This window comes from Nitrospirota bacterium (assembly GCA_023229435.1).
Classification (GTDB): Bacteria; Nitrospirota; UBA9217; order UBA9217; family UBA9217; genus JALNZF01.
Genome location: JALNZF010000017.1, coordinates 1 through 57,671 on the forward strand (window position 1 = coordinate 1; position 57,671 = coordinate 57,671).

Below are 57,671 nucleotides of genomic sequence, written 5' to 3' on the forward strand. Positions count from 1 at the left end.
GCTTGTTTTTCTGCATGCTCAATTCATATCATATTTTCCTCATCCATTACAAGCTAAAAACCCTTACGTAGAGCGGGTTCTGTGAGCTTTCAAGCTCATTTTTACCCACTCGGTAAGGACAAGACCCATTATAGTAAGAACCGGGACGTTAGTCAATGCCCTGAGAGCAGAATCGGGTATGGTAAATGCCGCCGCAGATTCGAAAAATAAAAGTAAATAAAAAGGTGGACACCGATTAAATAATGCTATAATATCCAATAATTTTACCGGAATAGAACATTGTTCATGACCCCAAGGAGTTGCATGATCTCTTCAGCCGGCGACATAAAGGACATGACCATCCCCTGGCTCTTTCAGGACCTCCGGAAAGAGAAGGAGACCGGCACCGTTGTCTTTTCGCGCGACCGGGAAATAAAAAAGGTGTTCTTCAGGAACGGGGACATCCTCTTCGCCTCATCGAATTTGGATGAGGACAGGCTGGGAGAGTTCCTGATGCGAACGGGAAAGATCACCAGCGCCCAGTTCGACTCCTCATCGGAAGCCGTCATCAAAACTGGTAAAAAACTGGGCGCCGTCCTGTTCGAGATGGGAATCCTCACCGCGCAGGACCTCGTGGCCCAGGTGAAGCTCCAGGTCAAGGAGATCATCATTAAGCTATTCGGCTGGCGCGACGGGGGCTACCAGTTCGATGGCCGCCCCCTGCCGGTCTCCGAGATCATCCCCATCCATATGAGCACCGGCGACCTGATCATCGAAGGCATCCGCAATCTCGACTGGAAAGGTATCCGCAAATCGCTCCCTTCGATCAAGACCATCCTGCGCACCTCAACGGACCCCTCGCTCCTCTTCCAGAGCGTCCACCTCGATCAGGACCAGCGGACGGTCTTTTCGCTCATCGACGGCTCCACAAGCATTCAGGAACTATGCGTACTGTCAGGCATCGGGGACTTCAACACCCTGAAGGCGGTATACGCGATGCTGGCCCTCAGGATGGCGGAAACCGGAGAGATCAAGACCCGGGAGGATAAGATCGTGTCCGCGGTCGTGCGCGAAACCGTCGCGGCCGAAGTGAAAAAAGAGGAGAAAGCCCCTGCGACCGAGATATCCGTCACCAAGGAGACCCTCCAGAACGCCTTCGACAGTCTGGGACGTCAGAACCATTATGAAGTGCTCGAGGTGGGCCACGGCGCCACGGCGCTGGAGATCAAAAAGGCGTACTTCCATCTTGCCAAGCACTACCATCCGGACCGGCACTTTGAACCCGAGATGAGCGACATGAAGGAAAAGCTCGAAGCGCTCTTTTCGCGGATCCACGATGCCTATGAAACCCTCAGTTCACCGACCGCGCGCAAGGAATACAACATCGATCTCGCCAGCGGGGCTGATAGGGACCGGGAGGAGGGAAAAGCCCATAAGGGAACAACAGCCAACCGGGAGACTGCCCGCGCGCAGTTCAACGAGGGAATTAAACAGTTTAACCAGGGAAACTTTTGGGGTGCCGAGGAGGCCTTCGAGTGGGCGATCCGTCTTGATCCCGGGAATGCGGAATACGTATTTCGCCGGGGCCTGACGCTCGCGCGCATTCCGCGCAGGGGCCACGAAGCGGAAGAGCACTTTGTGAGGGCGATCGAGAAAGCTCCGAAAAAAAGCGACTACCATCTGGAGCTCGGAAACTTCTACGCGAGAAGCGGCCTGAAAGAGAAGGCGCTCGCCGCATACCGGAATGCCCTGCAGCACGACCCGATGTCTGACAAGATCACCAAGGCCATCCAGAAGATCAGCGGATAGAACTTCCCACCCCAGTCATATCATTTCATCCACTGGCGGACATCCGTAACATCCCGATGGGATTCGGAGAAGGACGCTTGTAGCCTTTTTCCTGGACCACAACGTCCAGGGGCAGGCTCATCAGGTCTGCAAGATCAGGCGTCATGCGGCCCATTATTTTTTCATCCACGGTCTTGACATACGATTTGCAACGATCGCAGGCGCGGACCCTGAATCCTTTTTCTTTCTTGACAATAAAAGTGTTCAGCAACGCCCGATTCTTATTATGACAAACAGGACATCCGACGGCATCATACCGTCCTTTCGTACCACAGAAAGAACAGTGCTGCTGCAAACCCTTCGGGGAGACGGTCAACAGGGACGGCCGCGCACTGCATACGGGACACCTCCCTTCTTCCCAAAAGCGGTCATCACGCTGAAGGACCTCTTGTATCCCGAGAAAGTATGGCCTGCTTAAAAGAAAAAGAAGCATCGTAAGATCGTCCTCGGAATACGGGAGCGAGAACGCCGGCACTTCAAGCAGAGGGAGCCTCGTAAAATCGATCTCGCCGAGCTCCAGGGCCTGCTTCAGAGGTGACAGGCTGCCTTCGGGCAGATCAACAACAGTCAGAAAACGCTCAATGATCCGGCCAATGAACTCCGGCGGATAGGCGTTCAGACCCGGCCTCGACGGAATGCCGAGCGCCTTCACCGCAGCCGCGAACTGGATGGATCTTTCATAGAACCGCAGCGTGTTATCGAGATGCGGCTTCTTCGCGATAATTTCTTCGATGATGTCCATAAAAACCTTTTTTGTCCGAAAAACAGGATATGACCGGATATTTAACGACCACTATCCTGTTGATCCCGTTATCGCGTCTCAGCCTCTTGTCTTTTCAGCTATTGCGGCGCCTTCGGATATCGCATGACGAGGTCCTCGCCGGTCAGCGCCTCGGCAAGGAACGTTTTGAGGTATGTCTTTTCCTTGTCGGTCAGGCCCGGCGTGGTACGTATCATTCCTCAGATTGCGGTCCAACGCTGCAACCTCATATCGTTAGAGAGCAAAGTTCTCTAACGGGGTTTACCTGATGCCCCTAAGTTTTTCTGCGCTCAAGTTCCGCAATGATCTGGGCCCCCAGCAAAATAATGACGGCAATCGCCTCTAAACTGAGCAGGGCCACCACTGACGTGGCAAAAGAACCGTAGATTACCGTTACCGTAGAGAGGACCGAGTAATACCAGACCAGCACACGGCGGGTGAGCTCCCATAAAACCGTCGCGATCGTCCCTCCCATCAGAGCGTGCCGGAACGTAATGCGCACCGCGGGCATGATCAGGTAGAAGGAAGTCACCAGCAACACCTCGCCGAGTATCCCCATTAAATACAGCGCAAAGAAGGATGGGCCCTCAAGGCTGAGACCCCATCCAAATATGACTAACTGCCTGCCGCTGTGGGTCTCTATGGCGCCCGCTATAAACGATACCAGCAGGATGCCCAGGCCGAATACAAAGATATATATGTAAGGAATAATGGCGGACAGGAGATAGTGACGGCGTTGCGTTCTGACACGATGAAAAAAGATCACGGACATGGCGCTTTCGAGCACGGTAAAGGCTATGGAACTGAAAAAGAGCATGGCCAGAAGTACAAAACTCCCGACCGATTTGCCGTGCTCAAGAAATACCAGTACTTGTTCGGTCAAGGTTGCCGCATAGCCTGGTATCATCATTTCTATATATGTCGACAAGGTGTGAAATAGCAGGCCCTTTTCGATAAAACGTGACAGTACTATGAGGGCGAGGATCGACAGGGGCACAATTGACAGCAGGGTATAATAGGCTATGGCGCCGGCCAGCAGGAGCCCCTGATTACGTTTGAAATCACGCGCTACGCTGACCAGGAAGCTGAAGAACCGGCTGAGGAGCATATATATATTTTGTTGTTTCGCCATAGCAGGGATAAAGGATCCAAAGGAATAAACAAATGCGTGAACCGGTGAAGTTTCAGGTTTAGTCTCGTAAAAAAGTCAAAAAACACCTGATGTGTCATTCTGAGCCCTGCGGCCTGTCATTCTGAGCACAGCGAAGAATCTCGTTTTTGAACGACTCAGGATAAACTCCGCGAAGAATCTCGCCTTTTCAATACTACAAATCATTTTCCTTTATTCTTCTTAACGTATTCCGGATATAATTTCATCGCGCATTCCGGGCATATGCCGTGGGTGAATTCCGCCTCGGAATGTTCTCTGATATAAGCCTCGATCTGCTCCCAATAACCTTCGTCATTGCGTATTTTCTTGCACGAAGAGCAGATCGGCAGCATTCCGGCCAGTTTCTTGACGTTGGCAAGCGCTTCCATATGATCAAGAAGGACCTTGTCCCGCTCCACTTCCGCCATTCGCCGTGCGGTAATGTCTTCGATGGCAAGGAGGACCAATTCGGACCCTTCCCGGGCGACCTTTCGCGCATTCAGGAGCATGCTCCTGTGGCCGACGACGGGCGCCTCGTAATCCACCTCCAAGTCGCTGAACACGTCGTTGTCCCGGAGGACAGCCTCAAGCTGCATCCGGAGTTCCGGCGTATTCCAGATTCCGTCCTGCAGCTCGGGGAAGTATTTGTTCTCTGTTAATTCGCGTGTCATGGCGAAGTTCTTATAGTACGCCCCGTTCGCGGTGACCACGCGCAGGTCTTTGCTCAGTACGACAAGGGGTTCACGTACGGTCTCGACGATCGCTTCGGCATAATCGCGGGCTTCCTTGATGCGCAGCATTCCCTGCTTCAGGTCGTTGATGTCTTCGAAGGTCACGATGGCGCCGTCGATCCTGTTGTCATTGGTCTTGTACGGCCGTATCGTCATGGAGTACCAGCGGTCCTTCGTGTCCTGGACATCTTGTGTCTTGATCGTCAGCGAATCGATCACCTCAAGGATCAGCCGATCAAGGTCCGGCACGTTGATATTGGGCCTGATGTCGGAAATAGGGCGCCCGATATCGCTGGCGATGAGATTCAGCGCCTTTCCCGCGGATGCATTAAAGCGCCTGATCTGCAGTTTATTCCCGATCATCAGGATCGGGATATCGACGCCGCTCAGGACATTTACGAGGTCGTCGTTGCTCTGCGTTATTTCTTCGTTGCGGTTCTGGAGCTCGTCGTTCACGGTGCTCAGTTCTTCGTTGGTGGACTGAAGCTCTTCCTTGGACGTTTCGAGCTCCTCGTTGATGCTCTGCAGTTCTTCGTTGCTGGACTGCACTTCTTCATTGAGCGCCTTGAGTTCCTCGGTGGACGCCTCATGTTCCGCAACGATCGACTTCAGATGCTGCTGCGTGGCGACGAGCTCGCGCGTCAGCGGGGCAACCTGGTCCTCCTGAGACCGGCCTTTTGTCTTTGCCGGGGCTTTCCCCGGCTTTTTCGAGTCTCTCTCCGTCGGCGCGGCACTGTCCTCAAAAATGACCAGAAAAAGGCGCTCCTGGGAATCACGGGTCTTGAACGCGATCACTTCGATGTTTATCGTGTTGAAGGTGTTGTTATGCCTGACCTTAATTCCTTCTTTCCTGACGGCAATATCTTTTTTTGCGGCCTGGCGGATAAGCACCCGCAGTTCCATGGCGAGGCTTTCACCCGCCATCTTCATGAGATTGAGGCTTGCTTTGCCGGGCTGGGGTTTCAGATAGGGGCTGATGTTCCCGCGGAATTGAAGAATATCCATGTCCTCATTCATGACCATTCCCGCGGGACTGTATCTGTTCAGGATGATGCTGTCGGCTTCCTTCTGGATGTCGGTCCCGCCTGCGGCATGCTCGTCCACCTTTTTCCTCAATTCGGTCATATCTATAAAATGACTCCGTTCCTGGTCTAAGTGCAATATTGTCGATGATGTCTTTTTGGAATAGATCCTGCTGTTTTTGTCGACCAGGGAAAAAAGGTCCGCAAACTCGCCGATGGACTCGGACCTCCCGAGCATGAGATACCCCGAAGGGTTGAGTGCATAGTGCATGATCGGGAGCGCCTTTTTCTGCAACACCGGGCCGAAGTAGATCATCAGGTTCCTGCAGCTGATCAGGTCCATCTTTGAGAACGGCGGGTCCTTGATAAGGTTCTGTCTGGCGAATACGCATTGCTCCCTGATCGACTTGCTGATCTGGTATCCCTGTTCCGTTTTTACAAAAAAACGCCGGATTTGTTCCGGAGAAACATCCTGCACGATGTTGTCCGGGTAAAAACCCTGGCGGGCCTTTTCGATCGCCGCCTCGTCAATGTCGGATGCGAAGAACTGGATTGGATGGAATATGCCCCGCTCTTCGCTGAATTCCGAGAAACATATTGCGAGAGAGTACGCCTCCTCTCCAGTCGAGCATCCCGGGACCCATATTCGCAGGGGTGTATCGGAGGTTTTGTTCTCAAGAAAGCGCGGGAACACGACTTTCTTCAGCGCAGTGAACGTCTCCGGTTCCCGGAAAAAGGAAGTGACATTGATGAGGATGTCCTGGTACAGGACCCCGACTTCCGTGGGGTTCTCCTGCAGATAACGAACGTATTGTTCCAGTGCATCTATCTTGTGCAGGAGCATGCGCCGATTGATCCTGCGCAGTATCGTTGCCTGTTTGTAATACGCAAAATCAACGCCCGTGGCCGTCCTGATCCGCATGAATATTTTGCTCAGATCATCCTCTCCTGCCTGAAGCAGCGGGCCGGTCTTCATGGCTGTGTGAAGGGCCAGGAAGGGATGGCGGCTGATCCGCGCCAGCTCAGCGGCCATCTTTTCAGGGGGCAGGACGTAATCCACAGTGCCGGTCGCAACGGCGCTTTTGGGCATACCGTTGTATTTTGCCGATTCGTCCTGGACCAGGACAATCCCGCCCCCGGCCTTTATCGCCCGGATTCCCAGAGAACCGTCGGAGCCGGTCCCCGAAAGGATGATACCGACGGCACTCTGCCCCTGGTCCTCGGCAAGAGACCGAAAAAATGAATCAATAGGCATGTGGTGAACAGGGGATTCGGCGCGCGGCGAGAGACGGAGCACGCCGTGGAAAACAGTCATGAACGCATTGGGCGGGATAACGTAAACATGGTCAGGTTCCACGGTCATACCGTCCTGCACCTCATGCACCGGCATGGAGGTCGCTTTTGAAAGAAGCTCGGTCAAAATGCTGTCTTTGGCGGGGGCAAGATGTTGAACAAGCACGAACGCCATGCCCGTATGACGCGGAACATTCTCCAGCAGCTTCGTGAACGCTTCCAGCCCTCCCGCGGAGGCGCCGATCCCGACAATAAGAAACGTTTTCCCTTTCGATCGGTCTCGTTCAGCAGGCTGACTCTTTATCGCCGGGCTGGTCAAGAGCTTTGAAGAGGCTTTTGCCGGCCCGGCGCTCTTCCCGCCTTTGCCGGCGATCGGGTCCTTTTTAAGAGGTAGCGATTTTTTGACTTTCTTCGTTGGAGGCCCTGCCGGTGGTCGCTTTTTAGACATGTATTCTCCCGATGTCATGTATCATTCGTTAAAAAGTTGATGGACTCGCAATAAGTCGAATTAAACCGCTGAGATGCAGAGAAAATCCTCAGTATTTTTGTAACTGTTCAGTATATCTGAACCAGAAGCGCGTTACACCGAAGAAAAACCTTTTATCCGCAGATTTCGCAGATGGACAAAGATTTTAAAACACAATTCAGGTTTGTTTAAATCTGTGAAATCTGCGTAATCTGCGGATACTATTTTGACCTGAGTAGTTACATTGTTTTTTAATACGCATTTCTCCGCGTCTCCGCAGTAGATTATTACTTTTTACTCGCTCATCAAGTTGAAGATTCAGCATTCTATCATATTGAGTGCTCTCTATATAGAAAAAAGAGGTCTCCTTCTCGCGGGGAGAAACCGAATATAATACATTATACTTATTACTCCGGATGAGCAACCGAACCTGAGTAAAACACCTCGCACTTTTTACCCTGAATGAATTGGCTCGCATCCTCCAGCGCGTTCGACACGGATCCCGTAAGTGACCTAAAGACGTTTACCTTCTCGATCTGCGGTTTACGGAACGGCCCGCGCACCTTCTGGCTGTAAACAGCGCACCCCCGTTTATCGATGGCCGCCACGGTCACGTCGACAAATTGGTTGTCGTTGAAGTTCAATCCGCCCTTCATGGCGATCCGGTATTTTTTTGAGGCAAGGGCCACGTCCGTCGCCACGACAATGCCGTTATTTACTTTCCAGATCGATACGAGCTTTTTGATGCTCCCTTGTCCGCCCCGCGACTCTTCGTACAGGCTTCCAAAATTGTAGCTCTTGGTAAGCACCGGCCCAAAGGGGCCCACGAGAAAGTACGCCCCGACATCCACGAGGTTGAAGTTCTGGCTTCGTTTGTACTTGGGGATGAGGACATCGATATCGACGCCGATGAGCGTAAGGTCCTCCCCGTTCAAGGAAAGGCCGCCGTTCAGGGATCGCTTCACCTCATCCATATTTTTTCCCGCAGCCTTCAGGTCCGCGGAAAAGTTGACCGTCCCTTCCATGCTTTTCCGGGGGGCTTCCCCGGTCGAGAATGCCTGAATTACCTCCTCGATCCTGAACCGGTTAAGAGCAGCGATGAGCCGGTAATGAGGCGACGACTTTGTCACATCCACATGAACGCTCCCCTTCCCCTTCCCGCCGATTAGATTCATGCTGACCGGGTTTACCTCGAATATTCCGTTTTCCCCTGTTGTCCTCATCACGAGGTTTGTCAGGGTGAGCTTGTTGATCGTGAGCGTCTTGCACCTGAGGTCCCCGTCGAATGAGATGTTCTTGAATGGTCCGCCGACGGCCTTCCCCCGGTAAAAAAGGTTTTGTATGGCCCCCTCGAAGTTGTCCGCCTTGATCTTCCCGCCGGAGCTTTCATCGGTATAAATAAGCTTCCCCTCGGCAATGGATATCTTTTCCACGGCAAGGGGCCTACCCGACGGCGCGCGGCCGGACTTTTCAAAATTGAACGTCCCGTTTTTGTACCGGACCAGGGAGAGGACCGGCTTGATAAGCCTGACCCGGTTTATCCGGACTTCGCGCCTCGTAAGCGCAATGAACTTCAGCCCGATCTTCATCTTCTCAACCGTAACGACATCCGTTCCCTTGTTCCGCACACTGATGTCCCTCAGCGATATGCCGATGCCCGGAAAGAGCGCGATGCCCAGCCTGCCCTTGATCCGCACCTCCATTCCCATTGCATCCGACGCGGCTGCCTCGATCTGCGGTTTAAAGGCCTGGATATTGAGCAGGATCGCGATAATGCCGGCAACGACGACAAGAACGAGCACGCCCGTTGTTATGAAGATAATTTTATTTCTCTTGAGCGTCATGCTTCCCCTTCTCGCGTGTCAGGTCACTGACTATGCTCTATCGATAACTTTTTTCAGCTTACTGCTGATTTCGGCGGCAATCGCCTTTAACGCGGGATTTTCCACGGCCTGCATGGAAGCCAGAGGGTTGATGGCCGTGACCTCGACCTTCCCATCTGAAATCTCCTGCACAATCACGTTGCAGGGAAGCATGGTGCCGATCTTATCCTCTGCCTGCAACGCCTTGTATGCAAAAGGCGGATTGCAAGCGCCGAGAATCCGGTAGTTTCTGAATTCAACATCGAGTTTCTTCTTCAACGTTGCCTTCACGTCTATGTCGGTCAGGATGCCGAAACCTTCCTTTTTCAGTTCTTCCGTCACTCCGGCGATCGCTTTATCAAAGGACAGATTCAATGTCTTACTGAAATAATAGCTCATAACAACCTCCTCCTGTCAGCTAATGTTTATGCGGATCGGTCTTGGAGGGCTCCGCTGACTGCGGATCATCCATGCACTTCATATCCATAGGCATCGACATTTTCTTCTGCATCTTTTCTTTCATCTGTGCCATATCCTTCATCATCTCCTTTTTCTCGGAATGATTAGGCCCCTTCATCATCTTTTCCTGCATGGTCATCATGTCCATCATCATCTGCATCATTTCCTTCTTTTCATCCATCATTTGTTTCATCATCGGCTGGCATTTCTCCATCATCTGCTTCATCTCATCCTTCTGCTCACCCTTCATGCCGCTGTCCGTCTGGGCAAACCCGTAGGTTGCGGCCAACATCAGAACCACCAGGCTTATTGTCACTATCTTTTTCATTGTATTTCTCCTTCGGGAGTAGGCTGAGGAGATTTAAACTAAAACCATCTTACGATGCCGAAATCCATTCCGAAGTCCGGACCGCCGTTGTTCAGGCCCTTGAAGGCGCTGCCCCTGATGGCGTAATCGACGCTCAGGACATGAAAAAAACCGACACTGACCTCTTGGGGATTTTCTGCTCCGGGGACCATTGCCCTTCGACCCTCAAAGGAGGCTGCGATGTTCGTTCTGCCGAAGATTCTCGATATTCCGACCCCATAAAGATAGATGTCATTGTAGTTGATAGCAGCGGGGTCTCCGATTTTTATGTACCCGCCCGTGAGCGAAAGCTTGAAGTTCTCTATCCGTTGATGCATACCGAGGAAAGCGCCGTAATCGGTTTCTCCAGTACCCAGACCCTTGGTATCGTCGGCAGTCGGCAGTTTAAGAGCCATCGTCCCATTGAGAGAGAAACCAATGGAACCTTCAGGAATGAACACCGCTCCGCCGCGCAGAATGACGTCCCCTATGCCGCTCTCGCTCAGGCTTTGTCCGCTGGCCTTGTTCGTGAGCGACAGATACGGCACGGTAACGCTGACATCGTATCTCGGCGCGACATACCCGATGGTCGAGGAGAGATAATACAAACTGGATGTCGTCGGGGTGCCGAAATCGCCCGTTTTGTAACCGCCGCCAAGGTCGAGATAACCGCGGCCCGTATCAGCCGAAGCAGCCGACGGGACCGCAAATGCGCTTAACAAAACTATAAGCAGGACGTGAACAGCCAAGTAGAGAAAGTAGCGGAGACCGGGGCTCATATTCCATTCCATTTTTTGAAAGCTCGTATTTGCTGCGCCCATAATAAAGCTGTTATTCACGCCTTGCTTCATGTTATTTACTCCCCTTCTGCATGCCGTCTATCATCTGGTTCATGGTCTTCATCCGCTCCTGCATTGTTTTCATCATGGCGGGGTCCATGGTTCCCTTGCCCATCTGTTCGGACATCTCTTTCATGGTTGCGGACATATCATTCATCACCTTCGACATGTCCTGCATTTTGGAATGGTCCATGCCCTGTTTCTGCTCCATGGTCCCGGACATCTTCTCCATCATGTCGTTCATTCGGCTCATCATGCCCGACATGTCGCGCATCATCTGCTGATTCATCATTTGATTGCTCATCATCTGCGAGGACTGCTGGGAGCCCATCATGCCCTGCCCCTGCTGACCTTGCTGCCCCTGGCCGCTTCCCATTCCTCCTCCGCCCATCTGCGCAAATGCCGTTGCTGTTGCAAAACCAATTACCATCGCAGCCACTGCCAGAATCTTTTTCATGATTGCTTCCTCCTTTTTAGTGTGAAAACATGCACTTAGTATAGCGCTTTTCTTCCTGCATTACTCTTTTCATTTCTTTTTTTGCAAACTTGTAACGTAATTAACGAGATGCCATCGCATCTCGTCAGACAGTTCCTTTCCAAAGCCTCTCATGGCTGTTCCCGCGACGCCGTCGGTAATTACATGGAACATCTCGCCGTCAGTGCTGCCGTGAATCCGAGCCGGGACTGACAGGCCAGGGCCTATGCCCCCTTTTCCGGCTTCTCCATGACAGGCTATGCAATTCTTCTCATAGAGCTTTCTGCCCTGGACGATAGACGTTTCAGTCTTTGCAATGGGATTTTTTATCATTGCGTATTCCGTGTGCCTATGCTGTTGTTTGTGGTGTTCTTCTTGAGCAAACCCATCAAGAGGAATGAGCATTATAATAATCAGGAGTGCGGTCCTTCTCATATCTTCACCCTCCTCAGCCTCAGTGCGTTTCCTATCACCGACACGGAGCTAAAACTCATCGCGGCTGCGGCAAAAATAGGACTGAGCAGAATGCCGAAGAACGGGTACAACACGCCTGCGGCGATGGGAATGCCGAGGGCATTGTACACGAAGGCAAAGAAAAGGTTCTGCTTGATGTTCTTCATCGTGGCCCTGCTCAAGAGCCGCGCACGGAGAATGCCTCTGAGATCGCCTTTCACCAGCGTCACTCCTGCGCTCTGCATGGCCACGTCGGTGCCGGTCCCCATGGCAATGCCGACCTGGGCCTGGGCAAGGGCAGGAGCATCGTTGATGCCGTCGCCTGCCATGGCAACGAAACGGCCTTCGCTCTGAAGACGCTTCACGGCTGCGGCCTTTTGGTCCGGAAGGACTTCCGCGACCACGTCGTCTATGCCCAGTTTCTTCGCCACTGTCTCGGCAGTGGTCTTGTTGTCACCCGTGAGCATCACGACACGGATGCCGTCGTCATGAAGAGCTTTAATTGCTTCGAGCGTTGTTTCCTTTATCGGATCAGCCACGCCCAGCAGCCCCGCCGCTTTTCCGTCCACGACAACGAACATCACGGTCTGGCCGTCCTTCCGCATCTCCTCGGCTTTTATGGATAATCCGCCGGAATCGATCCGCAACTCATCGAGAAGCGCACGATTGCCGAGCGCAACTTCGTGACCGTCAACCTTGCCGACGACGCCTTTTCCGGTCTTGGATTGAAAGCCCTCGGCATTCTTCGGGCTGACGCCTTTTCCCTCAGCTCCGGCCACGATGGCTGCTGCTAGGGGGTGCTCGCTCCCGCGCTCGATACTCGCGGCGTACAGAAGTATCGACTTCTCGTCGTATCCCTCATTCGCCACCACGGCATTCAATTTCGGCTTTCCCAAGGTGAGCGTTCCGGTCTTGTCCACCACGAGGGTGTCCACTTTTCTCATCAGTTCGATGGCTTCGGCGTTCTTGAACAGCACGCCGCCGCCGGCGCCCTTGCCCATGGCGACCATGATGGATACGGGCGTCGCGAGCCCCAGGGCGCAGGGGCAGGCGATGATCAGCACCGCGACGGCATTCACGAGAGCATAGACAAAGCGGGGCTCGGGCCCGAACCAGGCCCAGACGATAAAGGTTATAACCGCGATCGAGACCACTATCTGGACGAACCATCCCGCGATGATGTCAGCAAGCTTCTGAATCGGCGCGCGGCTCCGCTGGGCCTCGCCCACCATGTGCACGATCTGCGCCAAAAGGGTCTCCGAGCCCACTTTCTCGGCCTTCATGATCAGCGAGCCTGTCCCGTTCACCGTGGCGCCGACCACGCGGTCGCCTGCATGTTTTTCCACGGGGATCGGTTCGCCGGTGATCATGGATTCGTCCACGCTGCTTGATCCCTCTACCACGCTGCCATCCACGGGGACCTTTTCACCGGGCCGCACACGCAGGAGGTCTCCGGCATGCACCTGATCCAGCGGGACATCCTCCTCCGTTCCGCTTTTTACGCGACGCGCGGTCTTCGGAGCAAGCCCGAGCAGGGCCTTGATAGCAGCTCCCGTCTTGCCCCGGGCCCGGAGTTCCAGCACCTGCCCCAGCAGAACGAGGGTCACGATAACAGCGGCTGCCTCAAAATAGGTCCCCACTTCTCCATGAGCGCCGCGGAAAGCAGTTGGGAATATGTCCGGCAGAAGCGCTGCAACGAGGCTGTAGATATATGCGATGGCCACGCCGAGGCCAATCAGGGTGAACATGTTGGGGTTCCAGGTTATGATCGACTTCCACCCGCGCACGAAGAACGGCCAGCCGCCCCAGAGCACAACAGGGGTTGCCAGGATCAGCTCCAGCCATTTCATCATCTCCATGGGAATAAACTTCTCTGGTGAGATCGCGGAGATGAAACCGCCCATGGCGATATAGACCAGCGGGATCGTAAGAACAGTGCTGATCTTGAATCGTCTGGTCATGTCGATGAGCTCGGGGTTTTCCTGCTCTTCTGCGGAAATGGTGCGGGGTTCGAGCGCCATTCCGCAGATGGGGCAGCTTCCGGGGGCGTCGCGCACGATCTCCGGGTGCATGGGACAGGTCCACTCGGCTTTGGCGGAATGCGCATGCGGATCTTCGGGGAGCAGCGGCTTGCGGCACGTGGGACAGGAACCCGGCGCATGCTTCCTCTCGCCGGGACGCGGCGCGGTCATCTTCACCGCACCCTGTTCCGCGGTACCGGCCGCTCTTCCTCCCGCGTAGGCATCAGGGTCCTTCTCGAACTTTTCCTTGCACGACGTCGAGCAGAAATGATATGTCTTTCCCTGGTAGGCGAACGTAGCCGCCGCGTCCTTTTCTTCAATGATCATTCCGCAGACAGGGTCTGTTGCCTTCATCTATTCCTCCCGTGCGAGAGACATCAGTCCTTCAAAATAGTCATTGATCTTTTCCCGGAGACCCGGCATCAATGCCCATGCTGGTCTTCCTTTTCTAATGTTTATGCGGATCAGTCTTGGAGGGCTCCGCTTTTTTCGGTTCTTTGCCCGTAACTTCTTTCGACTGTGGCCCGCTCATATCAGGACCCGTTCCTGCAATACATCCATATGCCTTTTTCATCTGATCCATCATCTCCATCTGGGACGCCTCGGTTGCTGTCTTGGGGTCTTTCATGTGCACCTCGTGAAGGTCTATTGCTTTTTTGAGCCACTGCTCGGCACACACAAGTTTCGATTGCGAATCATCCATCCCCGGCATATCCATAGGCATCGACATCATCTTCTGCATTTTTTCTTTCATCTGTGACATGTCCTTCATCATCCGCTTTTTCTCGGCACTGCTCGGCCCCTTCATCATTGTTTCCTGCATGGTCATCATGTCCATCATCATCTGCATCATGTCCTTCTTTTCATCCATCATCTTTTTCATCATGCCGTTGCCCATCATTTGCTTCATCATCGGCTGGCATTTCTCCATCATCTGCTTCATCTCATCCTTCTGCTCACCCTTCATACCGCCGTCCGTCTGGGCATAGCCCTGGGTTGCGGCCGCCATCAGAACCACCAAACTTATTGCCAATATCTTTTTCATTGTATTTCTCCTTCGCCTTAAAATTTTTACTTGCGCCACCGATACAACCCTTCGCACAAAACCGTTCTCTTAATTCATCATTCATTTCCCTTCCGGCTTCTCTCTTTGATACAGCACCCGTCCCGATACCCAGAATGCCCATAACCCTGTCATGCTTAATTGAAGCAGGGGCGACAGCCCCAACCCGAAGAACGTCGGCATGAGCCGGTTATAGCTCCATGCCCTCGTCACAAAAACTTTTTGATACTCTATGGCAGCAGCCAGCAGAAACCCTGCAAGCAAAACAGTGTATATCTGCTTCCCGTTCATCTCCCGAATCCAAGCCGCATCCCTCCACACAGCAGCCACTAAAAGGTAAATCCCCAGGATAAGGAATCCGTCGATAAGTGAAACATAACCGACCATGGCCACATATTTCTTTGCATTAAAATCATGAGCTTCATAAAGGTATACGGCATGGAATGATTCCCAGATAAAATTCACCATGAATGCGCTAATGAAGATCATAAGAAAAACCCGGCAAAGCTCTCCAATTTGCTTTAAATTCATTCTGAACTTCCCTGTCATCATTCCTCCGAAGGCAGATCGCACACCGCCCACACGGAGAAATGCGCACCCTTTTTCTGTCCAACGCCGACCGCGCCTTTGGTGAGATAGAGCGCCCACGCCCAGTCGGGTTCGAACATGCTCGTCGTTGAAGACCAGTATCCTTCCCTGACATCCCTGAAGGGATGTCCATAAGGAAGCGCCGGGCTGTGCACGCTGCAATCCACGAGCGATTCCAGTTCATTGATGTTCGGCAGGCGCCATGAATAGGCCTTTCCTTGCTGTTGGTTGAGATCTGCCACTGCTTTGAGCGCTTCCTCCCATGTCGACGGCCTTCCGAAGAGGTCGGCTGATGAGAGCCAGCAGAGGTTCGTGAGCCGGTCTACGACCATGCTCCCTGCCTCCTCAAAGCGGGGTTCGGGCCATCGCACCCCTGATCGGAATTCGCCGTCCTGTCCCGATCCTGCGCAGGAGATAAGTTGTCCCTTTGCGTCGTAACACCGGGTTTGGCCGGTAGCAGGGAGAATGATGTCCCCCATTCCTCGAACAGGCCAGAGCAGGAAGAACTGCTCCTTCCGGCCATAAAACATTCGCGCGCCCTCCATATGGATATACCACGCATAGGCAGTGTTGATCGCCGCGGTCGTGGACGTCCAGTACCATCCGCTGAATACGTTGACAAAGGGATGCCCCTCCGGCAAAGCGGGTTGCCTGGTCTGATGGCTCATGAGGCTTCGGAGTTCACGACGGTTGGGAAGACGCCAGTCCGCAGAACCATATACCTTGTCACGATTCATCCTTGCGATGTGATCAAGGGCTTCCTGCCAGGTCAGAGGGAATTCAGCAATATTAGCGTTTCTTGTCCAAACGAGCCCCGTAAGTTGATCGAGAACCGCATCGTCCTGGACCTCGAATCGCGGCGCAGGCCAGGACAGGCCGCTTCTGAAGTCCGCGTCCTGTCCGCTTCCAATTCCAATGCAATCGATCATTCGGCCCGTCGCATCGTGGCAGGTGATCTGCCCTGTCTGAAGATAAGCGCTCATACCCTTATGCCGGCTCAGTATCGTTCATTTTCTGCATGTCTGTCATCGACATCCCGGGTGTGCTCCATTTCTACTTTCGTTTCATCTTAAACACGACACCAAAATAACGAGAAGCGCGATTATGTATTATTCCTCAGGCGCAACCGTTCATTCGCTCTTGGTCCGGCTATTTTCACGGGCATATCCGCTGATTCCCATCATCAATCGCAGCAAACCATAACTGAGCCAGCTCATGAACCGGAAATAAGCGGGCTGCTGTTTCCAGTTGTCCCTTAAGATCCGCAGGCTATCGGTCTCCATGGTCTGTTTCAGGCTTTGCGCCAGGGTCATGCCGAATTCTTTGTCGTCAACGGCAATATTCGCTTCGCGTGAAAGCAGCAGGCTGAACGGATCGATATTCGAAGACCCCACCGTCGCCCAATGGCCGTCGATTACCGCCACTTTGGCGTGCAGGAAGCTCCTGCGGTATTCGTAAATTTCGATTCCCGCATCCAGGAAAGTGCCGTAGAGCGCCCGCGAGGCATAATGCTGGAGACGATATTCCACCCTCCCCTGCAGCAGCAAAACCACCCGTACGCCGCGCCCGGCCGCATTGATAAGCGCATGACGAAAATTAAGCCCCGGTAAAAAGTATGCATGGGCAAGAATGATCTCGGACTCAGCCTGTTCGAGCGCCCGCATATACGCCGTTTCAATGTCCCGGCGATGGCGGAAATTGTCCCGTACCAGGAATGCCGCGCTCATATTCCCCCCGGCGGAAGTTGAAACAGGCAGTGCCCCGCCCCGGACCGTCCCTTTGCGAAAATAACTCCACGCCGCAATTGACCACAGGCGCTGGGCGGAAAGGCGGATCACATCCACCAGTGGACCCTCCACGGCAACCGCATAGTCATAGCGAGGGGGCATATCGCTTGTCGTTTCCCTGTCATCAATAATGTTGACCCCCCCGACAAAGGCGATCTCACGGTCCACAACCACGATTTTCCGGTGCATTCGGCGCAGGCGCACGCGCCGAAATGTCCAGGGAGATATCTTGGCCCGATAGATTAGCGCCTTTACCCCGTCCGCCCGCAAGCGGTCCAGCATGCTCCGCGGCAGATCCTTGGACCCGTAGCCGTCGATCAGCACAGTGACGCTTACGCCGCGCAGGGCAGCCCGCTTCAGCGCGTCCGCAATCCGTTGTCCGGTGGCGTCATTTTCGTAAATATACGTTTCAAGAATTATTTCATGCCTTGCCCGATCGAACGCCGCTTCGATGGCGGGGAAATAGGCTTCTCCGTTCTGTATCAGGGTGACCTGATTTCCCGGAATAAAGCGGGACAAGCTCGCGGGGAAGATAGCTTGATACAAATTACGGCGATGTCGTTTCCCGTGTGACATAACAATTACCCGTCTCTCATCTTCAATTTTAAAATCCTTCCGCTGATATGCACTGTCCGGATTTTCTCCGGAAATAATCAAAAAAACCATACCCGGACTCCGCGTTGGGATGAATCACGCGCGGTAAGTCATCAATTCCGGCGTACGCTCATTTCCAAATTTGAAATGCAGATAAATGACCGCGCTCAGTATCGCGGCAAAAAAGCACCACACGGAAAAAAAGGCGACGGTGGCGAACCAGTAAGCCGCCATAAAAAGCAGCAACGCCAGAACGCCAAAGATTTTGATCATCGTGTGACTCGAAAAGAAGCAACCAGCGCAGGTTGCCGCAAGGTAGAGCGCCATCACTTGAATTTTATGAAAATGGGGTAACGCATACACGATGTGACAATTAACTTCGGAAACAACAGGATATTTGACGATAGAGTAAAGGAGGTACAGGCCGACCGCGATCCCCGTGATCAGGAATGCCCCTATCACCTTTTTGCGCCAGGCTGTGGTTTCCAGCAGGCCGATCGAGAATGGCACAAATATCGGCCACAGTACGTGCGAAAACAACGTAAACACGTACGTCGTGGTCTCCTTGAGCAGCGGGGCCTCAAACCGAAATGACAGCCAGAGCATTCCCTCTATGATTTGCTGAATCCCGAACAAAAGCGGGATCATCGCAAACGGTATCTCTGCCTTTCGTTCCGTCTTTTTCAGTGTTGCCACACCGAGTATGGACAATGAAACTCCTGCTGTAAAACTTGCTGTTGCTGAAAAACACATTGTGCCCGGTTCCTTTCATGCCGAACGAATCGACCCAGCGCCCTACCCGTGAGCACTTCGGAAACAGGCCTATTCTTATATTATTATACCTGCCCTATGAGATTTTTGCCGCGACGGCAGAAGTTCCGCGAGCATTCGCACCGGTCCCGCATCAACCATGGGTCATCATTACAAATCCTGTATTTCCCGCGTCGCGATCAGCAGTCCCCTGATACTCCGACCCGGCGGTCCCCTTCACTCAGCGCGCGCAATTTTTACAATTTCCCGGGCGATATTCTCAGGTGAAAGAACAAAATCTATACACCCGCTTTCTATTGCGCTTTCAGGCATATCCGGCTGCCCGGCTGTGTCGGGCTTTTGCGCGATGGTGATGCCCCCCACCTGCTGTATGCCGCACATCGCCGCCGCCCCGTCACCATCATAGCCGGAGACAATGACCGCGACAAGTTTGCCGTCCCAGTGCTGAGTCAGGGAGCGCAGAAAAATCGTGATCACGTCGGGCCATCCCCTCGGCTTTGATAACGGCTTGAGACGGAACTCTCCATCAAGAACATGCAGATCACGCTGTTCCGGGATGATGAATACATGGTTGGGCTCGATGAGCAATCTTTCCGTGATCAGCTCGACCGGCATTGTTGTGAAGCGCGGGAGGATCTCGTGGAGCAGGGTGGCTACGGTCCTCAGGTGATTCACGATGACGATGGCAACGCCCATATCGGCCGGCAGATGTTTTAGTAACCGGGTATAGGCGTCGAGGCTGCCGGCCGAACCGCCCACGCAAACAACAGGAAAGTCTTGTGCAACACTCTTCGATGTCATTGACAATCCCTCCGCTTCGCTGTCAGGCCTTGATGAATGCGAGCAGATCAACGTTGATCCGGTCCTTATGAGTGGAACACATGCCGTGCGGCAAACCCGGATAAACTTTCAGCGTGGAGCCTTTCACGAGCTTGGACGAGAGCATGGCCGAGGCGGCGATCGGGACGATCTGGTCGTCGTCGCCGTGCATGATGAGTGTCGGGACGTCGAACTTCCCGAGGTCTTCCGTGAAGTCCGTCTCGGAAAAGGCCTTGATGCAATCGATGACGGCTTTGAATCCGGCCTGCATCCCCTGCAGCCAGAACGCATCCCGCAGCCCTTGCGAGACCTTGGCGTTCGGCCTGTTGGCGCCGTAGAACGGCATGGTGAGGTCCTTGAAGAATTGCGAGCGGTCGGCAAGCACGCCTGCGCGGATCTTGTCGAACCCGTCGATCGGCAAGCCCCCGGGATTGGCGGCCGTCTTCAGCATCAGCGGCGTCACCGAGCCGATCAGCACGGCTTTGGCCACTCGTTTGGTTCCGTGGCGGCCGATATAGCGGGCCACTTCGCCGCCGCCCGTGGAGTGCCCGACATGGATCGCCTTCTTCAGGTCGAGCTTTTCCACGAGCGCCGCGAGGTCGGCGGCGTAGGTGTCCATGTCGTTGCCGTTCCAGGGCTGTCCTGACCGGCCATGGCCGCGCCGGTCATGGGCGATGCAGCGGTATCCGCGGGCGGCCAGAAACACCATCTGGTCTTCCCAGGCGTCCGCGCTCAGGGGCCAGCCATGGCTGAAGACCACTGGCTGTCCGCTGCCCCAGTCCTTGTAATAGATCTGTGTACCGTCTTTTGTCGTGATCGTGTTCATTGGTTCTCTCCTTTTATCGCAAAACGGCAAGCTAAAGCCGGATCTGTTTCATGACCTCGCGCATGAACGCAGGGAGATCTCCCGGCTCCCGGGACGTGATCAGATTGGCGTCAACAACCACCTCCCGGTCCTCATAGAGCGCCCCGGCTTTTTTCAGTTCATCAGCCACCGATTTGTAGCAGGTGGCGCGTCGCCCCTGCAGAAGACCGGCGCTGATCAGGATCTGCGGCCCATGGCAGATGGCGGCGACCGGTTTGCTGCGGGCAAAAAAGCTCCGGGCGATCTCCAGCGCCTCCGGCGCTTTTCTCACCAACGCCGGCGCCGCCCCCCCGGGCAGGATCAGGATTCCATAGTCGTCAGGATTGACCTCGTCAAGGGTCTTGTCCACGGCCACTTCGTAGCCGTGCTTGCCCTTGATGGCCCCGCGGTACAGGGAGACCATTGCCACGTCGACTCCCGCCTCCTTCAGCCGGTAGTAGGGGACCAGCAGCTCAGAGTCCTCAAAATTGTCCGCGCTTATAATCAAGGCCTTCATATTTCCTCCGTATTTGTGACTCTTTTCTTCCTCCCTCGGCTTACTTCGACATCCGCTGCGGCAGCGGCTCCGTCCGAACGACTGGGCACCGCCAAAACCGATTTCTGCCCGGTTTGATCCGCTTTCGAACCATACTCGTGCGAGTATACCCAGGTAAACTCCGCTCCGAGCAGGAAGATCTGCGCCGAGAAATAGACCCACACCAGCAGAACAACCAGCGAACCTGCGGCGCCGAAGCCGGACGCCACGCTGGTTTTGCCCAGATAAAGGCCGATGAGAAATTTGCCGATCTCGAACAAGAACGCGGTTACTGCCGCGCCGATCCACACGTCCCGCCAGGCGATTCTCGCCCGCGGCATAAATTTGTAGATCATCGCAAAGAGTAACATCGTAATAACGAAAGAGATGATGAAATTAAGCGAAAAAAGAAGCGCTTCCCAGCCTTCGAAAAACCCGCTGCTCCATTTGCCGAACGCGGCGATCGAGGCACTGACCAGGAGCGAGACCAGCAGAAGAAATCCCAGTCCCAGCACCAGGCCGAAAGAAAGCAAGTGCGTGCGCAGCAGAATCCATATGCCGTTCTCTTTCGCGGGGGCGGGAACACGCCAGATGCGGTCAAGGTCGCTTTGCAATTCAGCGAACACCGTCGTTGCCCCAATGATCAGCGTAATGATGCTGACCACCGTCGCAAAGAGATTCTGAGCCGGCTCATGAGTGCTTTTCAGCAGACCCTGCACCGCGATTGCGCCTTCCCGTCCAATAAGGCCTTGTATCTGCGAGACGATCTCTCCGCGGGCTGCTTCCCGGCCAAAAACAAGGCCGGCCGCCGCGATGGCGATTATGAGCAACGGGGCAATCGCGAACAACGTATAGTAGGCAAGCGCGGCGCCCATGCTCGGGGCGTAATCGTCCACCCACGCCCCTGCGGATTTCCTGATCAGGACCCAGATCTGCCTGGGATGAAATAAAAAAGTGGACAGATTTATTTTCTCGTGCCTGTTCCTTGTTATGGTCATGTTCTTCTTTCTCATCGCTTATCCGGCAATTTCATTCAAAAGTCAGCCTAACCCGGACAAGCCGGAACCTCAAATCCAATAATATTCATCACGGATGCACTCAGCCTGCACTTCAGTAATTTGATTCATAACTGCCTCCGTGTCGGCCGGGACTCCGCCCGGCAGACATGGCCCTTTCGGGGCAGTTTTAATTGAATGTCTTTGTAGGGCAAAGCTTCAGCCTTGCTGACACCGAAAAGCCGCAACCCTGAAGGGTTGCCCTACAAATGATATAACAACAATTATTGCGTTTGCATTAGCGCCCTGCATGGATCAGGCCCGGTTTCTCCGGCATTCCGTCATATTCGACAACCTGCACCGGCTTATCACAGAATATAAAACTCATGTTCATATGGTCACGTTCATCCAGACCGATGCGTCTGAACACATCCGCCCAGGTCAACAGCGCTCCGCGTTCTTTCACCTGTTCATTATTGACCGGTTGTTGTTCCCACTCCGGATGTTCTTCAACAAATTGCGCGTACACATGTTCGGCATGGTCCTCGAATTCCGCGTTGAACAGGAACGCCCTGCGAATGCTGATCAATGCCATCAAGCGCGTTAATACGGCATAGAAGCCGGCCATGAGAAGGGGGATGGGAGTATACAGATACCACGGGTCCTTGATCCCGTCCTCTTTCATCTTCTCGTTGGCAACCAGCAGGTGCCAATACTCATTATCCTGGGCTTCGCGGGACCACATCATAATTCTGCCTGCCTCGTGCACCAATGCCCGGTCGCGGTATCGTCGCGTCATGCGTGCATACTGGCGGGTTTCCCAGGAGCGGTAGGGAATGCTGGCCAGTATCTCTATGAGCTTGACCTTGGGAAGCGTTGTCTTTTTTCCGGTGATCAGGTCCATCGACAGAAAAAAACCTTTTGCCGCAAGCGAATACCGGTATCGCGGCCTCTCTCTGGATGCTTTCTGTTCTTTCTTGAGATCAGGGGTCATGTTTTTCCTCCCGGGCTGATTTTTTATGACATTCCGACGCCGGCCGTCAGACCTTTTTGAACGTCTTTTGTTGTTCGGCTACGGTCACGAGGCCCGTTTCGTCGTTCGGAGACGTCATTCACATTAGATACGTTACCGTAAGACGTTTACCGATGCGGGCATCGCTGCCGACTGACGATCTTTTCCGTTGGTTGCGGCCTTCTAACCGCGCTACGGATTTTTGACCTCGGATGCCTGAGATTTTCTGGTCAGGAATCCTGACAAAATTAACGCCAACAGGGTGTAGGTCAGGAACAGAAAGTATCCCGGCTGAAGGGAAGTGCCATTCGTCGTTAAGATCACCAGTTCCTGGCTTACTTTGCTTAATTGGCCGAACTGGCTGGTAATGATCCCGTTAAATCCGATATAGGCCATAAATATTGCGATCACCATGACATCGGCCATGGACCATTTCCCGGATTTTAAGACAAAAAACCTGACCACCGGGTTCTCCTTTGCACGGTGATAATTGTAGTAATATCCCAGTGATGATAGTATTTTTAACAGGGGGAAGACAATGCTGAAGGTGATCAGCAAGACCCCGACTAATTTCATCTGAATGTCTTTATGCGTGATCATGATCCAAAATACATCCAGAATGCTTTTGCTTTGGAAATACAACACCTGGTTCTCAAAATGGACGGGGTGCCCCATCAAAACAAAACTCATCTCTGTGATCTTTGCTTCCATATCGATCATGGGCGTGGTTACGCCGGCTATCAGCAGCATGATAAGGGACAGAACGAGGAGTATATATTGGGAGGGGGCCAGGGGTTGCCTGCTGAAACCGGACAAAGCGAAAAGGATGACCGACAGAACGATCATCAGGATGGCCTCCTTCAAGATCAGGCCATTCTCAACCGAAATTGTCTTATCGAGCTTGATCCTCGCACTTGCGATATCCTTGGAATCAGTCCTGAGAAGGATGCTGTTCAGGTGAGCGGTATCCCGTGTATCAAAGGTTTGGTTCAAATATTGTTTAAGCTGTGCGTTCAACATGGCCTTAATCTGACCCCTTGTTTTCGATTTCTTCATCTCTCGAATAAGGGCATCCGCATATTCAGGGATCCCTTTTTTAATATCTTCCAGACTGATAAAAATATTTATAAAGGATTGTGAGATCCACCCCCCCACTGTGTTTGCGTTCTCTTCCCTGATTTTCCGGTCGACGTTATCAATAAGCGCATTCAACTGAACTTCGACATGTTTTCTGATCATCCGCTCATTCGTTCGCGACAAATACAACTTTTCGATCTCCTCGGCAAGAATTACGGTAATTTGTCGTTTCCATTCGTTAACACTGAACATGCCGTATTTGACGTGGTTAAGTTCGGCATAATCGTTTTTGTTCTCCTGGTTGGAGATCGCATTTGCAATAATTTGCCGGCATACAAAAACCAATGCAATGATGACCATTAAAGACAAGAACAATTTGAGCATTTTCATAGTAGTGACCTTTTCGATATCGCTGCCTTTGGTTGAAGAACAATAGCATAGCTGCCGGGAAGAACGTTTTCATCTCACTTCTTTACTCCTGTCATTTTGCGTCCTTACCCGGTTCCCTCTTCGTCAGGGTGGACACGATGGACCCGATGGCGATCGTGCTCTTCATCAGGACCGGGGTCTTCCGTTTGTCGTCGGTGAGCCAGATAAAGATTTCTCCCTTGTTCATGAAAACGCCCTCGTACTTGGGAAAGGTCCTGACCTTGATCGTGGCGAACTCCCCGGCCGGCGTCTTCACCTTCTCCCTGCCCAGGGTCTGGACCTCAACAGCCCAGTTCTTGCCGCTGTCATGAACTTGTATGATGATTGCCTTGCCGACGATGAAGTCATCGCGGGTCCGGAGATAGTAGAGCGACGACAAGGCGTCCTGTGTCTGGGCCTCGATCGTGAGCGTCTCCGGCGGGTTGTCGTTCACGGTGCTGAGAACTGTTTTATGCGCCTGGTCGAAGACAAGTTCACGGCGTCTCTTTTTCTTGCCGTGGCTTTCGTTGAGGCTGAACGTGATGCTTTGCATGACCACCGGGTCAAAGACGCTCTCCAGTTTGTCGTTCACCGGGTAGAACTTGTCCACCAGACCCGCCGAGTGTGTCGTCGCGATGAAACTGAGCGCCTGTTTCCCATCCAGCAGTGTTTTCTCTTTGATCTCCATGACCGCGGTACCTGCCGTTACGATCTTGGACCAGCTGATATCGTAGGTCAGTATTTCTCCCGGCTGCAATGCCTCGATTCGCGGCGGGCTGGAGACGCCTGTCTGTTCTTCCGCTCTGATTATGCCGGGAAGGAGCAGGAGTCCGAGGGCGAGCAACCACATGGCAACCGGACGCCTCATTCTTTTTAACCGGCACTGTTTCTTCGTCGCATTCATTGTTCTCCCCGCCCCCCTTTGAGTACTATCGGTCATGTATGCCTCTCGATCCGTGTTGTCAGCTCACCCTTTGCCTCGCGGGATTAAACCGCCGCGCAGGAATGGTATCAAGCGGAGGGTGATGCCGTCCTTACAGCACATCGCTCAATTCTATTTTCCCGCTCCTCACCAGGTTCCGCAGCTTGAGGATGGCCTGGCTCTCGATCTGCCTCACCCGCTCACGGGTGATCCCCAACTGACGACCGATGCTGTCCAGGGTCTGGGGATTCCGCTTATTCAGGCCATATCGGAATTCGATGATACTGCGTTCCGTTGCCGCGAGTCCGGAGATCCAGGTGTTGATACGCTCCTGCCGGAGGTGATCGTCGATCGTTGTTGACGGGTCCGGTATGCTCTCGTCGCGCAGCACATCCTGGAGCGTTTCCTCCCCGTCGGCGTTGATCAGCATGTCGAGTGACCAGGTCTCGCGGATCACCTGTGAGACCGCCCGTAACCGCGGGACGGTGATGCGCATTTTTTTTGCGGCTTCCTCGGAAGAGGGCTCGCGATGCAGCTGCCGGGTCAGCGTTCGCACGGTTCGGACATACACATGGGCTAGCTCCGCGACATGCACCGGCAGACGGATGATGCGGACCTGGTTCGCGATGGCCCGATCAATGGCCTGCCTGATCCACCACGTAGCGTAGGTGCTGAACCGGAACCCTCGTTTATACTCGAATTTTTCAACGGCCCGGATCAACCCGATATTTCCCTCTTCGATGACGTCGGAAAAGGGCAGTCCCCTGTTGATGTACCGCTTGCCGATGGACACCACGAGCCGCAGGTTTGCCTCGATCATGTGTTCGCGCGCTCCCGCGTCGCCCTTTTCGATCCGTTTTGCCAGGGCCTGTTCCTCGGCAAAAGAGAGCAGCGGGGTTTTCCTGATCTCCTTTAAATATATTTTGATCGCGTCGGGATCAGACGACGAGAGGTCCTCACGGCTCTGTCCCGGCCGGGAACGACCGGTTTGCTTCAAGCCATCGACCGGCCGCGGTTCATCGGGGTCCCTCGCAGCGCCTTCGTCCCAGATGTCGGTGAACTGGTCCTGCTCTTCCGAGTATGCCGTTGCTGTTATCTCGCTCATACGTCCTCCCTGAGTATTGATACGTAATGTCAAGAATTAACCACAGAGCACACAGAGTTTTTTATTAGAAAATCAATATACAGCGTTCATGCTTTAACTTGGATTTTCTCTGTGTCCTCTGTGGTTAAATATCAATTTTCTCATCCTTCTTCAACCCATGCGTTTCTCAAAAACCTTTCGAAAATGAAAACCATAGATCGAGAGGGTAACGGCCTGGGGAAAGAGTCGGGGACGGCTGAACAGGGTCCAGAACAGGAGCCCCCAATAATGGAACCTCTCTTTTTCGATGATCCCCAGAACAATGACAGACCTGATGAATGCGGCAAGGTAGTTGGGCCGAAATCGAAAGGGCATCTTTTTTTCTTTGTGGGGGACATACTCCCGCAGAAAGGTCCTGACCCTTTTATAGTAGTACTTTGGCGCATACAGGGTGCCGAGGACCTTTTTGTAGCCGCTGATCAGCAGGTCATAGTCCATCCTCGGGACAAAATTGGTCTCGAAATCCGTATTGTTGCCCGAGGTCTCTTCCCGCAGCCGCCCCTCCTTTTTGAGCCGCTCGTAGAGCTTCGTGCGCGGGAGGGCGATGAGAATGCCGACCATGGCCGTGGCGACACCGCTCGCCTGGATGAACCTGATCTGGGTGTCGAAGATCGTAAGAGGGTCGTTGTCGAAACCGACGATGAATCCTCCCTGCACCTCGAGGCCGGCCTTCTGAATATTCCTGACGCTTGCGAGAAGATCGCGGTTTTTGTTCTGGAATTTGCCGCATTCCGCCAGGCTCTGCTCATGGGGGGTCTCGATGCCTACGAAAACGACATCGAATCCCGCCTTGACCATCATCTCCATGAGGTCTTTATGATCTGACAGCTCTATGGATGCCTGCGTATTAAAGGAGAAGGGATGCCTCCTCAGCTCCATCCATTCGATGATGGCGGGAAGGACCTCCTCCTTCAGTTTTTTCTTGTTCCCGATGAAATTGTCGTCAACAAAGAAGACCTGGCCCCTGAACCCTGACGCGTAAACACTCTCGAGCTCCCTGATGATCTGGTCTTTGTCCTTGGTGCGCGGCGTGCGGCCGCAGAGCAGGGTAATGTCGCAAAATTCGCAGTTGAAGGGGCAGCCCCGGGAATACTGGATATTGATCGAGGCATAGTGCTTCATATTGACAAGCCCCCAGAGCGGGATGGGTGTCTTCCGTATCTCCGCCCACTGGTCCTGATCAGTCGTATAAAAACGGCCGGCAACGCCATTGTGGAGGTCCTCCAGAAAGCGCGGCAGGGTGATTTCGGCCTCGTTCAGCACCAGATGGTCCACCGTCCCGAACGCCTCAGGTGCGTTCGTGAAAAGAGGACCACCCGCGACGGTTGTGACGCCGGCTGCCTTGCATCTGGCGATCACGCCCTGTACCGATTCTTTCTGAACAGACATCGCGCTCACAAAAACGAGGTCGGCCCAGCTCAGGTCCCCGTCATCCAGGCGTTCCACGTTCATATCGACCAGTCTTTGCTCCCACGCCGCGGGAAGCATCGCCGCGATGGTCAACAATCCAAGGGGCGGACTGCTCGCCTTTTTGCGTATGAACTTCAGGGCATACCTGAAACTCCAGAAGGTATCCGGGAATTCGGGGTAAATGAGCAGTGCTTTCATGGAAGGTCCCTCTTCATTTTATTAGTAATGTCAAAATCCACCACAGAGAACTCAGAGAAATGTATTTGACCTTAGTAAGTTCGGGAGTATTTCTTCACATCCTCTCTGCGTCCTCCTTAGACTCCTCAGTGCTTCATCTTGGTTCTAACAACAGAGTTCACAGGGTTCTTAAAATATTTAAAAGATTTTATCTCAGTGTGCTCTGTGGTTAAGTTCTGCCTGCGCCGACCCGCTATTTCTGAAAATACTTCCGGACTTTCGCCGCGACCTGCGGGACGGTCATCTTGTCAGCGGTCTCAACACCTGCTATCCGTCCGCTGAGCTTGTCTCTCTCGATCCGCTTCATCAGTTCACCCTTTGCCTCGCCGGGACCGAAGATCAGAATTGCTTCCGCATCACGAAGATGCGAAATCACCTCGTCGTAGTATTTATCGAGATGTCCCGTAAGGTCTCGCTCCTGCGAATCGTCCGCCGGAACCAGCTGAGCCGGATAGGAAGTCGTTGAGCGTACTCCCTCAAATCGGCCGGGTTGTTTTTCCACATGTGATAGTATCTCTTTAATTTCCTCTTTGTTGTCCGTAACAGACACGATAACAGCCTTCCTGCGGTCGATCCACAAACCCTTTGTCGTTTTCATTGACTTCTCCTTGCGTCATTGGATGTAATGTCAAAATATAACCACAGAGTCCACAGAGAACTTTATGCCGCGGACTTGCAACGATTCTCGTCCCGATACGATCCATCGGCATGTCCATCGCTCTTGCGATCTTGCCGGCATAACACCCTGATTATCGGTATATCCTTTGTCTCCGGGGCCGCCTTTAAGATCCTGCGGGCCTTGTGGTTGTCCCTGACCGGCATCATGCTGTCAATGATTATCATGTCAGGTCTGCTGTTCCTGGACTTCTGCACAGCCTCTTCCCCGTTTGAGGCAAGTTCAATAGCATAGCCCAACGGACCGAGCCACTGGGTGAGCAGCCTGCAATCGGCGCCCTCATCGTCTACGATCAATATTTTATCATTCGGCACTGTGGACCCCCTTTCACTTCTCCTGACCACCTATTCCAGGTTTTTTTCATTTTTAAATCTCTCTAATTCCTCATACGCCTTTTTCCCGCAATCAGGGCAGAGGCCATGACTGAACACAGCCTCGGAATGCTCGGTTATATACGATTCAATCTGCTTCCAGTACCCTTTGTCGTCCCTTATTTTTTTGCATGAAGCGCATATCGGCAGCATCCCGCTTAACTGCTGTACCTTGTCAAGGGCATCTTTAAGCTCGCTGATAAGTTTTTCCCGCTCTTGCTCGGTTTTCTTGCGCTCGGTGATGTCCTCAATGACAAGGAGGATGATCCGCTCCTTCCCCTGCCCTCGTTCAATCTGCCGCGCATTCAAAAGCATTACGCGCCTGCCGATGGTGGCAAAATCGTGTTCAACCTCATAGTTGTCAAAGGTTGCTTTTTGGGGAAGGATGGTTTCCAGCAAATCCCGCAGCTTGGGGATATCCCACTGTTTATTGCCCAGATCATAAATAAGCTGCCCCACGGTCTCTTCCGGCTTTACCTTGAAGAATTCGTAAAAAGAACGGCTGACCGTGACCACCCTGAGATCTTGATCCAGAGAGATCAGGGGTTCACGCACGGTGTTGATGACGCTCTCGGCGAAGTCGCGGGATTCATGTACTTCGTCATGCAGAAACTTTATTCTGAGAAGCGACTTTACCCTGGCTAAAAGCTCATAGTGATCAAAAGGCTTGGAGATAAAATCATCGCATCCTGATTCAAGGGCTTTTACCCTGGCTTCTTTCTCATTATGCGCCGTGATCATAACTACCGGGATACGCTGTATCTTTTTATCGGCCCGCAATTTCAACAGTACTTCGAAGCCGGACATCCCGGGCATCTTTACGTCCAGCAGGACCAGATCGATTTGATTATTGGAAAGTTTTTCCAGCGCTTCTTCACCGCTTTCCGCCTGGATAATTTCATACCCCTGCCTGACAAGAAGTCCTTCGAGAAGTTTAATGTTCTGGAGCTGGTCATCGACAACTAATATTATTGGCCTGGCTTTCATTCTCTATCTCTCTTGACTTTTCACCCTGTGAGAAAACTCACTTCAAAAATCGACTGACTTCCTTCGCAAAGGTGCGCGTATTGATCGGCTTGCCTATGAATCCGCTGTTCATTATGTGTTCTAACTCCTTCAGGCCCTCTGCCATGACCGAAGCAGTCACAAAAACAATGGGAATATCTCGTGTCTCCTTGTCTTGACGCAATATCATGGCGGCTTCGGTACCGCGCATATCGGGAAGCCGCACATCCATAATGATAATGTCCGGCTTTTCTCTCCTGGCAATGGCCATTCCATCGGCGGCATTTTGAGCTTCAAATATTTTGAAACCGGCGTCCTCCAAAAGGTCTGTTTCCAGCATCAGACTGTTTACATTATCATCGACAACTAATGCTTTCTTCTTCATGGCACACCCCTCTTCTCTGTATGATGCGCAACGTAAACCTTATCGAGGCGCCTTTATTCAATCCCTTTGATCCCGCAAAAAGCTCCCCGCCGTGCAGTGCAACCAGCTTTTTGGAGAGCGGCAAACCGGGTCCCGTCCCCTCCGTCACCCGGGAATTTTGTTGCCGTCACCGTCCCGGGGTACCGACCTTTTTAAGATCGATATATCCCCGTTGAACGTCCACCGATGCCAGCTGCACGCGGATGCGGCTGCCGACATCAACACCCTCGAACCCCTGGACCAGCCGTCCTTCGACCGGGACCGTCAGAAGCCGCGCCCACGTACCTTTTTCCGCCGCGCCGGTGACGATGGCATCGAACTCCTCACCGATCCTGTGTTCCAGCAGCATTGCCGCGGCGGATTTTCTGACCTGCCGCTCCACCTTGTTCACGGCATCTTCTTCTTCCGTGCAATGCCTGGCCAGGACGTCCAGTTCGTCATTGCTGTACGGCGAGGGTGTTCCTTCTATGGCGGCCTTCAATAATCGCTGCGTGATGAGGTCGGTATACCGGCGATTCGGGGCCGTGGAATGGGTATAATCCCTGACCGCGAGACCGAAGTGACCCGGGGCGCTGACGCCCGGACGTTCCGCAACATATTCACCGGACCCCAGAAGTTTGATGACCGCGAGGGAGAGGTCGGGGAACCGAAGGGGATCGGCCGCTTTCTCCTTTGTCAGAAACTCCTCCAGCGCCTTTGGATCCGGAGCAGGGGGAAGCGTGAATCCCTGTTCTCCGGCAAGCTCAACGATCCGCTCCCATCGTTTTGGAGTGCGCACCACGCGGCGGATGGAAGAGAGTTTTCTTGACGAGAGATACCGGGCGGTCACCCCGTTCGCGGCTATCATGAAATCCTCGATAATATCCTTAGCGCGGTTCTTTTTTTCCGCTTCGAGGCCGCGGATTTCATCGCCTTCAAATATCGGCCTCGCCTCGATTGTTTCAAGGCTGAGAGCTCCGTGAACATGCCGGAGATTTTTCATGCCTTGTGCCGCCCTGTCCTGCATGCGCATATTTTCATCAAGTCCCGGCACGGCGGCAAGGGCCGCGGGAATGGGTCCGCTCCCTTCCAGCCACGCGGCAACGCTGTTATATGCCAGCTTCGCATGGTTGCGGACGTTCGCCCGGTAGATATCGGACTTCTGAAGGGACCCGGCGGCGTCGCTCACCATTTCAACGACAATTGCCCGCCGGTCCTCATTGAAATTGAGCGAGGTGAGGTCGGTCGATAGCTTCTCGGGAAGCATCGGGAAGATCCTGGCAGCGGTATACACCGAGGTGGTATTATGGCGGGCGTGATCGTCAATTGCCGATCCGTTCTTAACAAGCAGGTCCACGTCAGCCACGGCAACAAGGATCTTCACTTTGTCTCCGGGCAGCGCCTCGGCCACCGTGAGCTGGTCCAGGTCCCGGGAGTCGTCGTTGTCAAGGGAAGCCCAGAAGAGGTCCCTCAGGTCACGAACCGGATCATCGTTCATTGTTGCAGGCATCTTGATGTGATCAAGCTCAGCGAGCGCTTCCGCGGAAAAGTCAGGGAGCAGGCCTCTCTCAAGCATCGCCCTCCGGGCGATCCCCTGTAAAAGTGGCCGGTGCTGTTTGTCATTGGTATTCATGGAATTCACCCCGTCTCTAAATTTGTTACTAAAGAATAAAATTCTACGCAAACTGGATAGAAATAAATCAAACTTTTTTGACAGGATAACCGGATTGACAGGATTTTCAGGATGGAATGTTTGATCAGATTTTATCCTGTTATCCTGTCGAAGTTTTTATTCCGGCTTGTCCGGGTTAGGATATTTCCCCCTCTTTCCGCATATCTTTAATAAGAAAAAGCGAGCCCGACAAAACCTCTGCGTCCGAACTGATCGAATCGCATCAGGGTCTCCCCGTAGCCATACCAGTACTGCAGGTAAAGGGCGAAATTCATATCCGGAAGCTGCTGACGGAATTCGAATTCATAAGAATTTTTTCGGTTATCGCGGAATATCGGCGTTTTTATATCCAGCTGGTGGTCCTTTATGCTTCCTCCCCAGAGAAAGTTTCTCACGCTTATCCCGATCTCCCCCTGCCCCCTGTAGTCGAGGAATGTATCGTTGCTGCCGATGGATCGAAGATAGGCATCCTGTTCGTTATAACCCGATGCCTGCCAGAGCTTGACATACAATAACGCCTTGTCCGACAGGAAGGAATTCGTTACATTCAGTTTTTCCTTCGACTCGAGTCCGAACTTTATCAGAACATATTGCCTGTTCCAGCTTCGTGACTGGATGCCGGTGAGACCGTTGGATTCGTGATCGAGGGGACTGAGAATGACGTTGCGCAGTTTAAACCTGCCGATGATCGCGGCATTGACCGGATAATCCAAAAAAATCTCCGGATTATAATTGCTTTCCTCGAACGGCATTGACTCCTGCCCTTCGTTCCAAAGCGACTTCTGCGTATACGCAACGTAGGCCGGGAAAAGGTTATATTTAAGGACATACAGGTTCGGTTCCAGCAACCGGAACTTCATGCTTATCTGAAACTTGACCTGCGCGTCGCTGTTTCCGGGCCAATGATTGAGTGAAAAATAATTTACCTTGTGTGCGGAAACAGGCCTGTCTGTTTTTTTCCCAAAATAGGTGCTTTGCGACGATGCCTGCTGCTCAGTGGGCAGCGCATTTTCAGGATTATTCACGTCTTGTGGTTGACCCGTTGTAGCAGCCGGTTGGACCGCCTGGGCGGAGTCATCCTGTACGAGAGGTTCACCTGCGTAGCCGGTGACGGCAAATAACAGCACGGCGCTAAAAGTGATCGTGAATCTTTTCACAATGTCTCCGATGGGCGCATATGCTATTTCTTTTCAAATCGTATCTACTCGGGTCAAATCAGGTCAAAATCTGTCAGCCGCGAAAGAACGCAGGGATCTCAGAGAGAATTATAACTGAAATACATGGTTTCAGGTTTTTTCTTTGAGTTCTTGGAGCCTGCCCTCGAAATGTGTTATCGGGGGTCTTTTGCGGCCAATCTGAGTAGTTACTTCAAATCTTGATAATTGCAAAGTGCAAGATGCAAAAGTCAAAATGCGGCAATAAGACACTATGGCCCGCGGCCATACCTCAATTTTGAAATTTGCATTTGCTGCGGCCAAAGGCCGCGGCCATCAAGAAGGGTCTGCTTCTGATTGCCCAAGCGCGGCCCTTATGAGTCTGACCAATTCTTCCGCCTCAAAAGGCTTCTGGAGGTGCGCGTACACCTCATCGCTGAGAGACTTTATAAAAGACTCCACACCGGTATGCGATGTAAGCATGATTATCGGTATGTTCCTGTACTTTTTGTTATCTTTGATCTTCCGGGACACCTGCAGGCCGTCCATCCCCGGCAACATAAGGTCCATCAGCACGAGGTCTATCGTCCGGGCCTTGATCTTCTGCAGGGCGTCTTCCCCGCTTGCGGCGATTACCACCTCGTAGCCTCTTGGAACGAGTATGTTTTCAAGCAGCTTGAGGTTCGCGGGTTCATCGTCGACACAAAGAATGATCGGCTTCTTCAGCGTCACGTCTTCACTCGGCATCTTCAGCGTCATTTTTTCACTTGGCTTCTTCAGCGTCATGTTTTCGCCCGGAAGAAAGTTTTTTACGATCTCAACGAATTTTCGCGTATCGATGGGTTTTGTCACATATTCGTCAAACCCGGCTTCCACTGCCTTTTCCCTGTCGCCTTTCATGGCAAACGAAGTGACGGCGATCACCTTCAGCTTGCTCAGTTCCGGTGTTTTCCGCAATTCCTGTATCACCGCAAAACCGCCCATAACAGGCATCTGCAGATCAAGCAGTATAAGATCAGGCATGTGCTCTCTGGCCATCGCCAGCCCGGCTGCCCCGTCAGCCGCCTCCAGCAACTCATAGCCGTGATACGTCAGTATTTGTCTCATGAGGATACGGTTCTGTTCATTATCTTCTATAACAAGGATTTTCTTAGTCATCCTTTTTCCTCCTCTGCCTAACAGGAATAACAAAGGCAAACAGGCTCCCTTTGCCGAACTCGCTCTCCACCCATATCTTTCCACCGTGCAATTCAACAAGTTTTTTGGTGAGCGCAAGCCCGAGCCCGGTACCCTCATACTTTTTATCATAGACCGACGCCAATTGAGAAAACTCCGTGAAAAGCTTCGGGAGGTCCTCCTGCTTGATCCCTATGCCGGTGTCTGTCACGGAAATCTCGATGGAGGACGGAGGACCGCTCGCTTCGCTCGCTGGGACGATGGACGCTTTCCCTCCCTCGTCAGTCGTCCCTCGTCCCTCGTCCCTCGTCAGTCGCGCAGCGACATGCACGGAGCCCCCCTCAGGCGTGAATTTCACTGCATTGCTCAGGAGATTGAACAGTATCTGCTTGAGTTTCCTTTCATCCGCCTCGATCACGATCGCCTTATCGGGTTCGATCTGAATATCCAGCGTTATCCCATGCCTCGCCGCCTTCTCCCGCTGCATGACCAGGGATGCGTCAAGCAGCTCCCGTAACGGCACGCTCTCCACGTCGAGTTCCATCTTGCCTGATTCCACCTTGGAGAGATCGAGGATATCGTTGATAAGGCTGAGCAGGTGCCTTCCCGCCTTGAGGATGTACATCACGTTCTCACGCTGCGACGCATTCAGAGAGCCGAGCAGTTGGTCTTCCAGGACCTCCGAAAAACCGATTATCGAATTAAGCGGGGTCCGGAGCTCATGGCTCATGTTGGCAAGGAAATCGGACTTGGCCATGGTCGCGGCTTCGGCCTCGAATTGCGCCTTCTTCGCGTCCCGTGTTCGTTCCGCCAGTTCCCGTTCCAGCCTCATTTTTTCAGTGACGTCTTCTATTGCAAGGAGGATCAGCTGGGTGCCGATCTCCTCTTGCGTGATCCGGCGGGCATTGAGCAGCATTACTTTGTGCCCGATGCTTGAAAACACATGTTCAACCTCATAGTCATCGAACTTGTTGTCTTTGGGAAGGATCTCTTCAAGCAGCGTCCGGAGCTTGGGAATGTCCCATTGCCGGTTCCCGAGGTCATAGATAAGATTGCCGATCGTTTCCCCCGGTGTTACCTTGAATGAATCATAGAAACTGCGATTTGCTTTGTGGACCCTCAGGTCTGAATCCAGCACCAGCAGGGGTTCACGCACGGTCTCAATGATATCTTCATTGGCCCTTGTTGCGGCCTCGGCGTCGGATTGCGCCTTCTTCGCGTCCCGTGTTCGCTCCGCCAGTTCTTTTTCCAGGCGCATTTTCTCAGTGATGTCCTCTATGGCGAGAAGGATCAGCAGAGGACCGTTTTCCGCCTGGGTGATACGGCGGGCATTGAGCAGCATGATCTTGTGCCCGATGCTTGAAAACACATGTTCAACCTTATAGTCATCGAACTTGTTGTTTTGGGGAAGCATTTCCTCAAGCAGCGTCCGAAGACTGGGAATGTCCCATTGACGGTTTCCGAGGTCATAGATAAGATTGCCCACCGTTTCCTTCGGCGTTACCTTGAAAGATTCATAAAAACTACGGCTGGCCAAAAGGACCCTCAGATCTGCATCCAGGACCACGAGGGGTTCACGCGCTGTTTCGATAATGTCCTCAAACATCGTATCATCTCCAATCTATAACTACTCTGGCCTGCCTCGCGCAGAATACCATACACGAACAGACGCGCATCTCATTTCGGATCATCGGTCCACCATTTTACGATGCCGGCGAAAATCACCGCAAAAACGAGGGCCGGGAACGACACAAAGATCGACGCGGCCGCAGGGGACAGATTTGCGGCAAGGTACTGGTAGATCCCCGCCAGGAAAAAACCCGTCGCGGCCAGGACCAGCACGGAGGCAATCCCGATAAAGGCAAGCGCCCATGCCACGTTCATTACCGCTCTTTTCAGCAGTCTCCCCTCCGCTTCCAGCACATGCAGAAAAGATGTCGCGATATCAAGAAGCGTCGTTAGTATCTTCATTGTCTGTTCTCCTCTCCTGGTACCACAATTTGGCGATTATATAGCCGAGACCGAATGCGGCCATGATACTCACCAGCGGGTGCTGCTCTACTTCAGCCGCAAGGTCCCTGACGACCTTTTCACTCTGGATCCTTGATGAGTCGAACTTGTGAAAGAGGTTCTCCCATACCCCGGGCCCTTCCTCGCCAGGGGCGGAGCCTTCCTGTTGATCCGCTGCGTGCGGCTGTCCGGCATGTTTCCCGGCGTATTTCTTCACACCCGCGGCGATTCCGGCAATGTCTTCGCGCAGGCTCGCGATATCGGCCTTCAGCGCTTCCAGTTCCTTGTCATGTGTTTTTTCCGTCATATTTGTTCCTCCTTATGGGCATTTTCCATAACTCCTCGGCACATCTGAACCCAGAAGCGTGTTACTCCAGAGAAAACCCTTTTATCCGCAGATTACGCAGATTTCACAGATTAAATCGAACCTGAATCCTGTCTTTTAAATCAGCGTCATCTGCGTAATCTGCGGATAATATTTTGATCTGTTCATTCGCGGATCTTTCCCTGTTCATAGGCCCGTAAAAAGGCCTCCACCACCTTCGGATCAAGCTGTGTGCCTGTCAGTTCCTTCAGCTTTGCGATCGCCGCTTCCCGGTATCCCTGCTTCCCGTGGCAAAGAAGGCAGTGGCGCTCCACCCGGAGGGGTATGATACGCTGGTAGAACTGCGTCCCCTGCTCGCTGATGACCGCGGCCACCCCGTCACGGCTCTCCTCGAACGTCTTTTGTTCGAACTCCCGCAATGCCTTCTCTTCGAACGGCGTGGGGGCGTTGACCGGGCTCATCGGCTTCAGGCTGGTGATGTGAAAACGGTAGAGTCCCTGCTGCTCGGCATAGCCCGAAAGGACCCGCGTAATGGACTCGGGGGTATGGAAGAAATAGGCGTCGCCTCTGGCGTCAACCACGGCGGTCCCGGGAAGATCGGGATTTGCTTTCTCCCCCGGGATTCTTTTCACATAGATTCCCCCATGGTCAGCGATCCAGGCCCGGGTGATCATCACCTGCTTGAGCAGTGCCCTGCTCTGCTGGTCCACCTGGTCCATGATCGCCAGCTTCGAATGCCTGAAGATGAAGACAACGAGGAGCAAGACGGTCAGCGTTACCGCGATCCCGACACTCAGAAAAATCTTTTTGCCCAGGCTCCGTTTCATCGCACTGTCCTGTTCACTGCTCCTTTGTCCGGCTTACGTCGTAATGACCATCGCCCGCATGACTGAAAGTACCTTCAGGTCTGAATCCAGCACCACAAGAGGTTCACGAACTGTCTCTCCAATATCTTCAAACATTCGAGCATCTCCTCTTTTGTCCATCCGAAAGCGAACCGCGCCGCGTGAAAGGCGATCGGTCCCGACATTATTTCTTCGACACCGGTGGAATGACTTCAGCGGGCGCCTCAGGCCCGAGCAAGAGCGCGATCCATCGTGTGCTTTCATTGTTCTCGCATGCGAACTTCAGCGTCATGGTAAGCGGTATGCAAAGGACCATGCCGACCGGACCAAGCAGGCTGCCCCAAAAGATCAACGAGAGAAAGACAACCAGCGTGGACAGCCCGAGCTTCCGCCCCATGAGCCTTGTTTCGATCACATTGTCAAGGATGAAGTTAATGGCCATATATCCCGCGGTTGCCATGAGGGCGCTGCCTGGCCCTAATTGGATAAGGGCCAGAAGGACCGCGGGGATCGCGGCGATCGTGGATCCGACATTCGGCACATAGTTGAGCAGAAATGCCAGGAAGCCCCAGAGAATGGGAAAGTCCACGCCGAGGATGGACAGCCAGATTCCTACCAGGATCCCCGTGGCCAGGCTGATGAGCGTCTTGATGGCCATGTAGCGTTCAATATCACCGACGAACCTCGTGAACTGGGGGAATACCTGCCGAGTATCGCCGAGAACAGCGCGGAGCTTGACGGGAAAGCTTGAGGCCTCGAACAGGATGAAGGCCACGGTGAGCAGGATCAAAACAATGTCCGAAAGCGCCGAACCCAACCCCGCGAACAAGCGGGCGGTCAGGCTCATCACCGCCCCTGGATTGACATATCCAAGCAGGACCTTGTCCATGCCCCGAATGCCTTTGGTCGCTAAAAACGACTTGAATGTCGAGACTTGCTCCTGTAACCGGGTCTGATAGACAGGCAACTCGGTGTAAAAACTGTTGATGGACGCGCCGACGATCGCGCCGACGATCAGCAGGATGAAGACCATGCCGGTCACCACGATCAAGACCGCAACGATGGAGGGAATGCGTTTCCGCTCGAGCCAGAGTACCGGCGGCGTCCCGAGCAGGGCGAGAAAAACGGCGACCAGAAACGACACCAGGACCGACTGCGCCTGATTGATGCCCCCGATAATGATCACGAGCGCAGCCGCGATGACGAGGAAGCGAAATCCCCGTTGCGTGTTACTCTGTGCTGTCATGGACAAATACCTCTTTCCCGAGCGCGGCCTTTGGCCGCAACCAACGGCAACGGATAACGGTTACGATGCCCGTATCGGCAACCGTCTTGCGGTAACGTCTTTAAGACGGATCGGTTCCTTTTTTATACACCGGTGGAATGCTTCCCGCGGGCGCCTCGGACGCGAGCAAAACAGCGATCCATCGTGTGCTTTTATTGTTCTCGCATGCGAACTTCAGCGTCATGGTAAACGGTATGCACAGGACCACACCGATCAGTCCAAGCAGGCTTCCCCAAACGACCAGCGAGATAAATACGACCAGCGTGGACAGGCCGAGCTTCCGCCCCATGACCCTCGGTTCGACCACGTTGCCGAGTATGAAATTAACAGCCACAAATCCGGCGGCGGTGAGCGCGGCAGTGCCGGTGCCGAGTTGGACAAGGGCGACAATGACCGCGGGGATCGCGGCGATGATCGAGCCGACATTGGGTATATAATGGAGCAGAAAGGCCAGAAAACCCCAGAGAACGGGAGAATCCACGCCGAGGATGGTGAGCCATATCCCGATCAGAACACCCGCGGTCAGGCTGATCCACGTCTTGATGAACATATAGCGCTTGATATCATCGACGAACCTCGTGACCTGGGGAAACGCCTGCTGAGGATCGCCGAGGACAGCGCGGAGCTTGATGGGAAAACTTGAGGCTTCAAGCAGGATGAACGTCACGGTGAGCAGGATCAGGACGATGTTCGAGAGCGCCGAGCCCGCTCCCCCGATCATCTCGACAAACAGCTTCATTGCCGCGCCGGGATCGACATACTCGAGCAGTGCCTTGTCCGTAACGCGGATGCCTTTCTTTGCCAGCAGCGGCTGGAGTTCCGCGACCCGTTCCTGTATGCGTTGTTGATAGGAAGGCATGGCATTGATAAAGTTGTTGAGGGACGTGCCTACAAATCCACCGACGATCACCAGGATGGCGATCATGCCTGCCACCACGAGCAGCACCGCCACAACCGAGGGAATGCGTTTCCGTTCGAGCCAGAGCACCGGCGGCGTCCCGAGCAGCGCGAGGAAAACAGCGACAAGGAACGACACCAGGACCGACTGCGCCTGATAGATGCCCGCGATGATGATCACAAGCGCAGCCGCGATGACAAGGAAGCGAAATCCCCATTGAGCATTACTCTGTTCAGTCATGGACAAATACCTCTTTTCATAACATGGCCTTTAGCCGCAATCAACGGCAACGTATAACGGTTGCGATGCCCGTATCGGATAAATGATCGTCAATCGTCTCTCGGTAGCGATGCCCGTATCGGTAAACGTCTTGCGGTAACGTCTTTTTGACGAATGACGTCTCCGAACGACGAAACGGGCCTCGTGACCCTTCGACGACAGACGAGCAATATGGAGCCTCGTTACCGTTGCCGAATGATAAACCCCTCCGAACACCGGGTGTAATCGTCAGGGAACTCTTTTCGGCAAGACCCCTGTCATCGCTGTTCACGTTCGTATTGAGAATAAATCAACCTTTCCGACATTCATATATTTCCTCAAATCGACCATTTGTGATTTGAAGATTTGAAAATCCAGGATTACCGCTTTCGCGTGAATGACGGAAAAGATAACACTGCCGATCTCAGCATTGGCCAGCCCTTGACGGCAAAGACCACGGACAGGCACAGACACAAACCCACGCTCAGGCCGACCGACACGAAGGAAAGCGCGAACGCCGCAAGGTACATCAGCGGCGCGTATCGGTATTGCATGGTGATCTGCCGGATTTCCCTGTCGTCCACGTTCTGCGCAAGAAGCCTTCCGTTCTTTGACGCGTGATGCCACAAGCCCTTGAACGCAAATGCGGTCGCGGCGTAGGTGCCGGCAAAGACCGCTCCCGCAGCCGTGGCTTCGGGGTGCAGGAGGTATTCCGCAAGCAGGGACGTCGGAAAGGGCATGATCGTTATGAACAGAAGCAGGAGGCCGTTCCAGTACAGGAAGGTATGATCGGTTCTCTGGATAAAGCTGAAGATACGGTGATGATTTACCCACTTGGCAAAAATCGTAATGAAGCTTGTCACGAAGGCAAGGTAATGAGGCCACAGTTTTATCAACATTGAACCGAGGCTGACGCCTTCGCCAAGTTCGTTGGCCTTCGGCACCGTGATCCCGAGAACCAGCAGCGTTATGGCAATGGCGAATACGCCGTCGCTGAACGCCTCGATTCTCACTGTTTCGTTTCGTTCGAACGTCGCCGGCATGTTCATGATATTCTCAGGTGTTAATTCTTTTGTCTTGACGACGATATCAGCGTTAACAATTCCATCCGGCTGCTTCAATCCGTGCGCTTCGACAAGGCTATTTCCCCTTGACGTCATCCTGGATTTTCTTTCCAACCTTTTCGACCTGCTCTCCGCCTTTTTCCACCGTCTTGTCGATTTTCTTGCCGGCGCGCTCCAGCGGGCCCTCTTGACAACCGGATATCCCCACCAGCAGTACGCTCATGACCAGCGCTGCGATGACACTCTTTCTCATGTTCATCATGTGCATCTCCTTTTGTAAAATTAATTTATCCCCATATCGTTTGATCAGCCATCATGTCTTTTCAACACCGCGGCTTCTATCACCTGCGTTTTTACATAGTCCAGATATTTCTGCATATCCTCGCTGGTCCAGTCTGGAGGCTGCTTGCCTGTTTGTGTTATAAATTGATCCAGCAATTCCATAGATTCTCTCCTCCATCAGACGCCTGACCGGCCCGGTCCCAAAAAGCCGCGCCTGTTTCGTGATCAACAGCATTCCCGGGATCGTGCCGCCCGACAATCCGTTCAACCCGTTTTTCTGCTCTCACGCCCGCGCCGCTTGTATTGCCTCCAACCCTGCTGTGGACGCGATGGTGTTGAACCTGATGTCCGGCTCCACGCGGAGCAGTCTCATTGCCCCGTTCAAAACATTGAAATGGTCGGACCGCAGATGGTTTTCCAGATCATCTCTGGTCTGCCACTGTTCCTCGAAGTACAAGATGCTTTCATCCTCCATATCCACGTAGCAATTGCAGCTTACGCAGCCGCGCTCGCGACGGATCGGCCCAAGAATCGCTCTGACCGTTTGAAGGACTTCCTTCCGTTTTTCAACAGGCACTTTCATTTTTATGGTGGTTTCTATCATGGACGATCTCCTTGAGATGTGAAGCGATCGATGGCGCAGAGGACCTTTCCAGGATCACGCAGCGGCCCGTGCAAACAGCAATAATGGCGGCTGCGGGGAATTTTCCATAAATGATCTTCGCCCATGTCTCATGCCCCCATCGACTATATGACTTTTCGCCCCTGAATGACTCGTATCAACACCACTACAATGGCGATCACGATCAAAATATGGATGAACCCGCCCATCGTGTAACTGCTCACCATCCCCAGCAACCACAGAATTATCAGTATCACCGCGATTGTCCACAACATTTGGTCCTCCTTCCGGACGCCCTTCAATCCGTTTATGTTAGTAACGCGTTTGGTGACCAGGTACTTTCGACCGTTTTCCCGCTTCCGCTCATTTAAACCTCGAGCTCGCGTCGTGGTAGGCGGTCTTCACATCATCCCAGGCTTTTTCCGCGCCTGCCTTGAGGTCTTCCCATGCCTCATCGCCGGCGGCCTTCAATTCCCGCAGCTTCACCTTGGCCTCATTCTGCTTGTCTTGCAGGGCGTCGATGGCCTTATAGTATTCGATCTTCGCCTCGGCCTTGGCCTTGTCCGCCTTTGCCTTGAGCAGCTCGATCTGCGCGCTCCATTCCTTTACCTGCGCATCGAGCTTTTCTTCGTACCCTTTCCGTCTGTCCTTCATGGCAGCCACCTCCTGAATTGTGCTGTTTTGACTTTCTCAGTTATTTTTTCTTCCCGTTGCCAGCAGCACGATGCCGCCTACGAGCGCAATTGCGCCCACGATCGGAGGCAGCGGAAGCGTTCTCGTCCTCTCAGCCGTCATGTGCACCGGACCGAGATCGACGACCTTCTCTCTGGTCGTGAAGTCAATGCCCTGATACGCAAAGGCCACGATCCCGACAACAATGAGGATGATGCCTAACAGCGTGTTTGTTTTCATTTGGCGCCCCTTCCCTGCTCAGACCGTAATGTCAACATCTAACCACAGAATCCACAGAGGACTTCTTGAGTATCCGGGATACGGGATATAAACGTCCTTGAAATTGCCTCCCCCTCTGTGCCCTCTATTAACAGCGCTTTTAACGCTTTCTTCGTTCCTCCAAAACCAGTGAGAGCACAGAGCGTGTTGAATAAGCAGTCTTCTCATACTTTAAAATCTTTTCAGATCCGCCCAAGGAGCAACAGGATGATCAGGATCATAAGGACAAATCCGAGACCGCCGCTGGGATAGTATCCCCAGCTCCTGCTGTGAGGCCAGGTGGGTAGTGCGCCCACCACTATGAGGACTAATAAGATGATCAGTATCAGACCCATGTCTTTTCTCCTTTCCGATTGCTCAGGCCGGTTGCCCACGCGCTCATCGTAATTCTTCCGAATGGAATGAACTCCAGGTTACGGATGCGGAGGCATAGGCAGGTGTCCATGCCTCGGTCCGCCTGGTCCTCGTGGTCCTCCTGGTCCAACCGGAACAAAGCATGATGAAAGAGCAAGTAACGACACCACTACAAGTATTGCCACTAATATCCCTGTTTTTTTCATGATGTATCTCCTTTTGTTAACGAGCGCTGTCGCGGAGAGTTGCCACACTCTCCGCTGCACAGCATTCAGTTTTTTAACATCTCAGCAACAGCCTGAAGAACGGCTCTTATCATTATTGCTCCCCGGTCTTCTGTCTTGTGTTTTATGGAAGACCTCAGAGCCGAAAGCCCAGAACGGCTGTCGCCGTAAACCCGTCCAGCTTGACGTCCTGGCCGCCATATGACGGCTTGGCCCAAAGATATCTCCCCTCCACTCCCAGGAAGGCCGTATCCGTAATATTAAAGTTAATTCCAACCCCTGCATGAAGCCCGTAGGTGATTTTCGACGAACCGCTGAAACTGCCGAGATTGCCGTTTACTTCCAATTTTGTGAAGTAAGCGCCGATCCCGAACTCACCGTACGGCTCAAAAATCGTCCCGATCGGCACAAGAACCTTCCCGGTCGCAAGCACTGGAACGACCTTCAGCTTCGTTTTGCCGGGCTGTGCCTCAGGGGAACCCTCGCTCTCGAAGTACCCGATCCCCAGTTCCATTGCGAACATTGGGAAAAAGTAATGACCGGCCGCAAGCTCCCCGTTGAATCCGGTCTTGCTGTCCAGGCTTGTTTCGTTCCCATTGTTGAAATTCCTGAGGTGATATGACTCGCTGGGCGAGTAAACCCCGGCCTTAAGCGCGACGTAGTCCGCGGATTTATCCTGCGCGGATACCGGGGACGTAATACAGATCAAAGCAACTGTCAAAACAAGGTACAGAGCATATTTTGCTTTCATGTTTATTCTCCTTTGCGCTCAGGCCCGTCGCCCACGCGCGCATCCGGGATTATTTCAGGTGATTCTCTATCCCGGCCTACGGGTTGGGTTTCTGCGATTCACGTTCGATGACGATCTCGACGCGGCGGTTATTGGCGCGCCCCTCGGGGGAAGCGTTATCGGCGATCGGGCTGCCTTTGCCCTTTCCGCGTGCCTGGATGCGTTCGGCAGGGTAGCCTTTCTGCGCAAGGTAATCACGGACCGCTTCGGCCCGACGTTGCGAGAGCCCCTGGTTGTATGACTCGGAGCCCTGGGAATCAGTGTGCCCCTCCACGATGAGGTTGCGCGTACGGACCGCCATCAACGCCTTGGCCACCTGGTCAAGCTTCACCTGCGCGGAGGACATCAAGTTCGACTCGTTGGATCGAAAGAGGACGCTCCCGGAAAGCGTGACGACCAGACCACGCTCCTCTTCCCTGACCGCAGCGAGCTTGGCGAGTTCGGCCATCGCGACGGCCGTCCGTTTCTCGGAGTCGCTCAGGTCCTGCTTCCCCTGCTTCACGAGCTCGGCGTTCGCTTTGTCCTTGTTTGCCTGTTCTGCGGCCATGGCGGCCAGCGTTTCCGCCTGCCGCTTCTCAACGGCCGCTTTGTCCTTGCTTGCCTGTTCGGCCGCTATCGCCGCAAGTGTTTCCGCCTGCCGCTTCTCGGCGTCGCTCAGGTCCTGCTTCCCCTGCTTCACGAGCTCGGCTTGTTGCTTCTGAAAATCGGCGTCCGCTTTGTCCTTTTTTGCCTTGTCGACGGCCGTGGCGCCAATCGCTCCCGCGAGTTCAGCCTTGCGCTGGGCGACATAAGAGAGATCTTTTGTTTTATCCGACCTGGGTTCCTTCTTGAATGACTGTTCCGCCCGGGAGAGCGCCTCATACGCATTGTGTAATTCCACCGGCGCGAGTTGCGCCGCCGGACCCTCGCTCGCACTCTGGTAGGCCGCACGAGCGTTGATGAGTTCACCTGGCACCTTGGCTGCGCAGCCGGTGAAGAGCACTACCAGCGTGACGGTGATCAAGAATTGCATCGTTTTCATAATCTGCTCCTTTTGGCTCATGATTGGGTTATGGGTTGTCTTGCAGGAGTTGGCGCACACGCTCCACTGCTGCCCGTGCCTCCGACTTCTCGGCATCCCCGCGGGAGAGCGCGACAGCCATCTCAGCGTCGGCTTCGGCCCGCAGAAGCATTGACGCGGCCATCTCCTTTTCGCCTTTCGCGGACAGCTCCTTGGCGCGGTCCAGTTCCTCCTTGGCTAATTGCAAATGAAGAGAAGCTTGCGGTACTTTGGCCGCCCCGGCCTCCTCGGCTGCGCGGATACCCGACGTAGACGCCTCTGTCCGTAGCGGGGCGCTTGCGCATCCCGCGATGATTGCGGTGGCCACGACGACCACAGCTAACACCATAATCCCGATCTTGGATACGTGTCTCATGTAATCCTCCTCTTGTCGTCAGCTTGCTTTATGACCTGCCGCAATCTACCCGGGTCTGCGCCCTTGAAGGAACCCGACCACCACCACGACGAGAGCAATTATCAGCAGAAGGTGAATGAATCCTCCCATGGTGTAACTGCTCACCAGCCCGAGTGCCCACAGAATTATCAGTACCACCGCGATCGTCCACAGCATTTGATCCTCCTTTTGCCTTTTGGATTGCCCGGGCCCGTTGCCCACGCGCTCATCGGTCCGGCAATCTATGCGGACATGAAATCAACTACTCGATGGTCATCCGGTTCTTTACGCTCTTCACGCCGTTTACGTCGTCGACGACTTTGGTCACCAGGTCTTTTTCGGCTGCATTCTTTGCCTTGCCGCTCACCGTGACCACGCCGTGCTTCGTCATGACCTTTGTGTTGAGAGCGCTGGTCGAGCGGTGAAACAACAGCGTCATCTTAGCCTGGGCGGTAATGGAAGCGTCATCGATCTTTTCACCCGTTGTGCGGTGCGCCTTTTTCGCGGTCTTCGATACGGTCATCTCATTATTGACGGCTTTGACCCCTTCGACATCCTTGGCGTATTCGGTCGCCAGGTCCTTTTGTGCCTGGCTGGTCGCTTCGCCCTGCAAGGTGACGATCCCGTCCTTCGCGTTAACTTCCGTTTTGAAGCCGCTCACGCTGCGATGGAACAGGAGTGTGGTTTTCACTTTCGCGGTGAGCCACGCATCCGAGTTCTCGGCAGGGCGTTCCCCTTTGACTTCCAGCTTGTTGTCCACGCTTTTCACCCCGGGCAGGCCCGACACGGTATCCTGGGCCAATGCTTTGTGGTATTCCTCGGACACGATCCCCGTCAAGGTGACAGCCCCGTTTTTGGAATCTATTTTAATATCATCTTCCTTGAGGTAGGTCTTGAACACATACGACTTTTTGGCTGATGATTCGATGCGGTTATCCGTCTTGGAAGCGTGCACCGGTGCGCTGATCACCAGTAGAGCCATTACTGCCGCCATCAGGGCTGCAGAATATATTGTTTTCATGTCCGTTCTCCTTTGATTGTTGTTATTGTCCCCTCGATTTCTTCTAACGGGACGCCTGGATGTTTCTTACGTCTTCATAATGTGTTTTCCTGCTTCACGGTCCTTTACCGGACCTTTTCCACCCGGCTTCTTTGCAGCACGCACTTTAGCTGCAGTCATTCTGCCGCCTCTGCTTTTCTTTGCCATTTTGAACGCCTCCTTAAACTGCCTGGTTTCCGTGGTGATCGTGATTCATGTCTCACGGGTATCGTATCGATGCCCGATGCAACCTGGGCCACGGGCCCAGGGACATGCCGGCGCATGATGCGCCGCGCTCACTACTTCCCGAAGACCTTCTTGACCTGACCGATCTTCTCCTGTACTTTGCCGCCTATCTTTTCGTCTTTTCCTTCGGCTTCCATCTCGGAATTCATTCCGAGTTTTCCAACAAGCTCCTTGAGCTTGCCCTTTACTTTGTGAAACACGCCTTCCGCCTGGTCCTGCGTGCCGGATTTCATGGTGTTCCTCCCGTCGAATAATGGGTTGGCCTCTGTCTCGCCGCCCCCCGTAAGCACTTTAAGAGCTGATGCTCAATTCACCCCATTAGAGAACTTGTTCTCTAATGGGGTGCGCCTACGCGATCGCATCCTTACATGCCATTGCCGCCCATACGGCCCGGGTCCCCGGGCGTCCCGCCCAGTTCGTCATTCGACCGGCTCGGGTCACCCTGGTTCGAGTTGCCTGGATCGCAATTCTCGGGCCCGTTGCCCACGCCCTGGTTGCAGCGGTTCCGTACCGGATGGCTGCTCTGCTCGCATCCGGTGGCAGTGGTGTCGGTCATCGTCACCGCGGCTTGCGCCAAGGCGTCCCCATTAAAGGTCCCGCCTGTGATGGTAATGGCTGCGCCCGCGAGAATAGTTCCCTGGAACGCCGAATCCGTCATTGTCGCGGCCTCGGCGACCCACCAATACACATTGCACGGCGTCCCGCCGCCTTCCATGACCACCGAGAATCCGGTGCCCGTCAGGGCTCCGGTCCCGCCGGTCCCGATCTTGAAAAGCCAGGTCCCGTTCGAAGGCCCGCTGAGCGTCAGCGTCCCATCAGTCGTCGTCGACGCCGCATCAACACAGTAGACGCCCGGCGCAAGCACCTGGCCCGCGAGATCGCCCAATAAGACAGAGTCGCACTGCGTGAGCGAGAGCGCATTGTACGCGCTCAGGAAGTCAATGTAAGCCTGCTTGGCGACCCCGTCCCCCGGGTGGACCGTCCCGTTGATCGTGCAGTTGGTCTGCGTTATTACGTTGCCGGGCCAGACTCCCACGTTTCCGATGATGGTGGAATCGGTACAGGTCACCTCCGTGCCGGCCAGGACCGCGAAGCTCCCAGCCGAGCCCAAAGCCGGCGCTGTTTGAGCGAATGCCGCGTGGAACGGCGCCGCGGAAAGAAGCACGGCGAACAAGGCAATAACAGCGAGTCTTGCCGTTCTTCTGTGGAGAGAAGATGTTCGAACCTTTAAAAGATTATTCATAGCGTGTTACTCCTCAATACCGACTTTAATCAGTCGGTTATTCGTTTAACCCTTAGAGAAAGCCGCCGACTTCTGTCATCGTTCGTAAACTTGCTCAAACTGGGTTTCCTTCGGCCCCTTGACAGTACCTCTGTCTGTCAATGTCATGACTCCATTTCCCCATTTTTTTTAAAGAATCCCCTCGCCGGCACAAGGGAGAACAATACCGGCGAGGGGCAAGTTTATCTGAAAACTCCATTCCTGAACAGGGTATCGGAGTCAAGGGCCGGATCGATGCAACATTTTTTCCGGCCCCCTGACCTCATTCCTCTATTTCACGATGACCTCAAAAAGCACTCGCTGGTTGGCCTTTGCCGCCTCTGAGTATATGTCCGAAGGCACCGGTTCATATTCTGCCGGTCTCGTCTCACCGAATCCGATCTTGGTGAGCCTGGCTCTATCAATACCACCTTCCTTTATGAGGTATTCCTTGACAACGGTTGCTCTTTTTTCGCTCAGCGTCTGGTTATACTCTTTGGTGCCGCTGGCGGAAGCATACCCTGCAATACGGATCTTCATTTTAGGGTTGTCTTTCAGGATCTTGGCATTATAGTTCAGTATTGTCTTGCCATCTTCGCTAAGCGCCGAACTATCGAAGGTGAAATGCGAATCCTCGAGCGAGATCAGCACCGGCACCAGAATCTTCGGACCCAGAATTGTCGTGAAGCTCCATACATAGCTGTTTGCCATCGCATTGTTTGCCGGGTCCTTGACCCCGGCTGCCATCGTTGCGGTATAGGTCGTGCCTTTTTCGAGATCGTTATCCGGGTTAAAGGTTGCGGTTGTGCCGGCAAAGGTCACCTTGCCGGTAACAGTCTTTGTCCCGTCCTTTACGGTAAAGGTCGAGTTGTTGATCGTTCTTCGGTCCATCTCTTCGCTGAAGGTTGCGGTGATGTTCGCGTCGATTGCCCCTCCGGTGACGCCGCTGCCGGGGTTTGTGCAAACCACTTCGGGTGCGGTGGTGTCTCCTTCCTTGGGAAGCGCATTCTTCTGCGCGCCGAGCACAAAGGTCAGGCCGATCGTGTATTCTTCATTGGTCCGGGAATCGCCCCCTTCGGAAAACCGCGCCTGCTTGACGTCGCCGCGTATTGCCACGGATTCGGTGATGAAGTACCTGAGTCCAACGCCATAGTTAAACATCCCGCGGCCGTGGTCAGGCATGCCGTCCGACGTGTTTCTGGATTGCGTGGAGCCGATCCCGATTGAAACGAACGGTACAAAAGGACCATCCGGGTGGAAATTATACAGCGCATCGAGTCCGTAGCGCCAGACTCTGACCTGCCGGTCAACATACGCCATGGACTCGGTCTCGGTGGGAACGAAGCCGAACATGGCCTCCACCGCCACGTTATTGGTGAAGTTGAAGCCGCCGCGCAGGCCATAGTACGAGCGTAAATCCAGTCTCTGTGTGTCATCAAACTGATAGCCGCCGGTGAACGGGTCCACATAGAATGTCCTGCCCTGGATCTCGGCAAATACGGGGGCGGCAATGCTGAGCAGGAACATCCCGATCAGGAAAACCATCAATATTTTTCTCATTGTTTTTCGCATTTTGAAGCCTCCTTTACATTTTAACTTTCATTACCGCATTAAGACGCGAGTGATTCCGTTATGTTTTTCTAAATCAGGGGATATTCCCGTGGTTCAGTACCACGGGAATATCCGACCTGTCCTGCCTTCATGCCAAATACTTCATGCCTTCTTACTCGCAAGTTGTTGAATATCCGGCAGGTGGTGCAAACGTTTGACCCGGCACGGAAACAACGTTAGAGTCAAATACAAACGCTCCGGCCGCAAACGCCCCTGCCAACAATCTGCCACACGAGGTTGCGCCGGTCTCCATCGTGATACTTTCAGAGGCCAGTATGTTGCCCTGGAATTCAGAGTACAATCCAAGCGTCGCTGAAGTGCCGGCCTGCCACCAGACATTGGAAGCCTTGGCGCCGTTGATCAGGAGAATTCGAGTGAATGTCCCGGCCACACCACCGGCGGCGCCGGCTGCCGTGCCGATTGTACTCGACGACTGGAAGATGAAGCTGGCATTCGGGTCTCCCCCGGCGTCAAGCGTAAGATCGCCCGTTATCAAAATCGACGTGAGGGATTGATAGACGCCGGGAGCGAACAAGTTGTCTCCCTGCACGAGCGCGCTACCGAACACGTCTCCTAACGTAGTGCCGGCTGGTAGATTGGTGGCCCCATCAAGTGAACCGGCGGCTGGGGGTCCGGCCGTAGGAGTGATGCTGAGAAACGCTTTCTTCAAGTCGGCCTTGATAGCGGCTGAAGTGATTCCCGCATCCGGATATAAGGGACTGACCACCTTCCCAACGATTATCGGAGTGGAGGCATTGCTTCCGCAAAGACCAAAACCTCCCGCACTATCAATGGTCACGGCATTACAGGTAATATTTGGATCCAGCGCCACATCCCCGTTGATTGTGGTAAGAGGGGTAGTCGGGGTGTTGGTTACCCCGGCGGTAGCCGCGATCCCGAATGGTGTGGCCAAACCCAGGTTTACTGCCCCCGGAACTGGGGCAGTTGCACCAGTTGAAAAGCTCCATGGATTCGGCACATTACCGAACACCCATGGCTGGCCGGCCATGTCGCTGGCCGCAATCACGACGGTATAGGTGGCATTGGATGCGAGCAGCGCTGCCGGCTTAAAGCTCGCAGTTGCGCCGAGGTAGCTCACATCGCCCAAAACGGTTCCCGTGGGTCCAGTCACCGTGTAGCTTGTTGGGGTGATCGTTAATGGATCCATCGGCTCATCGAAGGTTGCGGTGATTATCTGGTTGAGAGGTACATTAGTGGCGCTATTCACCGGTGAGGTGCTGAGCAATAAAGGTGCGGCAGCGTCGATTGTTATGCCTGTTGTAAAGCTCCATACATAGTTATTTGCCATTGCATTGCCTGCCGCATTCTTGGCCCCGACTGTAATCGTGCCGATATAGGTGGTGCTGGCTGTGAGATCGCTGGCCAGTGTAAAGAGTGCAATGCGGGTTGCGGCATCATAGGTGATTGTTGCTGCTGGTACGGGAGTTGCACCAGGTCCTGTCAACGTGAAAGTTGATAGTGCGGTGACCGTTGCAGCGCTCATCGGCTCGCTGAAAGCTGCGGAGATCTTCCTGTTAAGGGGCACATCAGTGGCGCCATTAGCCGGGATAGTGTAAAGCACCGTGGGTACGGTGCCGACTATGGGTACGGTGCCGACTTGAGCTGCCGCTCCATGATCTCTGTCGCATCCGGCCGTAATAACGACCAGGAGTAATGCCATAAACCACATCATTGTACTAACTGTCTTAGAATACCGTGTGTCTGTACGCATATGTGTATCCTCCTTTTTAAAATTTGAAAAGCACTTATCATTCGGCCCCTTGTCAAGGGGACCTGCCCGTATTTCTGATATAACCTGTCCTGCTTTCATGCTCTGGACCTCAAGTCACCTGAAAATCTCCCCTCACCTTTATCCTCTCCCCCGAGGGGAGAGGGTAGGGTGAGGGGTTCATCGTTTTGCTGTCTAAGATTACCGCGTTGATCCGTGCAACTCTCTGTGGTCCAGCGCAGCTACTTTACTACCAGGGAACAGGCTGCATTTTGAAAGGCAACCTGTCCCCCCATGCTATCTTGCTTTCACACTACCTCATGACTTACGGTTCTGTAACCGTAGTCGTATCAAGAGTGACCGCAGCCTGCGCCAGCAGCCTGCCCTTGGTCGATGAGCCCGTCAGCATATGGATCGATGTTTGCGCCAATATCACGCCCTCAATGTGTGCAGTCGTTCCAATTTCCACAACATCGGAGACCTGCCAGAAAACGTTCTGGGGCAGTGCACCACCGGTCAAGAACACCGTCGTAGCGGAAGACTGAGTAAGTTTTCCCGTAATCTGGAAGACCCAGACATCTGTTGCTGTGCCATCGAGCGTGAAATTCGTTGGGATCGTCACATCGACAGCACAGGTGTAGACGCCGGCGGCAAGGGGGGGCACCGCCGTGCCGTCAAAAGCTCCGGCCCCGGGACAAACTGGTGTTGGTGGTGTTGGTTTCCCGGCAGCTGCGGTGTACGCGGTTCCCATGGCACTTACCGCGAGGCCCGCCAAGGTCTTGTCCGTCGCAGTACAAGTGAATCCCGGAAAATTAGCATCGTCCGTGTAGACTTGCCCAGTCAGCACGTCTGTGCACGGTACAGTAATAGATGCACCAGTGATTCCACTCGTTCCGATATTTCCTGTGATAGGAGAGGCAGGAACGTCCGTGATTCCTGTTCCTGCGAGAATCACAAAATTTCCGGCCGTTCCAAGGTTCACGCAGCTCGCTCCCGTGCAGACTGCTGAAGCTGCGCCGGCCACGATCACCGTTACGGTATATGTCGCCGTTGTACTGTCGGCAGCGGTTACCGTGTAATCCACAGAACTTGTGAAGTCATTCGTCGTTGTACCGCTCGTCTGGAGCGTCGTTCCCACCTTTACGCTTGCCCCTGTGGTCGTGAATGTCGCAGTCAGTGCCGTTACGATTGTGCCGGACGGCATGGACACCGATATGGTCTTTGGCGTTGCCGCTTCATCTATAGTTCCTGCAACCCCGTTAATCGAATAAGCGGTAATGGCCTTGGCAGAGGCCGAGGGCACGGTTACGGTTACGTTATATGTCGCCGTTGTGCCGTCGCCGGCGGTTACTGTGTATATCACCGGCGGACTTATGAAGTTATTCGCCGTTGTACCGCTCGTCTGGACCGTCGTTCCCACCTTTACGCTTGCCCCTGTGGTCGTGAATGTCGCAGTCAGGGCCGTTACGATTGTGCCGTATGGCAAGGTCACCGCTATGGTCTTTGGGCTTGTCCCTTCAGTTATAGTTCCTGCAACCCCGTTAATCGAATAAGCGGTAATGGCCTTGGCAGAGCTGGAGCTTGAAGCCCCATTATCATTATTATTATTATCATCATCATTGTGATCGCGTCCGCACCCGGCCCCAAAAGCGACGAGTAGTAATACCAGAAACAATATCTTTGAATATCCTTTGTATGTGTTCATTTTCATTCCCTCCTTAAGGAATTTTAAATCTGTGAAGCTAATTTAGCGGCAAATCAGACAACCTGCCACTTCCTCTAATGGAACCTGTCTACCTCATGCTTTATGGCTGTGTAACCGTAGTCGCATCAAGATTAACCGCGGTCTGCGCCAGCAGCCTGCCGTCGATCGATGCGAGATTTCCAAACGTGATCTTTGTCATACCCAGTATAATTCCCTCAAAGTGCGTGTTCGCTCCAATGGTCACAGCACCGGAGACCTGCCAGAAGATGTTCTTGGCCTGTGCGTCACCGCTTAGGATAACGCTCTTTGCAGCGGCCATGTCGAGAGTTCCCGCCACCTTAAAGATCCAGACATCTGTTGCGCTGCCGCTGAGGGTGAGATTCGTTGGTATGGTAACATTGCTCCCCCATTCGTAGACGCCGGTCACGAGGGTTAAATCAGTAAGCGTTCCGCCACCTACGTTGGTAGTAGCAGCGGATGTAGCTGTCCGTCCGGCGGCGTCGGTGTACGCGGCTTGCATACTGAGTACGGCCACTCCGAGATCAGTAGGAGTAGGCTCCGCATAGTCGGCTGCGTAAAGCCTGAACGGTGCGACCACTTGATCGGATGTCGAATATTTATCCAAGGCGTCAGATGCGGCTGTTTGTGACCATCCAGTTAAGAAACCCCTGGCGGCTGGACTCACTCCAACATTCCCAGTCACTGCGGAGGGTGGAATGGTATCGACGCCTGTTTTTGCCAGAATCGCATAATTGCCGGCCGAGCCAAGAATCACTGGATCTGGACCTGCCGCTGTTGTTGTGCCGGTTGTAAAGGACCATACCTTATCAGACGCCAGCGCATTGCCTGCCAGGTCCTTGACCCCGGTTGTAATCGTGGCTGTATAGGTGGTGCCAGCTGTGAGATTGCTTGCGGGATTAAAGGTCGCCGTTGTGCCAACGTAGGTCGCCGTGCCTGAAACAGGCGTTGTCCCTTGCTGTAAGGTAAATGTTGCTGTGTTAAGCGTTGCAGCGCTCATCACCTCATCGAAGGTGGCGTTGACGTTTCTGTTGCGCGACACACCCGTGGCGCCATCAAGGGGGGTCGTGGAAATTACCGTGGGCGCGATGGTGTCTGTTGTCGTGCCTGTGGTGAAGGCCCATACATAGTTCGTTGCCAGCGCCTTGCCTGCCAAGTCCTTGACCCCGGTTGTAATCGTGGCTGTATAGGTGGTGCTGGATGCGAGATCGCTTGTGGGCGTAAAGGTCGCCGTTGTGCCATCGTAGGTCACCGTGCCTGAAACAGGCGTTGTCCCTTGCTGTAAGGTAAATGTTGCTGTGGTAAGCGTTGCAGCGCTCATCACCTCACTGAAGGTGGCGTTGACGGTGATGTTGATCGCCACACCCGTGGCAAGATCAAGTGGGCTTGTGTAACTAACGGTGGGTGGGGTGGTGTCTGTTGCTGTGCCTGTGGTGAAGATCCATACATAGTTCGTTGCCAGCGCCTTGCCTGCCAGGTCCTTGACCCCGGTTGTAATCGTGGCTGTATATTCGGCGCCGACTGCGAGATTGATTTCGGGCGTAAAGGTCGCCGTTGTGCCAACGCAGGCCACAGTGCCTGAAACAGACGTTGTCCCCTGCTTTAAGGTAAATGTTGTTATGGTGATCGTTGCCGGGTCTATCACCGCACTGAAGGTCGCGTTGACGGTGATGTTGCGCGCCACATCCGTGGCAAGATCAAGCGGGATTGTGGAAATAACGGTGGGCGCGGTGGTATCTGCGCTTACCCCTCCATTGTCATCGCTGCTGCTGCTACACCCGGCCACAAAAACAACGAGCAATAATACCAGAAACAGCATCTTCGCGTATCCTTTGTGCCTGTTCATTTTTGTTCCCTCCTTTAAGATATTATAATCTGTATAGCTCATTTCGCGGCAAACCGGATAACCTGCCGCATTTTCTCATGGCATCTGTCTACCACATGCCTTACGGCTGGGTAACCGTAGTCGCATCAAGATTAACCGCAGTCTGCGCCAGCAGCCTGCCGTTGATCGATGAGAGATTCCCAAACGTGATCGATGTCTGACCCAGTATAATTCCCTCAAAGTGCGTGTTCGCTCCAATGGTCACCGCATCGGCGACCTGCCAGAAGATGTTCTGGGGTCGTGCGCCACCGCTCAGGATAACGTTCTTGGCAGCAGCCATGTCGAGAGTTCCCGATATCTGGAAGATCCAGACATCATTCGCGCCGCCTGAGAGAGTGAGATCCGTTGTTATTGTCACATTGGAACCCCAGGTGTAAACGCCGGGGACAAGGGTTTGACCAGCGACAGTTCCGCCTCCGAGATTCAAGAAGGGACCAACTCCTGCTGTCCGTCCAGCGGCGTCGGTGTACGCAGCTTCCATGTTGAGTACGGCTGTGCCCAAGTCAGCAGAAGTAGTCCCCCCCACATAGTCGGCTGCGTATAACTTGAACGGTGCGACCACTTGAGCGGATGTCGAATAGGTATCCGTGACATCAGCTGTTTCTGACCATCCAGTTAAGCCAACCCTGGCGGCTGGACTCAATCCAACATTTCCAGTCACTACGGAGCTTGGAACGGTATCGACGCCGGTTTTTGCCAGAATCGCATAACCGCCGGCCGCTTTAAGGTCTCCCGCCGTTCCAAGGTTCACTGCCGTTGGACCTGCCGAGGCTGAAGTTCCATTATCATCTCCGCCGCATCCTGTTATAGAAACTGTCAGGAGTAATGCCGCAAACCACATCTTGTTATTAAATATCTTACGCATGTGTCTCACCTCATCCTTTAAATTAGTTGAAAAACTGATAGCCTGTCATTTCCTGTAGAGTGATTGTATAGGAGGTGTAGTACACTAATCGTGCCAGAGGAGAACTGCGGATTCTGCGGGGACAACACATTGATTGTGTAGACTAAGATGAAAAGTGAGATGCAGAGGAAAAGAGAAAACCGTCAAGGGTGGCCGTCGCATTTAACAGAACCGTTGCATGTGACGGCTGTGAAGAGAAAACATAATATAAGCCTTGAGTTGTATACCTTTTCTATTCAAGACTTGGCATAGCCGTGAGAATTTTAAACCGTCTTTCGTCGTTCGGCAAGGGTTACGAGGCTCCCGCCAGGGCGGGATCACGTGAGTCGTCATTCGTCTTAAACACGTTACCGCAAGACGTTTACCGATACGGGCATCGTAACCGTTTGGCGTCACCGTTGACTAAAGAGAGGTTTCCCCCACTCGAAATTACTTGCCGAATTGAATTTCAAAGGTGGCCATGAAAGCATAAACGGAATTCCTGCGGCCGCTCTCATCTTTTGGCCAGGTGACTTCAGGCCCAAGCTCGAAAAAGAGCCAGGGCCGGTAAAAGTTCCGTCGATAGAGCGACCCAACCCGGTAATTATCAATCCGCCAGTCAGGATAACTCACTCCCCAGATGCTGGTATCATAGGAAATTGCGCTCTTGGGCGTCAATTGAGTGAAAAGGCTGATCCCGCTGTTCCAGGTCACGCCGTTCGCGCCTTCGGTGTAGGTCATGTTGTTGCCCCACCGGAGGAGCGCAAACGTGGCGATCTTTCGTTCAAAATCGAGCTGCGTTGTGTTCGTGAAATGTTCAACAGCTTGCCACATGGCGATCTCGGAAAATCGGACAAGGTAAACCTCGCTAAAAGGCTTATCGTATTGATACCGCATCCTGATGAAGGCATCGGAGTGTATACCGATTTTGGCGCCGCTCTCAAAGCTGACGAGTGAACGGAGCTTGGTATACAGATCTACGCGCACCCCGACGACGGGTTTTCTTTCTCCCGTTTCCCGGTCGACTCCCGGTTGGATGGGCTGACCGGGCTGGGTCATATATTTGTCAGCAGCAGATCTCGATTCGATATATAACTTCCATCTTTTAAGGACGTTTGTCCATTGGGGCAGATTCCATTCGAGACGGAACTCGTTGTTATTCGCGAGACTGCTCCCCTCGGCCAGCCGGGCTGAAGTTCTTATTTTGATGAACGTGCCGGGCCGGAGATCCAGCAAAATATGGTCCTTCACAAAGAAGGTATCAAACCATACCGCCGGTTCACAGGTGTGATCCTGCACGTAGCCATGCAGCTGGTCCAGCCAATTATCTCCGGCTACACTGACGGTAAAACAGGGGTCTACTTGCGGCCCCAATCGCACCGGGGGTTCGGTTTTTGCCGCCGGTTGAGGGGCTTTGTCGGTTTTAGGTTTCTTCGGTGCTGTCGGTGAAGACGTGTTCTGAAGGGTGCTCGTTACCGTGCTCGCCGGGTCGCTATTCGTCGTCGGATGCGTACCAGGCTGTTCCGGAGTGTCAGCGCTCGCGCCCTGAAAACCCGTGAAGAGCAGAACGAGGCTGAAGAACAATA

The 57,671-nt window shown here is 53.6% G+C and carries 59 protein-coding genes (1 of these 59 running past the window's edge); 1 reads left to right on the plus strand and 58 read right to left on the minus strand.

Annotated features, from left to right (window positions below; all coding sequences use genetic code 11):
- The first annotated feature begins 303 nt into the window (after window positions 1-303).
- Entirely contained in the window at window positions 304-1,788 is a 1,485-nt protein-coding gene (locus M0R70_11290; GenBank protein MCK9419950.1) for a DnaJ domain-containing protein, read from the plus strand.
- A gap of 25 nt (window positions 1,789-1,813) precedes the next feature.
- Here the strand turns inward: M0R70_11290 and fdhE are convergent, their stop codons facing one another.
- From fdhE to M0R70_11580, 58 genes are all read right to left on the minus strand, one after another.
- Window positions 1,814-2,569, minus strand: coding sequence for a formate dehydrogenase accessory protein FdhE (fdhE, locus tag M0R70_11295; protein MCK9419951.1), 756 nt, complete (start codon window positions 2,567-2,569; stop codon window positions 1,814-1,816).
- 292 nt (window positions 2,570-2,861) lie between these two features.
- Window positions 2,862-3,719, minus strand: coding sequence for a YihY/virulence factor BrkB family protein (locus M0R70_11300; GenBank protein MCK9419952.1), 858 nt, complete (start codon window positions 3,717-3,719; stop codon window positions 2,862-2,864).
- A 200-nt stretch (window positions 3,720-3,919) separates the two neighbouring features.
- On the minus strand, window positions 3,920-7,231 hold the full coding sequence (locus M0R70_11305) for a PAS domain-containing protein (protein ID MCK9419953.1): 3,312 nt from the start codon (window positions 7,229-7,231) through the stop codon (window positions 3,920-3,922).
- A 425-nt stretch (window positions 7,232-7,656) separates the two neighbouring features.
- The gene (locus M0R70_11310) at window positions 7,657-9,093 is read right to left on the minus strand and encodes an AsmA family protein (protein MCK9419954.1); all 1,437 of its coding nucleotides are present in this window, start codon (window positions 9,091-9,093) and stop codon (window positions 7,657-7,659) included.
- Window positions 9,094-9,123: 30 nt separating this feature from the next.
- Window positions 9,124-9,510 (minus strand): DUF302 domain-containing protein, encoded by a 387-nt coding sequence (locus tag M0R70_11315; protein ID MCK9419955.1) that lies wholly within the window; start codon window positions 9,508-9,510, stop codon window positions 9,124-9,126.
- Between the two features lie 19 nt (window positions 9,511-9,529).
- Window positions 9,530-9,898 carry a hypothetical protein gene (locus M0R70_11320; GenBank protein ID MCK9419956.1) on the minus strand — a complete coding sequence of 123 codons (369 nt, stop codon included), beginning with the start codon at window positions 9,896-9,898 and terminating at the stop codon, window positions 9,530-9,532.
- A 38-nt stretch (window positions 9,899-9,936) separates the two neighbouring features.
- Window positions 9,937-10,767, minus strand: coding sequence for a transporter (locus M0R70_11325; protein MCK9419957.1), 831 nt, complete (start codon window positions 10,765-10,767; stop codon window positions 9,937-9,939).
- 1 nt (window position 10,768) lies between these two features.
- Window positions 10,769-11,212, minus strand: a complete 444-nt coding sequence (locus tag M0R70_11330) for a hypothetical protein (GenBank protein MCK9419958.1) — start codon at window positions 11,210-11,212, stop codon at window positions 10,769-10,771.
- A gap of 69 nt (window positions 11,213-11,281) precedes the next feature.
- Window positions 11,282-11,665 (minus strand): c-type cytochrome, encoded by a 384-nt coding sequence (locus M0R70_11335; protein ID MCK9419959.1) that lies wholly within the window; start codon window positions 11,663-11,665, stop codon window positions 11,282-11,284.
- Window positions 11,662-14,058 (minus strand): heavy metal translocating P-type ATPase, encoded by a 2,397-nt coding sequence (locus M0R70_11340; protein ID MCK9419960.1) that lies wholly within the window; start codon window positions 14,056-14,058, stop codon window positions 11,662-11,664. Before M0R70_11340 ends, M0R70_11335 begins: the two co-directional genes overlap by 4 nt.
- A gap of 94 nt (window positions 14,059-14,152) precedes the next feature.
- On the minus strand, window positions 14,153-14,749 hold the full coding sequence (locus M0R70_11345) for a hypothetical protein (GenBank protein MCK9419961.1): 597 nt from the start codon (window positions 14,747-14,749) through the stop codon (window positions 14,153-14,155).
- A gap of 81 nt (window positions 14,750-14,830) precedes the next feature.
- The gene (locus M0R70_11350) at window positions 14,831-15,298 is read right to left on the minus strand and encodes a hypothetical protein (GenBank protein MCK9419962.1); all 468 of its coding nucleotides are present in this window, start codon (window positions 15,296-15,298) and stop codon (window positions 14,831-14,833) included.
- A gap of 17 nt (window positions 15,299-15,315) precedes the next feature.
- A complete protein-coding gene (locus M0R70_11355; protein MCK9419963.1) occupies window positions 15,316-16,338 on the minus strand; it encodes a DUF1566 domain-containing protein in 1,023 nt (340 codons plus the stop codon).
- 147 nt (window positions 16,339-16,485) lie between these two features.
- Window positions 16,486-17,718 carry a cardiolipin synthase ClsB gene (gene clsB, locus M0R70_11360; GenBank protein ID MCK9419964.1) on the minus strand — a complete coding sequence of 411 codons (1,233 nt, stop codon included), beginning with the start codon at window positions 17,716-17,718 and terminating at the stop codon, window positions 16,486-16,488.
- Window positions 17,719-17,832: 114 nt separating this feature from the next.
- Entirely contained in the window at window positions 17,833-18,489 is a 657-nt protein-coding gene (locus M0R70_11365) for a hypothetical protein (GenBank protein MCK9419965.1), read from the minus strand.
- A 234-nt stretch (window positions 18,490-18,723) separates the two neighbouring features.
- Window positions 18,724-19,308 (minus strand): chemotaxis protein CheB, encoded by a 585-nt coding sequence (locus M0R70_11370; protein MCK9419966.1) that lies wholly within the window; start codon window positions 19,306-19,308, stop codon window positions 18,724-18,726.
- 22 nt (window positions 19,309-19,330) lie between these two features.
- A complete protein-coding gene (locus M0R70_11375) occupies window positions 19,331-20,152 on the minus strand; it encodes an alpha/beta hydrolase (protein ID MCK9419967.1) in 822 nt (273 codons plus the stop codon).
- 31 nt (window positions 20,153-20,183) lie between these two features.
- Window positions 20,184-20,687, minus strand: a complete 504-nt coding sequence (locus M0R70_11380; GenBank protein ID MCK9419968.1) for a type 1 glutamine amidotransferase — start codon at window positions 20,685-20,687, stop codon at window positions 20,184-20,186.
- On the minus strand, window positions 20,684-21,703 hold the full coding sequence (locus M0R70_11385) for a YihY/virulence factor BrkB family protein (GenBank protein MCK9419969.1): 1,020 nt from the start codon (window positions 21,701-21,703) through the stop codon (window positions 20,684-20,686). The genes M0R70_11380 and M0R70_11385 overlap by 4 nt, the downstream gene beginning before the upstream one ends.
- Window positions 21,704-21,998: 295 nt before the next feature.
- Window positions 21,999-22,694 (minus strand): hypothetical protein, encoded by a 696-nt coding sequence (locus M0R70_11390; GenBank protein MCK9419970.1) that lies wholly within the window; start codon window positions 22,692-22,694, stop codon window positions 21,999-22,001.
- A 210-nt stretch (window positions 22,695-22,904) separates the two neighbouring features.
- Window positions 22,905-24,179, minus strand: coding sequence for a paraquat-inducible protein A (locus M0R70_11395; protein MCK9419971.1), 1,275 nt, complete (start codon window positions 24,177-24,179; stop codon window positions 22,905-22,907).
- A 91-nt stretch (window positions 24,180-24,270) separates the two neighbouring features.
- Window positions 24,271-25,101 (minus strand): DUF3108 domain-containing protein, encoded by an 831-nt coding sequence (locus M0R70_11400; protein ID MCK9419972.1) that lies wholly within the window; start codon window positions 25,099-25,101, stop codon window positions 24,271-24,273.
- Between the two features lie 130 nt (window positions 25,102-25,231).
- Window positions 25,232-26,224 (minus strand): sigma-70 family RNA polymerase sigma factor, encoded by a 993-nt coding sequence (locus M0R70_11405; GenBank protein ID MCK9419973.1) that lies wholly within the window; start codon window positions 26,222-26,224, stop codon window positions 25,232-25,234.
- Between the two features lie 150 nt (window positions 26,225-26,374).
- The gene (locus M0R70_11410) at window positions 26,375-27,871 is read right to left on the minus strand and encodes a B12-binding domain-containing radical SAM protein (protein ID MCK9419974.1); all 1,497 of its coding nucleotides are present in this window, start codon (window positions 27,869-27,871) and stop codon (window positions 26,375-26,377) included.
- Window positions 27,872-28,103: 232 nt separating this feature from the next.
- Window positions 28,104-28,508, minus strand: a complete 405-nt coding sequence (locus M0R70_11415) for a hypothetical protein (protein ID MCK9419975.1) — start codon at window positions 28,506-28,508, stop codon at window positions 28,104-28,106.
- Window positions 28,509-28,570: 62 nt separating this feature from the next.
- Window positions 28,571-28,900, minus strand: a complete 330-nt coding sequence (locus M0R70_11420; GenBank protein MCK9419976.1) for a response regulator — start codon at window positions 28,898-28,900, stop codon at window positions 28,571-28,573.
- 30 nt (window positions 28,901-28,930) lie between these two features.
- On the minus strand, window positions 28,931-29,944 hold the full coding sequence (locus tag M0R70_11425) for a response regulator (protein MCK9419977.1): 1,014 nt from the start codon (window positions 29,942-29,944) through the stop codon (window positions 28,931-28,933).
- A gap of 37 nt (window positions 29,945-29,981) precedes the next feature.
- Window positions 29,982-30,347: a response regulator gene (locus M0R70_11430; GenBank protein MCK9419978.1), complete on the minus strand. Its 366-nt coding sequence runs from the start codon at window positions 30,345-30,347 to the stop codon at window positions 29,982-29,984.
- Window positions 30,348-30,513: 166 nt separating this feature from the next.
- Window positions 30,514-31,998 carry an RNB domain-containing ribonuclease gene (locus tag M0R70_11435; protein ID MCK9419979.1) on the minus strand — a complete coding sequence of 495 codons (1,485 nt, stop codon included), beginning with the start codon at window positions 31,996-31,998 and terminating at the stop codon, window positions 30,514-30,516.
- Window positions 31,999-32,204: 206 nt separating this feature from the next.
- Window positions 32,205-33,194 (minus strand): phospholipase A, encoded by a 990-nt coding sequence (locus tag M0R70_11440; protein MCK9419980.1) that lies wholly within the window; start codon window positions 33,192-33,194, stop codon window positions 32,205-32,207.
- A 333-nt stretch (window positions 33,195-33,527) separates the two neighbouring features.
- Complete coding sequence (locus M0R70_11445; GenBank protein ID MCK9419981.1) at window positions 33,528-34,349, minus strand: response regulator; 822 nt, start codon at window positions 34,347-34,349, stop codon at window positions 33,528-33,530.
- Complete coding sequence (locus tag M0R70_11450) at window positions 34,342-35,973, minus strand: ATP-binding protein (GenBank protein ID MCK9419982.1); 1,632 nt, start codon at window positions 35,971-35,973, stop codon at window positions 34,342-34,344. The genes M0R70_11445 and M0R70_11450 overlap by 8 nt, the downstream gene beginning before the upstream one ends.
- A gap of 71 nt (window positions 35,974-36,044) precedes the next feature.
- Window positions 36,045-36,338, minus strand: coding sequence for a hypothetical protein (locus tag M0R70_11455; protein MCK9419983.1), 294 nt, complete (start codon window positions 36,336-36,338; stop codon window positions 36,045-36,047).
- Entirely contained in the window at window positions 36,313-36,684 is a 372-nt protein-coding gene (locus M0R70_11460) for a hypothetical protein (protein MCK9419984.1), read from the minus strand. The genes M0R70_11455 and M0R70_11460 overlap by 26 nt, the downstream gene beginning before the upstream one ends.
- Window positions 36,685-36,866: 182 nt before the next feature.
- Complete coding sequence (locus tag M0R70_11465; GenBank protein MCK9419985.1) at window positions 36,867-37,529, minus strand: DUF3365 domain-containing protein; 663 nt, start codon at window positions 37,527-37,529, stop codon at window positions 36,867-36,869.
- 202 nt (window positions 37,530-37,731) lie between these two features.
- On the minus strand, window positions 37,732-38,793 hold the full coding sequence (locus M0R70_11470) for an AI-2E family transporter (protein MCK9419986.1): 1,062 nt from the start codon (window positions 38,791-38,793) through the stop codon (window positions 37,732-37,734).
- 100 nt (window positions 38,794-38,893) lie between these two features.
- Complete coding sequence (locus M0R70_11475; protein ID MCK9419987.1) at window positions 38,894-39,970, minus strand: AI-2E family transporter; 1,077 nt, start codon at window positions 39,968-39,970, stop codon at window positions 38,894-38,896.
- A gap of 398 nt (window positions 39,971-40,368) precedes the next feature.
- Entirely contained in the window at window positions 40,369-41,148 is a 780-nt protein-coding gene (locus M0R70_11480; protein ID MCK9419988.1) for a TMEM175 family protein, read from the minus strand.
- On the minus strand, window positions 41,129-41,314 hold the full coding sequence (locus M0R70_11485) for a hypothetical protein (protein MCK9419989.1): 186 nt from the start codon (window positions 41,312-41,314) through the stop codon (window positions 41,129-41,131). Before M0R70_11485 ends, M0R70_11480 begins: the two co-directional genes overlap by 20 nt.
- 44 nt (window positions 41,315-41,358) lie before the next feature.
- Entirely contained in the window at window positions 41,359-41,496 is a 138-nt protein-coding gene (locus M0R70_11490; protein ID MCK9419990.1) for a hypothetical protein, read from the minus strand.
- Between the two features lie 121 nt (window positions 41,497-41,617).
- Window positions 41,618-41,938, minus strand: a complete 321-nt coding sequence (locus M0R70_11495) for an antibiotic biosynthesis monooxygenase (protein MCK9419991.1) — start codon at window positions 41,936-41,938, stop codon at window positions 41,618-41,620.
- A gap of 143 nt (window positions 41,939-42,081) precedes the next feature.
- Entirely contained in the window at window positions 42,082-42,231 is a 150-nt protein-coding gene (locus M0R70_11500; protein ID MCK9419992.1) for a lmo0937 family membrane protein, read from the minus strand.
- A gap of 88 nt (window positions 42,232-42,319) precedes the next feature.
- Entirely contained in the window at window positions 42,320-42,610 is a 291-nt protein-coding gene (locus M0R70_11505; protein ID MCK9419993.1) for a coiled coil domain-containing protein, read from the minus strand.
- A gap of 36 nt (window positions 42,611-42,646) precedes the next feature.
- The gene (locus M0R70_11510; GenBank protein ID MCK9419994.1) at window positions 42,647-42,868 is read right to left on the minus strand and encodes a DUF3185 domain-containing protein; all 222 of its coding nucleotides are present in this window, start codon (window positions 42,866-42,868) and stop codon (window positions 42,647-42,649) included.
- A gap of 221 nt (window positions 42,869-43,089) precedes the next feature.
- On the minus strand, window positions 43,090-43,242 hold the full coding sequence (locus M0R70_11515; GenBank protein ID MCK9419995.1) for a DUF3309 domain-containing protein: 153 nt from the start codon (window positions 43,240-43,242) through the stop codon (window positions 43,090-43,092).
- A gap of 379 nt (window positions 43,243-43,621) precedes the next feature.
- Window positions 43,622-44,236, minus strand: a complete 615-nt coding sequence (locus tag M0R70_11520; protein ID MCK9419996.1) for a porin family protein — start codon at window positions 44,234-44,236, stop codon at window positions 43,622-43,624.
- A 76-nt stretch (window positions 44,237-44,312) separates the two neighbouring features.
- Complete coding sequence (locus M0R70_11525; protein MCK9419997.1) at window positions 44,313-45,296, minus strand: OmpA family protein; 984 nt, start codon at window positions 45,294-45,296, stop codon at window positions 44,313-44,315.
- A 28-nt stretch (window positions 45,297-45,324) separates the two neighbouring features.
- Window positions 45,325-45,690 carry a DUF4398 domain-containing protein gene (locus M0R70_11530; GenBank protein MCK9419998.1) on the minus strand — a complete coding sequence of 122 codons (366 nt, stop codon included), beginning with the start codon at window positions 45,688-45,690 and terminating at the stop codon, window positions 45,325-45,327.
- Window positions 45,691-45,735: 45 nt separating this feature from the next.
- Complete coding sequence (locus M0R70_11535) at window positions 45,736-45,885, minus strand: lmo0937 family membrane protein (protein ID MCK9419999.1); 150 nt, start codon at window positions 45,883-45,885, stop codon at window positions 45,736-45,738.
- An 85-nt stretch (window positions 45,886-45,970) separates the two neighbouring features.
- A complete protein-coding gene (locus tag M0R70_11540; GenBank protein MCK9420000.1) occupies window positions 45,971-46,729 on the minus strand; it encodes a BON domain-containing protein in 759 nt (252 codons plus the stop codon).
- Window positions 46,730-47,046: 317 nt separating this feature from the next.
- On the minus strand, window positions 47,047-47,226 hold the full coding sequence (locus M0R70_11545) for a CsbD family protein (protein ID MCK9420001.1): 180 nt from the start codon (window positions 47,224-47,226) through the stop codon (window positions 47,047-47,049).
- A gap of 131 nt (window positions 47,227-47,357) precedes the next feature.
- Window positions 47,358-48,236, minus strand: coding sequence for an ice-binding family protein (locus tag M0R70_11550; GenBank protein MCK9420002.1), 879 nt, complete (start codon window positions 48,234-48,236; stop codon window positions 47,358-47,360).
- 309 nt (window positions 48,237-48,545) lie between these two features.
- Window positions 48,546-49,826, minus strand: coding sequence for an Ig-like domain-containing protein (locus tag M0R70_11555; protein MCK9420003.1), 1,281 nt, complete (start codon window positions 49,824-49,826; stop codon window positions 48,546-48,548).
- A 151-nt stretch (window positions 49,827-49,977) separates the two neighbouring features.
- Window positions 49,978-51,546: an Ig-like domain-containing protein gene (locus M0R70_11560; protein MCK9420004.1), complete on the minus strand. Its 1,569-nt coding sequence runs from the start codon at window positions 51,544-51,546 to the stop codon at window positions 49,978-49,980.
- A gap of 373 nt (window positions 51,547-51,919) precedes the next feature.
- Complete coding sequence (locus M0R70_11565; protein MCK9420005.1) at window positions 51,920-53,299, minus strand: ice-binding family protein; 1,380 nt, start codon at window positions 53,297-53,299, stop codon at window positions 51,920-51,922.
- Between the two features lie 100 nt (window positions 53,300-53,399).
- Complete coding sequence (locus M0R70_11570; GenBank protein ID MCK9420006.1) at window positions 53,400-55,163, minus strand: Ig-like domain-containing protein; 1,764 nt, start codon at window positions 55,161-55,163, stop codon at window positions 53,400-53,402.
- Between the two features lie 100 nt (window positions 55,164-55,263).
- Complete coding sequence (locus M0R70_11575) at window positions 55,264-56,067, minus strand: ice-binding family protein (protein ID MCK9420007.1); 804 nt, start codon at window positions 56,065-56,067, stop codon at window positions 55,264-55,266.
- 468 nt (window positions 56,068-56,535) lie between these two features.
- Window positions 56,536-57,671, minus strand: partial view of a hypothetical protein gene (locus M0R70_11580; GenBank protein ID MCK9420008.1) — the 3' portion only. 28 nt of this gene lie beyond the right edge of the window; only the last 1,136 of its 1,164 coding nucleotides appear in the window; its start codon lies off the right edge, out of view; it ends in the stop codon at window positions 56,536-56,538.

Bases quoted from the DNA above. Each gene is read 5' to 3' on its own strand.
- M0R70_11430 (MCK9419978.1), bottom strand. From the start codon at position 30,347: ATGAAGAAGAAAGCATTAGTTGTCGATGATAATGTAAACAGTCTGATG.
- M0R70_11465 (MCK9419985.1), bottom strand. From the start codon at position 37,529: ATGAAACGGAGCCTGGGCAAAAAGATTTTTCTGAGTGTCGGGATCGCG.
- M0R70_11575 (MCK9420007.1), bottom strand. From the start codon at position 56,067: ATGCGTAAGATATTTAATAACAAGATGTGGTTTGCGGCATTACTCCTG.
- M0R70_11385 (MCK9419969.1), bottom strand. From the start codon at position 21,703: ATGACCATAACAAGGAACAGGCACGAGAAAATAAATCTGTCCACTTTT.
- M0R70_11405 (MCK9419973.1), bottom strand. From the start codon at position 26,224: ATGAGCGAGATAACAGCAACGGCATACTCGGAAGAGCAGGACCAGTTC.
- M0R70_11335 (MCK9419959.1), bottom strand. From the start codon at position 11,665: ATGAGAAGGACCGCACTCCTGATTATTATAATGCTCATTCCTCTTGAT.
- M0R70_11415 (MCK9419975.1), bottom strand. From the start codon at position 28,508: ATGAAAACGACAAAGGGTTTGTGGATCGACCGCAGGAAGGCTGTTATC.
- M0R70_11370 (MCK9419966.1), bottom strand. From the start codon at position 19,308: ATGACATCGAAGAGTGTTGCACAAGACTTTCCTGTTGTTTGCGTGGGC.
- M0R70_11515 (MCK9419995.1), bottom strand. From the start codon at position 43,242: ATGGGTCTGATACTGATCATCTTATTAGTCCTCATAGTGGTGGGCGCA.
- M0R70_11450 (MCK9419982.1), bottom strand. From the start codon at position 35,973: ATGTTTGAGGACATTATCGAAACAGCGCGTGAACCCCTCGTGGTCCTG.
- M0R70_11510 (MCK9419994.1), bottom strand. From the start codon at position 42,868: ATGAAAACAAACACGCTGTTAGGCATCATCCTCATTGTTGTCGGGATC.
- M0R70_11545 (MCK9420001.1), bottom strand. From the start codon at position 47,226: ATGAAATCCGGCACGCAGGACCAGGCGGAAGGCGTGTTTCACAAAGTA.
- M0R70_11425 (MCK9419977.1), bottom strand. From the start codon at position 29,944: ATGAAAGCCAGGCCAATAATATTAGTTGTCGATGACCAGCTCCAGAAC.
- M0R70_11520 (MCK9419996.1), bottom strand. From the start codon at position 44,236: ATGAAAGCAAAATATGCTCTGTACCTTGTTTTGACAGTTGCTTTGATC.
- M0R70_11475 (MCK9419987.1), bottom strand. From the start codon at position 39,970: ATGACTGAACAGAGTAATGCTCAATGGGGATTTCGCTTCCTTGTCATC.
- M0R70_11505 (MCK9419993.1), bottom strand. From the start codon at position 42,610: ATGAAGGACAGACGGAAAGGGTACGAAGAAAAGCTCGATGCGCAGGTA.
- M0R70_11315 (MCK9419955.1), bottom strand. From the start codon at position 9,510: ATGAGCTATTATTTCAGTAAGACATTGAATCTGTCCTTTGATAAAGCG.
- M0R70_11325 (MCK9419957.1), bottom strand. From the start codon at position 10,767: ATGAAGCAAGGCGTGAATAACAGCTTTATTATGGGCGCAGCAAATACG.
- M0R70_11305 (MCK9419953.1), bottom strand. From the start codon at position 7,231: ATGTCTAAAAAGCGACCACCGGCAGGGCCTCCAACGAAGAAAGTCAAA.
- M0R70_11340 (MCK9419960.1), bottom strand. From the start codon at position 14,058: ATGAAGGCAACAGACCCTGTCTGCGGAATGATCATTGAAGAAAAGGAC.
- clsB (MCK9419964.1), bottom strand. From the start codon at position 17,718: ATGTCACACGGGAAACGACATCGCCGTAATTTGTATCAAGCTATCTTC.
- M0R70_11535 (MCK9419999.1), bottom strand. From the start codon at position 45,885: ATGCTGTGGACGATCGCGGTGGTACTGATAATTCTGTGGGCACTCGGG.
- M0R70_11480 (MCK9419988.1), bottom strand. From the start codon at position 41,148: ATGACGTCAAGGGGAAATAGCCTTGTCGAAGCGCACGGATTGAAGCAG.
- M0R70_11540 (MCK9420000.1), bottom strand. From the start codon at position 46,729: ATGAAAACAATATATTCTGCAGCCCTGATGGCGGCAGTAATGGCTCTA.
- M0R70_11320 (MCK9419956.1), bottom strand. From the start codon at position 9,898: ATGAAAAAGATAGTGACAATAAGCCTGGTGGTTCTGATGTTGGCCGCA.
- M0R70_11495 (MCK9419991.1), bottom strand. From the start codon at position 41,938: ATGATAGAAACCACCATAAAAATGAAAGTGCCTGTTGAAAAACGGAAG.
- M0R70_11390 (MCK9419970.1), bottom strand. From the start codon at position 22,694: ATGACCCCTGATCTCAAGAAAGAACAGAAAGCATCCAGAGAGAGGCCG.
- M0R70_11400 (MCK9419972.1), bottom strand. From the start codon at position 25,101: ATGAATGCGACGAAGAAACAGTGCCGGTTAAAAAGAATGAGGCGTCCG.
- M0R70_11410 (MCK9419974.1), bottom strand. From the start codon at position 27,871: ATGAAAGCACTGCTCATTTACCCCGAATTCCCGGATACCTTCTGGAGT.
- M0R70_11550 (MCK9420002.1), bottom strand. From the start codon at position 48,236: ATGAATAATCTTTTAAAGGTTCGAACATCTTCTCTCCACAGAAGAACG.
- M0R70_11485 (MCK9419989.1), bottom strand. From the start codon at position 41,314: ATGATGAACATGAGAAAGAGTGTCATCGCAGCGCTGGTCATGAGCGTA.
- M0R70_11460 (MCK9419984.1), bottom strand. From the start codon at position 36,684: ATGACGGAAAAAACACATGACAAGGAACTGGAAGCGCTGAAGGCCGAT.
- M0R70_11555 (MCK9420003.1), bottom strand. From the start codon at position 49,826: ATGCGAAAAACAATGAGAAAAATATTGATGGTTTTCCTGATCGGGATG.
- M0R70_11300 (MCK9419952.1), bottom strand. From the start codon at position 3,719: ATGGCGAAACAACAAAATATATATATGCTCCTCAGCCGGTTCTTCAGC.
- M0R70_11310 (MCK9419954.1), bottom strand. From the start codon at position 9,093: ATGACGCTCAAGAGAAATAAAATTATCTTCATAACAACGGGCGTGCTC.
- M0R70_11365 (MCK9419965.1), bottom strand. From the start codon at position 18,489: ATGTGTTTTTCAGCAACAGCAAGTTTTACAGCAGGAGTTTCATTGTCC.
- M0R70_11470 (MCK9419986.1), bottom strand. From the start codon at position 38,793: ATGACAGCACAGAGTAACACGCAACGGGGATTTCGCTTCCTCGTCATC.
- M0R70_11455 (MCK9419983.1), bottom strand. From the start codon at position 36,338: ATGAAGATACTAACGACGCTTCTTGATATCGCGACATCTTTTCTGCAT.
- M0R70_11290 (MCK9419950.1), top strand. From the start codon at position 304: ATGATCTCTTCAGCCGGCGACATAAAGGACATGACCATCCCCTGGCTC.
- M0R70_11330 (MCK9419958.1), bottom strand. From the start codon at position 11,212: ATGAAAAAGATTCTGGCAGTGGCTGCGATGGTAATTGGTTTTGCAACA.
- M0R70_11350 (MCK9419962.1), bottom strand. From the start codon at position 15,298: ATGAATTTAAAGCAAATTGGAGAGCTTTGCCGGGTTTTTCTTATGATC.
- M0R70_11560 (MCK9420004.1), bottom strand. From the start codon at position 51,546: ATGGCATTACTCCTGGTCGTTATTACGGCCGGATGCGACAGAGATCAT.
- fdhE (MCK9419951.1), bottom strand. From the start codon at position 2,569: ATGGACATCATCGAAGAAATTATCGCGAAGAAGCCGCATCTCGATAAC.
- M0R70_11355 (MCK9419963.1), bottom strand. From the start codon at position 16,338: ATGAGCGCTTATCTTCAGACAGGGCAGATCACCTGCCACGATGCGACG.
- M0R70_11490 (MCK9419990.1), bottom strand. From the start codon at position 41,496: ATGGAATTGCTGGATCAATTTATAACACAAACAGGCAAGCAGCCTCCA.
- M0R70_11375 (MCK9419967.1), bottom strand. From the start codon at position 20,152: ATGAACACGATCACGACAAAAGACGGTACACAGATCTATTACAAGGAC.
- M0R70_11525 (MCK9419997.1), bottom strand. From the start codon at position 45,296: ATGAAAACGATGCAATTCTTGATCACCGTCACGCTGGTAGTGCTCTTC.
- M0R70_11530 (MCK9419998.1), bottom strand. From the start codon at position 45,690: ATGAGACACGTATCCAAGATCGGGATTATGGTGTTAGCTGTGGTCGTC.
- M0R70_11435 (MCK9419979.1), bottom strand. From the start codon at position 31,998: ATGAATACCAATGACAAACAGCACCGGCCACTTTTACAGGGGATCGCC.
- M0R70_11380 (MCK9419968.1), bottom strand. From the start codon at position 20,687: ATGAAGGCCTTGATTATAAGCGCGGACAATTTTGAGGACTCTGAGCTG.
- M0R70_11345 (MCK9419961.1), bottom strand. From the start codon at position 14,749: ATGAAAAAGATATTGGCAATAAGTTTGGTGGTTCTGATGGCGGCCGCA.
- M0R70_11565 (MCK9420005.1), bottom strand. From the start codon at position 53,299: ATGAACACATACAAAGGATATTCAAAGATATTGTTTCTGGTATTACTA.
- M0R70_11500 (MCK9419992.1), bottom strand. From the start codon at position 42,231: ATGTTGTGGACAATCGCGGTGATACTGATAATTCTGTGGTTGCTGGGG.
- M0R70_11570 (MCK9420006.1), bottom strand. From the start codon at position 55,163: ATGAACAGGCACAAAGGATACGCGAAGATGCTGTTTCTGGTATTATTG.
- M0R70_11445 (MCK9419981.1), bottom strand. From the start codon at position 34,349: ATGACTAAGAAAATCCTTGTTATAGAAGATAATGAACAGAACCGTATC.
- M0R70_11395 (MCK9419971.1), bottom strand. From the start codon at position 24,179: ATGAAAATGCTCAAATTGTTCTTGTCTTTAATGGTCATCATTGCATTG.